The following is a 57,671-nucleotide window of genomic DNA, read 5'->3' as shown; positions in this document are numbered from 1 at the left end:
CGATGTCACAGAGCACGAAGTACTTTCACACGACAGCACTTCTCCCACACCCGGCGCCACAAAGCACGAAGTGCTTTCACACGACAGCACTTCTCCCACACCCGGCGCCACAAAGCACGAAGTGCTTTCACACGACAGCACTTCGCCAACACCCGATGTCACAGAGCACGAAGTGCTTTCACACGACAGCACTTCGCCAACACCCGATGTCACAGAGCACGAAGTGCTTTCACACGACAGCACTTCTCCCAGACCCGATGTCACAAAGCACGAAGTGCTTTCACACGACAGCACTTCGCCAACACCCGGCGCCACAAAGCACGAAGTGCTTTCACACGACAGCACTTCGCCAACACCCGATGTCACAGAGCACGAAGTGCTTTCACACGACAGCACTTCTCCCACACCCGATGTCACAGAGCACGAAGTGCTTTCACACGACAGCACTTCGCCAACACCCGATGTCACAGAGCACGAAGTGCTTTCACACGACAGCACTTCGCCAACACCCGGCGCCACAAAGCACGAAGTGCTTTCACACGACAGCACTTCGCCAACACCCGGCGCCACAAAGCACGAAGTGCTTTCACACGACAGCACTTCGCCAACACCCGATGTCACAGAGCACGAAGTGCTTTCACACGACAGCACTTCGCCAACACCCGATGTCACAGAGCACGAAGTGCTTTCACACGACAGCACTTCGCCGATGCCCGGCGCCACAGAGCACGAAGTGCTTTCACACGACAGCACTTCGCCGATGCCCGGTTCTATCAGCCTCTATTCGCTCATGCCCGCGCGCACCCGCTCGACCAATCCCTTGTACGCTTCGTATTCCTTCTCCCAATCCGCCTTGCGCGACTCTACCGTTCTGCCGTCCAGCAGCGCGGCGATGACGTCGAGGCACACATGCCAGCCGGCGAGATCGCGCGGCGTGTGGTCGGTGATTCGCGCGATGCGCTCGACTAGCGCGAGCCGGCAGCCCTCCGGCGTCTCGGCGAGCTCGAAGCGCACGCGATCCTCCGCCCACGTATACGCGAGCACGGTTAGCGGCTCGAGCGCGACAATCTCCATTCGCTCCGCGTTGCCCCCGCCCATGTCGAACTTGAATGCGCCGCCGACGCGCAGGTCCGCCACGCTCATTTCTGGAAACCATTTCGCCAACTGCTCGTTTTCGGTCAGCATCGCCCAGACGGACGCGACCGAGTGCCCCCATACGCGCTCAAATCGCGCCTCGTAAGCCTCGCCGTTCTCGATCGATCGAATCGTTGCCAGCATCATCGAATGCCCCTCTCGTATTTAATCGAACAATTCTAATCTACCGGCTTTATTCGAACAGCCTTAATCCAGCAGCGGCCGAATCGCCCCGACCAGCACCGCGGCAGCCCGCGCATGCGCCTGCTTCCCGGGATGATGCCGCGCGCCGGCGGTATCCGCCGTCATCTCCGGCAGACGAACGACCGTTACGCGCGCATCGCCCGACTGCGCCCGGTACGCGTCCACCGCCCGCTCGATCGCGGACAGCATCGGCGTGCCGAGCATGCCGTATGCCCAAACGATATGCGCGCCCGGATTGCAGCGCCGCAGCTTGCCCGCAAACCGCGCCACCGCCCGCTCGAAGTCCGCCACATCGTCTTCGTTCATCGTGCCGTCCGCGTTCAGCCGCCGCTTGTGCGTCTCTCCCGTCTGCGGGTCCCGCCACTCCGGCGAGTTGAACGCCCCGCCGTCGTTCGTTCCCAGGTTGACAACCACCGCATCCGGCTGCCAGGCGGCGAAGTCGTTCGCCTCCATCGCGCCTAGCTCCCGATTCCGGTCTCCCGCTAGCAGTCCGCATACCTGCTCGTAATAATCCGGGAGATTCGACTTCGGATTGTTGTCCCAGCCCGTCACGACGCCCCAGCCGCTCTGCGACACAATCCGATACTCGGCGTCCAGCGCTTCGGCCGTCATCGCCGCGTAATTGTCGATCGCGCTGAACCACATCGGGATCCAGTCCTGCTCGCAGGCCGCGCCGATCGCGCCTTCCCCGGACGTGATGCTGTCGCCGATGAACTCGATCTTCAGCGGCTTGTCCGTCACGGGCAAGAAATCGCCGTCGCAGCGAACCGACCGGATCTGCAGCAGGCAGCTTGGATCGCCGCTCATCGCCTGCGTGTCCTTGACGATCCGCACGTTTTTGACGGTATCCTCGTTCATCGCTCGGAACACGCACAGCCAATGCCTGCCCGCCGCGATCATCTGCCTGCTCACCTGCGCACCGTTCACGAGGACGCTGATCCACGGCTCGTTGCGATCGTAGTCCGATTCGACTTCGATCCACAGCTCGCTCGCCTTCACGTTCCACTCGACGCCGCTCCCCCGTCCAGAACAACGTCAGCGGATCGAGACGCCCCGTCGTTCGTCCGTGCACCTTCGTATGCGCAATCTCGGACAATGCGTACGTCCGCAGCCTTTCATTCTTCTGCATTAGCCGTTCCCCCATTCCGCTCGCTGTCTCCGATTTTATCCTGTCCCGCGCTATCCATCAAACAAGACATATGCTTTGAAACTAACCCGGATCAGACATTTCGTTCGCTTTCCTTCCAGTATACAAGCATTTTCCCGCGGCAAGACTGATATCCGTGCAAACGACGATCCCAACATCCCAACCAGACAGGAGTCCGGCCATGTTCACCGTATTCTGGCAATCCCTCGTATTAGCCTTTGCCGGCATTCTCCTGCTTCGGCTGAGCGGCCGCAAGTCGATCGCCGAAATGACGATTCCCCAGGTCGGCGTGCTGCTCACGCTCGGAACGATCCTGGGCTCCGACGTGGCCGGCAAAGGGCTGCCGGAGTCCTTGCTTGCCGTATTTACGTTCCTGGCCGTCCTTTATTTGTCGGAATGGATCTCGCTGAAGTGGAATCCGGCGGAACGGGCTTTAAAGGGCGCCGCGGTGCCGATCATTAAAGACGGCAATCTGCTAACCGACAATATGAAAAAGCTGCGGCTATCCGTGGACGATATGGAAAAGCGGCTGCGGCTGGCGGGCATCGCGAGCATCCAGGACATACGGTTCGGGACCATTGAGACGAACGGCGCGTTCGGCTACGAGCTGATGCCGCATGCGCGCCCCTTGACGAGACGCGACCTGGAGGAGATTCTGAAGGCGAACTTTCCTCAGATCGTCGTGCCGCCTTCTGCTCCGCAAGCCGACATTTTCGCCGAAACCCTTAATCCGCTCGACCAGCCTCCCGCGCCCAAAAAAATTGCACTGACCTTTACCCTGCATTGCAAGCGAATCATGAGAACAAACATAACCATTTCGATTTTGAAATAATCTACGATGATAATTGAAGAGGTATTTTCGGCGCTCTGAGGGGAAGATCGCATATTTGCGACTTTCTCTATCGACAATGACGAAGATGGCGTGCGCTCTTCGCTTATCCTTGAACTATTGAAAACGTCTTCACTATTAGGCGAATCCTTCTACAACCCTTTATATTTCAGGATCTATCTCCGTTTCAAAGTTTTCTCCTAACACGTATCCTTGTCTCGCTCTCTGAAGCTTGTTTTAACTGCGGCTCACGTTTCCCTATCTATATTTTTACATTAATTTATGATTTATCCTTCTCCAAGGACAAAGAGACAGATTTATAATTTAGAATGATATTACGATACGAAAAATGCTACATGCAGGCATCGAGAGGGGGGAGGAAGCAGGAAAAGAGGCGAAAAAAGCGGAAAAATGACGATATTCGAGCGAGCGCTTGATATAGGCAAGGCGGGTAGCAGGGTGGCGAATGCCCAAAAATCGATAGGGTGGACATATGGATTGCTGGCGCTGGCGGGTCAATGGCGGGTCAGGCGTATTCGATAAAACGCAGGACAGTTCTAGCTGAGTCGGGAGGATCGGCGCCGATGCGGAATGAAGTGGCGTACGGGCGCGTCACGATGAACGAACGATCGCACGAGGCGTTCAAGGGGTGCACTTGCATCGCACGGAGAAGAGGAAGAGGCCGGTGCCGGCGTGTCGCAGTACGCGCAGCTAGACGAAAAAAATAACCGGCTCCCTCCGTCCGCATAAGGGGGGAAGAAGGGGGCCGGTCGACGAGGGAGCTTAGCGAGGCGGTGGGGAAGGTAGCGGCGATTAAGGTCTAACCAATGCCTTCGTCATATCGTTTTGAGATTGCTGCATTTGCTGCAGCATTTGTTGGATTTGCTGGATCATCTGCTGGATCTGCTCCTGAATGATCCGCTGCTGCTCTTCCTGCGCCTGCGCCTGCGTCTGTTTCTCGGATGCATCCCCGTTCTGCTTTTTCGAGTCACCCTGCGTCTGCTGCAGCGGCGCGAACTGGTCTGCTTGCGATTTCAGCGTGCCCGCGTCCTGAACAAGCTTCTGGACCTGCGCCTGCTGCTGCTGGGCAGCGTTCAGCGCATTCTGCGCCAGCGAATTGTCCTTCCATAGCGAATTGCTGGTCGAATTGCCGAGGGCATCGTTGACCGCCTTATAGGCATCGTTGCTCATCATCAGACCGATCCCGCCCACCACACCCGCTACGAACAGTCCCGCTGCCTTCAATACCGTCTTTTTGTTCATTATCGTTAACCCTCCCGTAGGCATTTCTATGACTTCATCATACGTGATATGCGGGAACAATTCTGTAATGCAAACCACATTATGGAAAAGTTTCGGGCGCGCTCGTCCCGAAGCGCTACGAAGGATTCCTCGCCGATTCGATATTCGCCTTGCAATCCGATAAAATAAACGAAGCACATCATTCGGAAACGAGGTCACGATAGTGGGAAGCGGAAAAAAACAGTCTGTTGCATTAAAAAAGGTGCTGCGCGCGTTAGCGGTCATTATCGGCGCCTTCATTACGGCCTATGGTCTGGAAGCGGTGCTGATTCCGAACAACGTATCGGACGGCGGCGTGACAGGTCTCAGCATCGTCGGGTCGGAGCTGATCGATCTGCCGCTGGGCCTGTTGATCGCGGTGCTGAATATCCCGTTTATTTTTCTCGGGTACAAGCAGATCGGTAAAAGCTTCGCCATCAACTCGGTGCTGGGCATCGCTTCGCTGGCCATCGGCACGATAACGATGCATCACATCAAGCCCATTCTGGATGGCGATACGCTGCTGGTCACCGTCGTCGGCGGCATCATCATCGGCTTTGGCATGGGTCTGGCCCTGCGCAACGGCGGTGCCCTGGACGGAATCGACATGCTGGCGGTGCTGCTGTCCCGCAAGCTGCCTTTTGGCACAAGCGATCTCATCCTGTTCCTGAACGCGTTCGTCTTTATCGTCGTCTCGACCGTATTCGGCCTGCAGGGGGCCATCATGTCGGGCATCGCCTACTACATCGCCTCCAAGGTCATCCACATCGTCGAAGAAGGCTTAAGCGGCGCCAAGACGTTCAAGATCATCTCCAAGTATCCCGAGACCATGGTCGAGACGATCCGCGACCGGCTAGGGCGCGGCGCCACCTACAACGTCGTGGAGGGCGGCTACTCGAACGAACAGTTTAAAGAGATCACCTGCGTCATCAACCGGCTGGAAGAGAGCAAAATGAAAGAAATCATCTACGAAATCGACCCGAGCGCATTCGTCATGGTGTACGACGTAGCCGAGGTCAAAGGCGGCAGCTTCAAGAAGCACGATATCCACTAAGCAAGACCTGGCGTACTGGGGAAGTAGCCGCCGTAGGACGAATGTGGTTCCGTCCAGGAACACTTGGGCGTGCGGGGCGGGGCGCGGATTAAATGTGGTCCTATCCAGGATTACTCGGGCGCACGGGGCGGGGCGCGGATTAAATGTGGTCCTACTCAGGATCAATTGAGCGCACGGGGCGTCACGCCTGCTAAAGGTGTTTCTACTTAGGATCACTTGGGCATTCTCGTCAGGCCCCTATCGATAAGTGGTCCTATCCAGGATCAATTGGGCGCACGGGGCGGGTTGCGGATTAAGTGTGGTCCTACTCAGGATTACTCGGGCGCACGGGGCGGGTTGCGGATTAAGTGTGGTCCTATTCAGGATTACTCGGGCGTACGGGGCGGGGCGCGGATTAAATGTGGTCCTATCCAGGATTACTTGGGCGCACGGGGCGGGGCGCGGATTAAATGTGGTCCTATCCAGGATTACTTGGGCGTGCGGGGCGGGGCGCGGATTAAATGCGGTCCTATCCAGGATCAACTGGGCCATGCTCGTCGGGCCCCTTCCGAGAAGTGTTCCTACCCAGGAACGCTCGGGCTTACGGGGCGCCTCATTGGCTAAAGGTGTTTCGATTCAGGCAGATCTATTTGCGAAAATGAGCGAAGGCCTGTGAACTGCAGTTCCGGAATCGGAATGCGCAGCTTCACAGGCCTCGTTCATTTCATCTATGGTGCGGATGAGTCGGGGATTTACGTGCTGGCGCCGGTCGTGCCGGAGGTGCTGCCGCTCGTGGATTCGGTCGTGCCGCTTCCGTTCGCGCTGTTACTGCCGCCAGTCGAGCCGTTCGTGCCTGTACCGGTAGTGCCTGTGCCCGTCGTGCCGTCCGTACCCGGTCGCCCCATGCCCCGGCCGCCGCCGAAGCCGCCGCGTCCCCCGCCCATGCCGCCCATCTCGCCGCCGCCGGTCGTGATGCCCGACTCGTTGACGTAGGTCGTCTTGTCGCCCATCTCGAATGTGACGACCTTGGTCGTGCCTGCCGTGCCGCCTCCGGTATAGAGGCCGTCCTTCGGCGTGCCGCCGGAGGTGCCGCCCGTCGAGATCGTGTAGCTCTCCCCGGATTTCAGATCCGGCGAGGAGTAGACAAGCGTCTGGAACGTCTTCGCCGGCGCGAAGGCCGCGACCGCGTTGCCCGCGCTGTCCGTCAGCGTGACCAGCGTGCCCGCATCAAGCGTGCTCGGGAAGGTCATGAGCAGCGACACCTGCTTCGAGTCCTCGGACGGGGCCTGCGCCATGCCCGCTGCGCCGGCCGCGATCAGCGTGCCGCCGGATTGCTCGAACGTGCCGTCGTAGTCGAGCGCGCCGTTGCCCGCATTGGTCGGGCCGTTGACGATGGCCGTGCCGCCCGTCATGACGATCGAGCCGTTGGAATCGAGGCCGTCGCCGCCCGCATCCACGTAGAGGTAGCCGCCCGAGATCGTGAGCAGCGCTTCGCCGGTGTCCGCAGAACCGTTCAAGCCGTCGTCGCTGGACGTCACGTGCGTCTCGCCGCCCGAGATCGCGATGCTCGCGCTCTCGATGCCTTCGTAGCTCTTGGCGATATCGACCGTGCCGCCCGAGATCGTCAGCGTCGTGTCGCCGTGAATGCCGTCGTCCCCGCTCTGCAGGTCGAACGTGCCGCCCAGGATGCCGATGTTCGCGTTGCTGTGAATCGCGTCGTCCGCCGCATCCACCTTAAACGTGCCGTCCGCGATGGCGATGTCGCCGCCCGCCTTCAGTCCCTTGGCGCTCGTCGATTCAGTCTCTGCCGCGGCCGTATCGGTCGTCTCGCCCGCGTCGTTCCCGCTCTTATCGGTCGACCCCGACCCTGTTCCTGATCCCGAATCCGAGCCCGACGCCTGCCCGCTCGACCCGGCGCCGTCCGATACCGCCGCGCCCGCAGCCTGGCCGCTCGATCCCGGCCCTTGGCCGTCCGTCGGCGGCGCCGGCGGCTGCTGCCCATCCGCCGGCATTTGTCCGCCGTTCGGCATCTGACCGTCCGCCGGCGGCTGCGGCATCTGGCCGTCCCCGCCCTGCCAGTCGCCTGGACCGCCGCCGCCGAATCCGCCGCCCATGCCGCCCGGCCCGTTATCCGCATGCGTCTTCGTCGATGCCGCCGCGCCGCCGCCCGTCACGATGTCGAACGTGCCGTCCGCCACCAGCAGCGCGGTCTCGGCCTGAATGCCGTCGTTCGCGGCCGTGATCTTGAACGAGCCGTCCGCGATCGCGACGAAACCCTTGTCCGCATCCTTGTCGTTGGTCGACTTGATGCCGTCGCCGCCCGCGTCGATCGTGATGTCGCCGGCCTGGACCGCGACGAGATCTTTGCCGATCAGACCGTCGTCAGCCGATTTGACCGCGATCGTGCCGCTTACGATTTTCAGATCGTCGTTAGACTTCACGGCATCGTTGAAATTACCGGTCACGGTCAGCTTGCCCGTACCGTTAAACGTCAGATCGTCCTTGCTGTAGATCGCGGCCGTCGGCGCTTCATCGGAAGTATCCGCGTAAGTCGTACCGTCGGTCACCGTGTTCTCCATACCCTCCGCGAGCGTGACGACGACTTTGTCCGCCGACTTCACGTAGATGGCCGAGCCGTTCTTGTTCGTAATGTCCGCGCCGTTCAGCACCAGGCGCACGACATCGCCGTCTCCCGCCTCCACGACGATCTGCCCGTCGTCCAGCGTCCCGCTCAGCACGTAAGTACCCGCCGCCGTAATCCTGACCGCGCCGCCCTGCGCCGTCGCGCCCGATCCGGTAACGGTCGCCGCGCCCCCGTCCAGCGAGATCGTCGTCGCGCCGTCGGCCGACCATGTCGCCGTCGTATCCGTCTCGTCGAACGTCACCTTGTCGTTCAGATTCACGCTTGCGAGCGTGATCGGCGTACCCGCGGACGCCGAAGCTGCCGAAGCTGCCGTCGCCGACTGAGCGGCGCTGACCGACGCGGCGCCGGCCGCATCCGACGACTTGGCGCTGCAGCCCGCCGCCAGCATGGCGGCGAGGAGCGCGATAGCGATTGCTTTTGCTTTATGCGAATGTTTCATACAATTCCCTCTTTTCGGTTAGAATGGTGCTGCTTCGGTTAGAATGATGCTGCGTATCGTCTTATGCCCTTGCTGCTCCTGCCGTCGACTCGCTTAATACTCCTGCACGACCGGATTCATCGTGAGCGTAATATCCAGATTGCCGTTGCGCGTCCGCACCGCGTCCAGCAGCTCTTTCTGACTCGTCTGCGGTCCGATATTCACCGCGTATACGAGCTCGTACAGACTGCCGAGTTCCGTCGTCCGCACCTTTTTCAGCTCGTAGCCGACGCCGAACTTGCGGAAGATCTCGTCGAACGCTTCCTCGTAGCCCAGATTTTCGGGAATCGTGACTTTCAGCAGCTTGGTCTGCGCCTTGTTCGCGCCGAAGTTGACGGCCTTGAGCACGAACATCAGGATGCACAGGCACACCGTGAACAGCGCCGCGTACCCGTAAGCGCCCACGCCGCAAGCCAGGCCCGCCGCCATCGAGAACAGCACGTAGGAGATGTCCTTCGAGTCGCCCGGCGCGCTTCGGAACCGGATGATCGAGAAGGCGCCCGCCAGGCTGAACGCCCGGGCGATGTTGCTGCCGATGAGGAGGATAATGATCGCGACGATCGTCGGCAGGACCATCATCGTGAGCGTGAAGCTCGGGGAGTAGGCGACTTGCGTTTTCATATAAGTAAGGCTGATGACGCCTCCCAGCAGGATCGCGATCCCGAAGGTGAGCAGCGCGTGCGTCAAGGTCAGCTCCGCGTCGGCGGCGACCGTCGTGAAGATCGATTCGATCATAGCAAAATTCTCTCCCTTTCCATTTGCGTCCGTTCCATTCGGTCCATCGTGTCCCCGTCGCTCCCGCCTGCCCTATACAGCTCCGGCACCTTGCCCGCGTACCGGATCGACTTCTTGTACTCGTTGCCGTACTTGCTGAAGCCCGTCCGGTACATCGACAGCTCCGACAGCAGCCTCGACAGCCATACCGGCACCGTCTTCTCCGCCTTCACTTCCATCAGCCACTGGCCCTTCTCCATCAGTTGCTCGCCATAGTCGCCGGCCTCCAGCGCCAGGTCGTGCCGCCGCGACCGGATGTTCGTATCGAACGTGATCCGCAGGTCCCGGCCGTCCTTCGCGAACATCGCGATCCGGTCGTACGCCAGATACGTCATCGGGACCAGCTCGTACCGCGACAGGAAGTACTCGATCTCCGCGATCACCTGCTTGTTCATCCCCTCGCGGAAGGCCGGCGGCCGTCCCGTCCGGACGAATTCGTACGCTTCGCCGAGCCTCAGCGACGTGCGGCGCTTGTTCACGAGGCCGAACACCTTCTTTTTCAGCTCCAGGTACACCTTCGCGTCCGGCTCCGGCACGCCGTAAGCCCGAATCCGCAGCTTTTCCCGATACTTGGGCTTCGAGAGACTCGTACGGATCAGCGAGTGCTGCGGGGTATCGTAGTAAAGGTTGCTGATCGAATAGAACTTGTCGTCCTGGTTGTACGCATCGAGATCCATGTATTCGGTCAGGCGGTTGTAGATGCCGTAGAAAGCCTTCGTGTCCATCAGGTATTTGTTTTCGTAGCGGTTGAAAACCTCGATCGCCATGTTCAGCGCCCCTTTCGTTTTCGGCGACTGTCTCGCCCTTCCATGACCCAAGCTTAGTGGGGGGAACCTTTAACGAATCTTAAATTGTTATCGCAGTGTAAAAACTTTTTGTCCGCCCCGCTGCAGTGGTACGATTAAGGTTGATTAAAGGTTCTCTCCCTACAATAAAGGGCAAGACGACAGGCAAAGGGGTACGGACAACCATGAGGATACTTATCGTAGAGGACGAGGTGCATCTGGCGGAGGCGCTCACGCAGATTCTGCGCAAGCATCGCTATTCGGTAGATACCGTTCACGACGGGCAATCGGGGCTGGACAACGCGCTGAGCGGCATCTACGACCTGCTGCTGCTGGATATCATGCTGCCGGAAATGGACGGAATCGAAGTGCTGCGGACGCTCCGCCAGCAAGGCGTGCAGACGCCCGTCATCCTGCTCACCGCCAAGGGCGAGACCGACGACAAGATCGCCGGGCTCGACTGCGGCGCGGACGATTATATCGCGAAGCCCTTCGTGACGGGCGAGCTGCTGGCGCGGATTCGGGCGGCGCTGCGGCGCAAGGGCGAGGCCGTCATCCCGGACGACGGGCTGCGGTTCGGCGACCTCGAGCTCAACCCCTCGACGCTCAAGCTGTCGTGCAAGGGCAAGGAGCTGAAGCTGATCCTGAAGGAAAGCGAGCTGCTGGAGCTGCTCATCTCGCGCAAGCAGGCGGTGACGAGCAAGGAGCAGATCATCGAGAAGCTGTGGGGCTTCGACTCGGACGCGGAGCACAACAACGTGGAGGTCTACATCTCCTTTTTTGCGAAAAAAACTGACCTTCCTGAACGCGTCGGCGCGCATAAGCACGATACGGGGCGTCGGGTACGTACTGGAGGCGGCGGACTGATGTTCAACCGGCTGCGCAATCGGTTTCTGCTCATGAACATGGTCATCATCACGATCATCATGCTCGTCGCCTTCGCTTCCATCTATGTCATCACGTATCAGAACACCAAGCGGGACATCGACATGGAGCTGCACCGCGTCGCGGACTTCTACCATAAAGGCGATCTCATGAACGGCGGCAAGCAGCGGCAGGGACAGGACGGCGGACGGCCGCCGCAGATGGACGACGGCGGCATGGGTCCGTTCGCGGAGCGCTCGGTCTCGTTCGGCCTGCGGACGGATGCGCAGTGGAGCCTGGTCTCCACGGATTCCCGGTACGACATGGACGACGCGTTTTATGCAGCGGCGCTGAAAAAAGCAGCGGCCAATCCCGTAGACAGCGGGCGCTTCACGCTGAGCGACACGCGCTGGGCTTACTGCGTATCGCCCGGTCCGTCGGGCTACACGATCGCCTATATGGACGTGACCGCCCAGCAGAAGATTCTCACGAATCTGGTGTACACCTTTTCGGCGGTCGCGCTCGTCATGCTCGCGGTCATCTATGCCACGAGCCGTTATTTCGCGGGACGCTCGATCGCGCCGGTGCGGGACGCCTTCGACAAGCAAAAGCGGTTTATCGCCGACGCCTCCCACGAGCTGAAGACGCCGCTCGCCGTCATCAACACCAACGCCGACGTGCTGCTCGCCAACGAGGGCGACACGATCGCCTCCCAGGCGAAGTGGCTGCATCATATCAAGTCGGAGACCGAGCGCATGAAAACGCTGACCAACGATCTGCTGTACCTGACCGAGATGGAGGATGCCCGCGCGCGGACGATCTTCGTGCCGTTCGACGTCAGCGACGCCGCGGAGGGCGTGCTCCTGACGATGGAGGCCGTCATTTTCGAACAGAATCTTGCGCTTTCGTACGACGTCGAGCCCGGCCTGACCGCCGTCGGCAGCGCCGAGCAGATCAAGCAGGTCGTCATGATCCTGCTGGACAACGCGGTCAAATACAACGAGCCTGGAGGCGAAATCTCGCTGACGCTGAAGAAGCAGCAGCATCAGCTCCAGCTCGCGGTCTCGAACACCGGCGCAGGCATTCCCGCGGAGCACCTGGACCGTATTTTCGACCGTTTCTACCGCGCCGACGCGTCCCGTTCGCGCAAGCAGGGCGGCTACGGCCTCGGCCTCGCCATCGCCAGGTCGATCGTCGAGCAGCATCGCGGGCGGATCGCGGCCAAGAGCGTGCCCGGCGGCCGGACGACGTTCACGGTGACGCTGCCGCTGGAAACAAAAAAATAAGCCTGCCGCTAGGAGATTCGCGGGGCTTTGTCGAATTTGCACGTTATGACACGAAAACCGTTATCCACTCGCCAATATATCGCCGTCGCCGCGCTCTTCTTCGCCGTCCTTTTGGGCATCCGATGGTCCTGGACGCATCTCTTTCCAGATCGAGCATCCCGTCATCGAGGACGGCGTGCTCGATCTGCGCGGCGTCGATCTGGAAGCCTCTCACCCGTTCGCGCTGGACGGCGAGTGGCAGTTCTATCCTTCCCGCCTCCTCACCGAGGAAGAAGCCCGGGCGGAGACGTTCGCGTCCCGCCCCGTTCAAGTGCCGGGAGACTGGCGGAACGCGCTTGACGCCCACGACGGAGCGCCCTCCTACGGCTATGGCACGTACAGGCTGCGCATCCTGACCGATCCGCTCCGGAAGCCGGTGACGGCTTGGCTCAACCGCGTCCAGTCCGCATCCGTCGTGTCGATGAACGGCTTTTCGGAAGGGACGATCGGCCGGGTGGGCGCAACCAAGGAGACCTACGAGCCTTCGAGCATCTCCTTCACGTCTACGTACGACGGAGACGGCGCGACGGAGATCGACCTGCTCGTGCAAGTGTCCAATTTCGATCAGCCCTTCCAGGGAGGCTTCACCCGTTCCGCGCTGTTCGGCGCGCAGTCGTCGATCGACTTCACCAGGTGGTACTCGATCGGCTTCCAGATGATCACCTTCGTCGTGCTGATGCTCCACGGCTTCTACGCCTTCATCCTGTACCTGCTCAACCGGCGCGACCGGACGTTCCTGCTCTTCAGTCTGCTCACGCTCGCCGCCGGATTGACCGTGGTCTCAGACCACGACAACCTGCTCCTGCTCTGGCTGCCGATCGACTTCGCGTGGGGACTCAAGATTCGGCTGCTCTCTTACATGTGGCTGTCGTATCTGATCCTCCAGCTCTACAAGCGATTCCTCCCGGATCCGCCCTGGAAAGCGGGCTTCCGGATCTTCGCTGCCGCGCTGTACGCCTATACGGCGTTCGTCCTGATCGCACCGGCCGCATGGGTTTACGCTTCGCGCCATTATTTCATATTTAGCTTTTTCTATCTGCTGCCGTTCGTCAGGCTCGCCTGGCTCATCGTCCGGATGTTCGTCCGCAAGCGCAGCGACGAAGGCTCCGTATTCCTGATGGTATCCGGCTCGGCCGTGCTGTCCAGCGTCGTGGGGGGCGTATTCAACGCGGAATTGGGCATCACGCCGATGTATTATCCGATCGATGTCGTCGTAGCGATTATCGGCTTCTCCGCGTACTGGTTCCAGGTGTACTTCCGCAACGCCAGGGAGAACGCGCAGCTCAACGAACGTCTGCGTGCCGCCGACAAGCTGAAGGACGAATTCCTCGCCAACACGTCGCACGAGCTGCGTACGCCGCTGCACGGCATCATGAACATTGCGGAAACGGTGGTGGCCCAGGAGCGCGGCCGTCTCAGCGAAGGCGCGTTAAAAGATATGGATCTGCTCGTCGGCGTCAGCCGGCGCATGTCGCATCTGCTGAACGACCTGCTCGACGTCGCCCGGCTGCAGGAAGGCGGCGTCAAGCTGCGGATGGCGCCGATGCGCGTCCAGTCGGTCGTGCCGGGCGTGCTGGACATGCTGGGCTTCCTCGCCGACAGCAAGACCGTCCGCTTGCGCTCGGACATCGCCGAGACGGTGCCGGCCGTTCTCGCGGACGAGCAGCGCGTCGTGCAGATTCTGTACAACCTGCTGCACAATGCGGTCAAGTTCACCGACGAAGGCGTCGTCTCCGTGGCCGCGGCGCTGCAAGACGGACGCGTCCGCGTCACCGTGTCCGACACCGGCAGCGGCATGGACGCGGACACGCAGGAACGCGTCTTCCGGCGCTACGAGCAGGGAGCCGGCAGTCATGGCGACGGCATCGGGCTTGGCCTCAACATCTCGAGGCAGCTCGTCGAGCTGCATGGCGGCACGCTGTCGGTGCGCTCCGCGCCGGGCGAGGGGGGCGGCGTTCAGCTTTGATCTGCCGGTCGCGGGGGCCGCTTTGGCGCCGGCGGATGCAGCGGATGCAGCGGATGCGGTGGATGCGGCGGAGCCGGCGGACAGGTCGGTCTTCGCCGCGGGAACGGCTTCTGCATCGTCAGCCGCCGCAGGAGCCGCCCGGCGCTGCGACGATGCGAAGGCGGGCGAGCGGGGAGAGTCGGGTGAGGGGGGTCGCGCTAGGAGCGGATGCAGCGCTGGGCAGGGATGCAGCGCCGGATGTTGGCGCGGCGTCGAGTTCCGATGCGATGCCGGGCAGGGATGCAGCGCCGGGCAGGGACGCCGATTCGATCGCGTCCAAAGCGTTCGCCGACGGCCGGCTCGGATCGGCGTCGGACGACGGTCCTGCGGAAGCCGCCGCCGCGCTGCTTGAGGCGCGGGAGCCGCGCGCGCGCATCCTCGCCGTCGACGACGACCCGGTAAACCTGACCGTGCTCGCCGGCATCCTCTCCAGCGAGCCGTACGACATCGCCTACGCCCGTTCGGCGCAAGAAGCGCTCGCGCTGCTTGGCGAACGCCGGTGGGATCTGCTCATCGCCGACGTGATGATGCCGCGCATGTCCGGCTACGAGCTGACGCGAACGGTCAGGACGCGCTACGATGCCTCCGAGCTGCCGATTTTGCTTCTTACCGCGCGCAGCCAGCCCGCCGATATCTATGCGGGATTTCAGGCAGGCGCGAGCGATTATTTAGCGAAGCCGGTCGATGCCCTCGAGCTGCGCTACCGCATTCGCGCGCTCGTCGCGCTCAAGCTGTCGGCCAGCGAGCGCCTTCGTCTGGAGGCCGCCTACCTGCAAGCGCAGATCCAGCCGCACTTCGTCGTCAATACGCTGAACTCGATCGTCGCGCTGGGCGAGACCGATCCCGACCGCATGCGGGAGCTGGGCCATGCCTTCGCCTCGTTTCTGCGCATGAGCTTCGACTCGCTTAATACCGAGGAGTTGGTCGTGCTCTCCCATGAAGTCGGACTGACCGAAACTTATCTGTTCATCGAGCGCGAGCGCTTCGGCGACAGACTGCGGGTCGTCTGGGAGACGGATCCCGGCCTGGAGCCGTACATCCCGCCGCTGTCGATCCAGCCGCTCGTCGAAAATGCGGTCAAGCACGGCGTGCTCCGGCAGAACGAAGGCGGAACGGTGCGCATCCGAATCTTGCGCGCCGACGGCCGAATCCGCATCGAGGTCGGCGACGACGGCGTCGGCATGAGCGCCGAGCAGGCAAGCCTGGCTTTGACCCAACCGGCCCTGGGTCCCCGCGGCGTCGGTCTGTACAACACGAACCGGCGACTCAAACGCTTGTACGGCGAGGGACTTCGTATCGTCAGCCACCCGGGGCAGGGCACGACCGTCTCGTTCGAAGTGCCGGAACGGACAGGGCACAGGTAACGAAGCGGACACTCCAGCGCTAGTGATTTTCTTGAGAATATGCGGTAGGATCGCACAACTGGGCCAAAAAAACTGTTGCCACAGAACTGCATGTTTTACCGCATAACCGCGCTCCTGAGAGACGTTTTCCCGCAATTACCAAATAGCTTCGCAAAGTGCGTGACATGGTAACTTTTTGCTGTGCTGCTGCGCCGCCGTCCCGATCTGGAACCATTGCCAAAGCATCTGCACAGCGCACCATCGATGCAAGAATGGCTGCAGCAGCCTTCCATGAATCTGTAGAGTAACTTTTTGCCCTTCCAGCACCATTTCAACCGGTTCGCGAGCCTGTAGAGTAACTTTTTGCCCTTCCAGCACCATTTCAACCGGTTCGCGAGCCTGTAGAGTAACTTTTTGCCCTTCCAGCACCATTTCGACCGGTTCGCGAGCCTGTAGAGTAACTTTTTGTCCTTCCAGCACCATTTCGACCGGTTCGCGAGCCTGTAGAGTAACTTTTTGCCCTTCCAGCACCATTTCGACCGGTTCGCGAGCCTGTAGAGTAACTTTTTGCCCCTACAGCACCATTTCAACCGGTTCGCGAGCCTGTAGAGTAACTTTTTGCCCCTCCAGCACCATTTCGACCGGTTCGCGAGCCTGTAGAGTAACTTTTTGCCTTTACAGCACCATTCCGAACGGTCCGCGAGCCTGCAGAGTAACTTTTTGCCTCTACAGCACCATTTCAACCGGTTCGCGAGCCTGTAGAGTAACTTTTTGCCCTTCCAGCACCATTTCGACCGGTTCGCGAGCCTGCAGAGTAACTTTTTGCCTCTACAGCACCATTTCAACCGGTTCGCGAGCCCGTAGAGTAACTTTTTGCCTTTACAGCACCATTCCGAACGGTCCGCGAGCCTGCAGAGTAACTTTTTGCCCTTCCATGCTTCGGCGCCTGCATCTTAAGCCGGAATCGCTATCAACGGACGCGCTTCAAGGGCTGATTCGACAGGCCAACTCTCGGGTGTGAGAGTAGCGAAACGGTCCCCCCACAGAATTGCACGGTTTCACAGCACGACGGCGCTTCCGGGCGACGGTCTGCTGCAGAATTAAGCTTCCGGACCTCAGCCGACCGGCGTCTCGTATACAACGAAAAAAAAGCCCGCGCCGTCAGGCACGAGCTTCCTTCTTTTCTATTCATCTAGTCCCGGCTCCGAATCTTCGCCAGCAGCCGGACGATCTCGAGATACAGCCACACCAGCGTCACGAGCAGGCCGAACGCGCCGTACCACTCCATGTACTTCGGCGCGCCTTGGCGGGCGCCGTTCTCGATGAAGTCGAAGTCCAGCACAAGATTGAGCGCCGCGATGATGACGATGAATACGGAAATGCCGATGCCGATCGGCGTGCTGTCGTGAAGGTACGGCACCGTCACGCCGAACATGCCGAGCACCCAGCTAAGCAGGTACACGAGCGCGATGCCCGCCGTCGCCGCGAACACGCCGAGCTTGAAGTTCTCGGTCGCCTTGATCAGCCGCGTCTTGTAGGCGAGCAGCAGCGCGACGAAGATGCCCATCGTCAGCAGCGCGGCCTGAAGCGTGATGCCGTCGTAGTAAGATTCGTAATTCGCCGATATCGCGCCAAGGAAGACGCCCTCCGCTACCGCGTAGACCGGCGCCAGATAAGGCGCCGTCTTCGGCGCGAAGCTGATGACGAGCGCCAGCACGAAGCCGAGGATCGCGCCGCCGATCGCGAACGGAATCACGTTGCCTCCGTCGAAGTAGTTGTTCCAGGCGACGAACGCGCCCGCCATGAGCAGGAGGAGCATGATAAACGCCTTGTTCACCGTGCCGTCGATCGTCATCGTATCCCGGCCGTAAGCCTGGCCTTGCCTTTCGAATGCCTTGTCGTTCAATGTTGGATTGCCGCTGCGCATCAAGTGCGATCCCTCCGCTTCGATTTGCGAAGATTATATCACGGCTCGCCCTAAGCCTGCCATTAAATTCCACCCACATTCCACGTGGAACATTCAAGCGCTCGCGCCCCCCGCTCCCGGCGAGCCGCACCGCGTCCCGACCGCCGTGCTTGGCCGCGTACAGCGCCAGATCCGCCTGCTTCAGCAGAAGCTTGAGTCTCGCCCCCGCATCCGCCGCATCTCCCCCCTGTTGCGTACTCCGTCCCGCCCGCCCCCCGGGCTCCGCCGACCGCCGACCCGTCCGTCGCGGCAACGCCGAAGCTCGCCGTCATCCGCAGCTCGCCGCCCGGCACGATCAGAGGCTGCGTCGCCAGCTCGCGCCGGATGCGGTGCGCCGCGGACTCCGCTCCCGCCGCATCCAGACCGGGCAGCGCGACGACGAACTCTTCGCCGCCGTACCGCGCGAGCAGGTCCTCCGTCCGCAGCGCGCGCCGGCAGAGATCCGCGATATGGAGCAGCGCCTGGTCGCCGACGTCATGCCCATACGTGTCGTTGATGCGCTTGAAATGGTCGATGTCGAACAGAATGACGGCCATCGGCTCGCGCGCGCGCTCCGCATCGCTCAGCATCGACGTACCCAGGCTCATGAAGCGCGCCCGGTTATATACGCCCGTCAGGCCGTCGTAATAAGCCATCTGCCGGAGCTGTTCCTGCAGCTGCACCCGCTGGGTGATGTCGATCAGCACGATGAGCTTGCCCGCCTCCAACTCGCCGCGGTTGCGCACGACCGACGTGCGCACCTGATAATGATACGAGCGGTCCTCGATCGTCCATGGGATCTCCTGGATATCGACGACGCCCGAATCCTTCGCGCCGCCTTCGCCCGCCGTATCGCGCAGCAGCAAGACGGCATCCGTGTGCTTGCGCCAGAGCCGGTCCAGCCGATGCCCGATGTCGGTCGCGACCAGCTCGGGAATGATCGCGGCGGCGGCCGCGTTGTAATCCACCAGCCGATCCTCCATGTCGAGCACGAGGACGCCGTCGCGCATGCTCTCGAACAGACTGTCCCGGGCGATCGGCACGACGTGGAACAGGCCCCTGGACGCCAGCGCCCACATATAAGCCGCGGACGTCACCGTCATGATGACGGGAATCGGGTCCACCCCGTCCGGGGTCGCGCCGCCGAGATAAAAGAAGTCGCCGACGAGCGGCAAGGTCAGGCCGAACAGCAGCGTGACGAGCTGGAAGCGGTACGTCTGCTTGCGCCGCCATTGGACGAGCAGCAGGATGACGCCGCCGATCATGCAGCCGAAGGTGTAAGCGCCCGCGATGAGATACCAGGGTCCGGCGACGAGATCCGCCTTGGGGGTGAGCGTGTCCGGGCGCAGCACGATATCCCGGTAATAAAGGTGATGCGCCTCGTTCGTCATGACGAGAAGGAGGGTGATCGCGGGCACGATGAAGAGTCCGATGCGCAGCGAGCGCTTCAAATACTTTTCCATGCCGAGGAAGTACATGACCAACAGCAAGTTAAGCGGCGGCAGGAACGGCATGCCCAGATACTGAATCTTGATCCAGAGGACGATCTCCTCGAGAGAGCCCGCGGCCAGCTCCAGCGCGGACCCGAATGTATAAATAGCCGACATGAGGCTGAAGGCGACGAACGTCTTCACCATGGAGACCTTCGAGCGGCCGGACAGCGCGTAAATGCCCATGAGCACGTTGATAACGCCGGCCGTGATGATTAAAGTTAGTATGGCGGAATAGGGCGTTCCCATAGATGATCGACTCCGTTAGTTCTTTGTTCGCCCGCCCTTCTCCGTTCCCGGCGATGCGCAAGGTCTGTCCATTTGATCGTATCATAAATACGTCGAATCTTGCGAAGAGGTTCGATACATTGTGGGCATCGCCCCTCTTTTTTTGATACAATAGACCAAACATTCACACGGATAAGGGGATCGAGATGGAATATATCAGCACCCGGGGCCAGGTGGCTCCCCTCGGCTTTATCGACGCGATTCTGATGGGACTGGCGGACGACGGCGGCCTGCTCGTGCCTAAGGCTGTGCCGCAAGTGGACGCCGCGACGCTGCAGGCATGGGGCAATCTCACCTACGCGGAGCTGGCGCTCGAGATCTTCACCCTATATATCGGAGACGAGATTCCGCGCGAAGCGCTCCAGCGGCTGGTCGAAGACAGCTACGGCACGTTCCGCGACGCCGACGTGACGCCGGTGCGGCGCATCAACAACGGGCTGTACGTGCTCGAGCTTTTCCACGGGCCGACCTTCGCCTTCAAGGACATCGCCTTGCAGTTCCTGGGCAATCTGTACGCGTACGTGTCGAAGCAGACGAATTCGATCATCCACATCCTCGGCGCGACCTCGGGCGACACCGGCGCCTCGGCGATCGAAGGCGTGCGCGGCAAAGAAGGCATCCGCATCTGCATTCTGCACCCGTCCGGCAAGGTGAGCAAGGTGCAGGAGCTGCAGATGACGACCGTGGACGACGCCAACGTGCTCAACCTGGCCGTGAACGGCACGTTCGACGACTGCCAGCGCATCATCAAGGAGCTGTTCGCCGACGTCGCGTTCAAGCACAAGTATCATCTGCGCGCCATCAACTCGATCAACATCGCGCGCATTCTCGCGCAGACCGTCTACTACTTCTATGCGTACCTACAGCTCGCGCAGCAAGGACAGTCCGAGCGCATGAACTTCAGCGTCCCGACGGGCAACTTCGGCGACATCTTCGCCGGCTACCTGGCGGGGCGCATGGGACTGCCGATCGGCAAGCTCATCCTGGCCACCAACGAGAACAACATTCTCGAGCGCTTCGTCAACGAGGGCGTGTACGAGCCCGGCGAGTTCCGCGGAACGCACAGCCCTTCGATGGACATCCAGGTGGCGAGCAACTTCGAGCGCTATCTGTACTACCTGTGCGGCGAGGACCCGGTTGAAGTCTCCCGGCTGATGGGGCAGTTCACGACCGAAGGCAGCATCGTCATCCCGTCCGACCGGATGAGCCAGGTGCAGGCGGACTTCGCGGCCTACGGCGTCAAGAACGAGGAGTGCCTCGATACGATCGGCGACTACTTCGCCAAGTACGACTATCTCCTCGATCCGCATACGGCCTGCGGCGTCGCGGCGAGCGATCGTCTGACCGAAGAAGGCGAAGTCACGGTGGCGCTCTCGACGGCCCACCCGGCCAAGTTCGACGAGTCGATCCGCCTGCGCGGCATTGAACAGACCTATCCGGAGCAGATCGGCGCGCTGTTCGGCAAGGCGCAGCACCAGCACCAGGTCGACGGCTCCAACGCGGCGATCAAAGCCGAGCTGGAACGATTTTTCTAACATAGATCGACCGATTATCGATACAAAAAACGGTGGATGGATCCGGCTTCGCTTCGGCGATGCGACGGGGTCCGTCTTTTTTTTATTCTCAGGAAGCGTTCAGCGAGGGTTCACGGAGGATTCAGACAAGCGGGCTATGATGGAATCGTTAACGACCACATCATCCATCTCAGGAGGATCTGCCATGATGCATGCGAAGAAGCATAAGAAGCTCGCCATTACTTCCCTTGCGCTCGCCGTCGCCGTATTCGGCAGCGCGGTCTCCGTCGGAAGCGCGTTTGCTGCCACGACGAAAACGACCGGCGCAGCGCAGGCGCAAGCGACGACCTCGACCGCTGCCACAGCCACAACCCCGGATAAAGGCGACGGGAAGCACAGAGGCGGCGGCTTTAGAGCCGGCTGGAACAGCCCCGAGCTGGCCGCGTTGCTGAACCTGACCGAGGACGCGCTCAAGACGCAGCTCCAGGCCGGCAAGACGCTGACCGACATCGCCGCCGCGCAGGGCGTCGACAAGCAGAAGGTCCAGGACTTGATCCTCTCCGCGATGACCGAACGGCTGGACGGCCGTCTGGCGGACGGCAAGCTCACGCAGGCGCAGTACGACGAGCAAAAGGCTATCCTCGCCGACCGGGCGGCGGAGGCGTTGACCGACGTCTTCTCCGGCAAGGGCGGCGGCAAGGACGGCAAAAGCGGACACGGCGGGTTTGGCGGCGGCAAGCACGGGGGGCTTAGGCGGTCTCGACCTGAAGAATAACGCCGATATCGCCGCCTTGCTCGGGTTGACGACGGACGAGCTGTCCGCGCAGCTTGAGGCCGGCAAGTCGCTCTCGGATCTCGCCGGGGAAAAGAGCGTCGCCGTCGATACGGTCACGGCCAAAGTCGTCTCGCTGCTCACGGCGGCGCTCGACCAGCGTCTCGCGGACGGCAAGCTCACGCAGACGACTTACGACGCCCAAAAAGCGACGCTGGCCGAGCAGGCTGACCGAATCGTGAGCCGTACGTTCGCCGGCCACGACGGCGCGCATGGCAAGGGCGGCAAGGCTCGCGCGGGCGAGGGTGCTCCGGATGCCGCCCCGAACGACGCCTCCGGCAACTCGGCCTCCGCATCCGCTGCGATCGAGGGCTAACGAGTCTCGCTTATAACCTGCAAAAGTACGTCATTCGATCCACCTTCCGGCCCTCTCCGACGACCGTCGAGAGGGCCGCTTTTCTTATGGCCCACCGAAAGAAAGCCTTCCTCCGTGCCCGAGCCTCATTTAACCGAACCTTCGTCCGCGAAGGCGACGCTGACGCGCACCTTCACGTCCGACTGCCCGAACGCTTCGCCCCAGTTCTCCTTCACCTGCTTGAAGCGATTGTAATGATAAGCCCGCGCGTAAATGCCGAACCCGACAGGATCGACCTTATCGCGCTGAAGCTTGGCGATCAACGCCTCGAACTTGTCGCGCAGCTCCTCGGCGCAGGCGAGCTCGGCTTCGCGTTGATGGTCGTCGAGGTCCAGCGATGACAGCTTCTCCACGACGCTCGCCGAAAAACGTACGCGAACGGCGAACTTGAAGCGGTCCCCCGCATACGCGGCGTCGATCTTCACCTTGATCCGCTCCGTCGCGATGCTGACCCAATCCGTTTCCGCAGGAGATCCGGTCAAGCGGGATGGGAGACGCAGCGTGAAGCCGACGGACTCTCCCGCCTTATTTTGCAGGACGCGCAGCAGGACCGTCTCCGGCATGCTCAGCGTATCGACGTACCGGCCATGGTGATCGAGCAGCGCCGTACCGTCGATCATCGCGTCCTGTTTGATCGACATCTGGGTCAAAAAAGGGGTCTGTCCCTCTTCGTTCATCTGCCTGTGCAGCTCCTGCAGCGTCGTCGCGACCGACTCCGACCGGTTGGCCGCCGATTTGATCATGCCCATCAGCATGAGAGGGAGAATCGGCTGGTTCGGCGAATGGTAGTAGAACAGCCGGTCGAGCGTACCGTCGAATACGACCACCCTCGGCGTTATGGGGTTTCGCCCGTCACGGAAGTAGATGTCCATGTAACGGAACCAGTCCGGCGTCTCCTGCACGAAGCGCTTGGACAAGGCGATGATCTTGATCTTCCTCCCGTTGAAGGAGCCTACCGTGAAGGCGTCCAGCTTCCCCCCGCCCCTGACGCTGCGTGTTCGCGACGACCTTGAGCTCCTGACTCTTTTTCTCGGATTTGCTGAACACCGGAATCGACGTATAACTCATCGTGCGATGATCTTCCGTAATGTCGACGCCCGCCACGAGCGACAGCGAAGCATCCTCCAGATCGACCCGGTCGTAACAGCCCGTCAGCGGCCCGAGCAACAGCAGCGATGCGCCCAGCGCAAGTATCGTCCTTTTCACGTCTGCCTCCGCTTGCCTCGTACCGCATCGTACAACAGCAAATAGCCCAGCAGCAGCACGGGAGCCGCGTATTCGGCTGCCATTCCGAATTTCCCGAGCCAATCCCCCCATCGCGTACGAGACGTTAAATCCCGGAACGTAAAAATAGGAGAACAAGGCCGTGCCCGCCAACAAAAAACGCAGAAAGATCCGGTGATCCGCGCGTCCGGCCATCCAGCTCATGCAGAAGGCTGACAGCAGATAGGACGGAATCCAGGACATGGAGAAAATGAACAGATAGAGCACGATAAACAGCCCTTCCACCTGTTCGAGAAACGGAAGTTCCACGGACTTCAGCATATAAATGGCCAGCTGATTGATCTTCGTAAGCTCGCCCGGACTGAAAAACGCGAAGCTCAGCAACGTGATGAACAGGTAGGCCAACAGCGTGATGAGCTGCGCCCAGCACACGCCGAGCGCGGCTTTTTCTTTGTTTTTCAAAAAAGGATACAGAAATGCCGTCGAACCGAAGCCGAGAAAGTAGAAAAACGTGCTTGGCACGGCGGTAAGCACCGGCCGCCAACCGTCCGGCAGCACGGGCAGCAAATAAAGCCAATGCGTATGTCCCCACACGACTGCGAAGACGAACGGGATCCAAAGGGACAGCCCCATCGACACTTCCGCGTACCGTCCGACGATGCGTATGCCGCCGCGCGCCACGACATACGTCGGGATCAGCAGCATGATTAACGTCATGTAGGCGGGCGTTTCTTGTAAAATACGGGCCTTGATGACGCGCGTCGAGTAGACGATGCCCGTATAGGCGAAGTATAGATGGTACGCGGACAGCACAAGCGCCGTCGCCCGGCCGACCCACTTGGCCGTATATTTGGATACCAGCTCGAGTATCGTCCCGTCGGGATTTTTCTTCATGATCTGCACGATGACCAGATTCGCCGCCGTCGTCGTCAGCGAACCGAGGATCAGGGCGATCCAGCCGCTGCTGCCCGCTTCCTTGTACAGCGCTCTCGGTATCTCGATGAACCCGTAGCTGATGGCGATGCCGCTGATGATAAAAATGAACTGCATGGTCGTAATCTCATTGTAGGCGTACTTCCTCATCATCCGTCTCCTTTGCGGCGATTGTCTCCCTGCCTGCGGGTCTCGACCGGACGCGCGCCGAGCGGACGCAGCGTCATCTTCCATAGCGGGCTGCGTACGACGGTATCCCGCCAATCGGAAATCCGCATCGGCGCGAACGGCGTGCTGAACGGCGTGCCGAGCGTCTCGAGCGAGATCAGATGGCCGAGTAGAATCATCATGCCGACCAACAGCCCGAAGATGCCGAACACGGAAGCTGCCGCCATGAGCGAAAAGCGAATGATACGAACGGCGGCCACCATATCGAGGTTAGGCAGAATAAACGAAGAGATCGCGGTGAACGCGACGACGACGACCATAATATTGCTGATGAGACCGGCTTGCACGATCGCCTGTCCGATGACGATGCCGCCGACGATGCCGACGGTCTGGCCGATCGGCGACGGCAGCCGGACGCCCGCTTCGCGGATCATCTCGAGCGTCAGCTCCATGAAGGCGGCTTCGATGAACGGAGCGAACGGAACGGTGCCCCGGAACGTGCCGATCGTCAGCAAAAGCTTGATCGGAATCAGCTCGAAGTTAAAAGACGAGATGGCGATATAAAACGCCGGCAAGCTGATCGAGATAAAAAAACGCCAGAAAACGGAGCATGCGGATAAAAGTCGCGATGGACCAGCGCGTGCTGTAGTCGTCGATATTCTGAAAAAACGTGACGAAGGAAGAAGGTCCGATCAGCACCGTCGGGGAACGGTCCACAAGCACCGCGAAGCGTCCCTGAGCGATCTGCGAGACGGCCGCATCGGGGCGCTCGGTAATCATCAGTTGGGGAAACGGCGAGTACGGATTGTCCTCGATCAGCTCGGCCAGCTCGCCCGTGTTGATGATCAGATCGACGTCTAGCCGTCCGATCCGATCCTCGAGCTCTTGCAATATGTCCGGATTGGCGACGTCCTCCAGGTAAGCGATCGACACCTGCGTGTTCCCCCCTGCGCCCGACAATGAAGTTTTTAAACCTCAACTCCCGGTTCGGCAGGTAGCGGCGGATCATCGCGGTATTCTGTTCGATCGATTCGACGAAGCCCATCTGCGCGCCCCGCAGCGACGTCTCCATCTTGGGATCGGTCGGATCCCGCTGGGGCCAGCCGCCCGTACGCATGACGATCGCCTCGTCCGAGCCCTCGACCAGGAGCACGCTGCTCCCCTTCAAGACGGCGACGATCAGATCGTTCCAGCCGCAGATTCGAGTCATGCGCCCGATCTCGATCGGCAGTTGTCCGCTTGCGTCGGACTGCATCAGCAGCGGCCTCAGGATGCTGGCATTGACCTCCGCCTTGTCGGTCAACCCGTCGATATAGATCAACGCCGCATCCTCGCCGGTAGCCCTGATGCAGAGCCGCCGCACGTTCAGATCCAGCGTGTCCGGGAAGAGCTTGCTCAGCTTCTCCAGATTCGTACGCAAGTCTGTCGCGAGCGGCTCGTCAGGCAGCGCCTGCCCCCCGGGGCTTCCGGTCGGCCGTTGGGACTTCCCCTTTTGCTTGCCGCCGAACAGAGACTGCAGTCCCAACGCGCCCACCCCTCCCTGAATTCGATTGGCTGCCGCGCTTAAGCCCGCAGTCTCCTAGCAGGATAGGATATCCAGAAATAAGGAAAGTAGTCGGAGGCGCAAAGCGCTGACGTGCCTGAAGGCGGCTGCCGGCATACGAAAAACCGCCGGACGCGCTAAGATGCGCGCCGGCGGCAACAAATCGCAACGGCAGCGGGATATACCGCTGCCCGCACGCCATTCGCTGGCAGTTAGGAGATTGGAATAAGGATCGTGAACGCGGGATGCGGATCGTGCGAATCCTGCGTCATTGGATAAAGCTCGATATGCGTGAATTCGCCGCCCGCCGCCTTATAGCCTTGCTTCTCGATCCAGGCGTACACGTTGCTATAGGACAGACCGATCGACTGTCCCTTTTGATGCTCGTACTTGGCGCAAGTGAGCGAGGGCACCTCGATACGCACCATATCCCCTGGCACGGCCGCGCCCGCCGGCACCTGCACGGCCGCATAATGCAGAAAGCCTTCCTTCACGACATGGGAAGAAAGGCCGAACAGCGTATCCGGGCGCGACAGCTTCGGGATCTCGCCGATTCGCGCCTTCAGCTCGTCCTGCAGATCGCGAATCTCGCCGGCATCCGCGCCTGCGAACGTCCCCTCCCACTTCAGCCCGACGGCCTCGAAGCCCGGCAGCTCGTAGAGGACGATATCGCCGGCGGATGCCTCCGCGTCCGCGGCGCGATCGGTTTCCTCCAAGTTCAGATTCAGATTCATCTGCTCGTGCTGCGTCATGGAACTCAGCTCCTTTGCATCATTCATAATCGCATGCGCCCCCGCGCCCCCGGCCAAGCGCCGGACGGACTTCGGAGGTCGCAACAGCTACCGTTCGTCTAATCCCTTACCTGCAAATCGCAGGTTTGAACCCTGACGAATGCCGGCACTGCCGACTTTAGTCGCGGAACGCGCCGCTGCCGCTCGACATCCGGCAATCCCTGCCGCTTTCCCCTGCATTCCTGCGCGAAGGGGATACCGTTCAAACGTGCAAAACCGCTCATTCCTGCGCGAAGGGGATACCGTTCAAACGTGCGGAAACACTCATTCCTGCGCGAAGGGGTTCGCGAAGCATTCTTTTCCTGCCCCCTACCTACTCTGCCTCCACAAAAAATTCGGCCCAGCGCACGGATGCGAGCCCGCTCCCCGGAAACGGGATCTTGGCGGGACTATTGATCGCGATCCAGTAGGAGCCCGTCTCCTTGAGCGCGATCGAGCCGCTGAACGATCCGTCTTTTATCGCGATGTCTTGCGTGCCTACCGTCTCGTAAACCTGGTGCGCGAATCCCGACCCGCGCGGCGCGTACTTCTGGATGACGAGCGTCACCTTGTCGAAGCCCAGGTTATGCGGATCGCCGACCTTGCCGGCTACGGGGATCGGCATCCCCGCCTTCGTCTTCACGAAGCCCGAAGCCGGCGCCTCGACCGTCAGATAGCCTTGCGCTTCTTCCGTAAGGTTGACCGGTAAAGCGCTCGGATCGTCGACGTGGCGGACGACCTTGAACTCGGCGCCGCTCGAGCCGGCAGGAGCGGCCTGTAAAATGTTGATGCCCGGATGCAGCTGCGCGGTGAAGCGGATGCGGTTGTACAGGTTGCCGTCGATCTCGATATCCTTGGCGACGACCTGGCTCCCGTCCGTTCCGCCCGACCAGGATCCCGCCCCGGTCGATGCCATCAACTGCGGCGCGTAGAGTTCCTTGCGGTACAGCACGGTGAACGTCGTTTCCGCCTCGTTCGTGTCCCAGGAAGCTCGCATGACCTGCGCGGTCTTCTCGCTCCACTGCCAGACGACCTGGCCGTCCGCCGTCGCAGCCGACAGTCCGAGCCAAGCCAGCGCCTTCACCGGCACATAAGCGACGCCGTTCGCGAGGAACGGCTTGGGCGTCGTATAGAAGTCGGGCGGCAGCATGTTCCCTTCGCCGTCGTAGACGTGGTCCGAGCCGATGCGGAAGTTCAGCGCCGTCAGGCCCGGATTGATCTTGGCGTTCGCCGAGACCGCGCCGGACTGGCTAAGCGTGCGCAGCGCCACGTAGACGCGCCCGTCCTTCAGGATCGGCTTCGCAGTCGCGATCGACTTCCCGTCCAGCATGGCGCCCGAGCCGTCCAACGCGATCTTCATCTCGTGCCGGGCAAGGTCGAGCCTGGCGACATCCGGCGCAGGGTCGACGATCAAGACCGGCGTATCCGCGGGATTTGCGGCCTGCGAATCCTCGTCTGCCGCCGCTGCCGAAGAGACGGCGCCGACAGTAAATGCGACGAACGCCGCCGATATCGCAAGTCCGGTTCTTTTTGCGAAAATGGACATGAATGTTCCTCCTCTGCGCGATATGCCCGCAAGTGTGCGCTTTTCTCCGACGATGGCCGTCGATTCGATGTATGCGCATACGTTCGACTATATGGACGCCGCGCGCCGGCGAAAGTTGCAACGATTGCTTTGCGGAAAGGTCCTGGAGGCAAAGCGTGCCTTGCTCTCGTCGCCTTGCGGCTTTGCCGTCTCCTGCCTCCTCTTCGCAGCAAAAAGCGCCCGCGGGTTTTATCCCCGCGAGCGCTCCTTATTCCGCTAGCTCAACCTACCGCCGCGATCTCCGGCTTCTTGCTGCCGCCCCACTTTTCGCCGCCCTCCAGCCGCTTCAGCAGGTCGGCGTATATGTCGGGCCGCCAGTCCGGCACGCCCGTGATCGGGTTGTCGTTGTAGAGCGTCAGCAGCTTGCGCGCTTTGTCCGAGATCGACAGGTCGATCGTGGCCAGCAGCAGCGCTTCGTCGTCTTCGACCGGCTCCGCATAGTACGTCGAACCGATGCCGGCCACCTTCGGCCCGGCCACCAGGCTGCCGCCCGGGAACAGCATGTCTTTATCCGGTCCGGCCAGGTTGGAGCTGATGAGGAACTGGCCGTTCTCGATCGCGCGGGCCTTGAGCAGCGTATAGTAGAAATCCTGCCAGCCGTCGATGTTGTGCACGGCCGTCGGGTTCAGGTACAGGCGAGAGCCCAGCGCGGCGTAATAGCGGAACAGCTCGGGGAAGCAGTACGTGTCGAAGCAGATCCCGACGCCGACCGGCCCCCCACGGCGTATCGAACATCAGCGGTTCGCTGCCCTTCTTGGCCCAGAGCGACTCCTTGCCGGCGGGATGAATCTTGCGATAGCAGCCGACGATGCCTTCGGGACCGACGACGAGCGCGGAGTTGTAGAGGATCGACGACTTGGCGTCGCGCTCCGGCAGACCCACGATCGCATAGACGCCGTACAGCTTGGCGATCTCGGCGAGCGATTCGGACGACGGGCCGGGTACGGTCTCGGCGTCCCGCTGCTGCATCGCGATGCCGTCGTTGTCCACGTTGTAGCCCGTCAGCGCCATCTCGGGGAACAGAATGATCTTCGCCCCGCGCTCGGCGGCCGCTTTGATATACTCCTTGATGCGCGTCAGATTGCCCGCCTTGTTGCCCCACTCCGCGTTGAAGTTGACCGTCGCTACCGTCACGATGTTTTCGTATGCCATTTTGGAATCTCTCCCTCTCGTTTTTAGAATCTAAAAAGGTTGTAGCCGGCGCTTCTACCGCCGTATCCCCGTCAAGCAGGAAACACGCCGCCGTATGTCCCGGCGCCAGTTCCCGCAGCGCGGGCGCCTCCTCGGCGCAGCGCGCCATCGCATGCGGGCACCGCGTACGGAAACGGCAGCCCGACGGCGGATTCAGCGGGCTCGGCAGATCGCCCTTGAGCGCCGCCTCGGCCTGGCCGTCCGCCGTCGCCCGCTCCGCGATGTCCACCGACGGCGCGGAGGCGAGCAGCGCCTTCGTGTACGGATGCGCCGCCGCGCCGAAGATGCGCGCGGTCGGCCCCTTTTCCACCACCCGGCCCAGATACATGACCATCACTTCGTCGCTCATGTACTCCACCACGTGGAGGTCGTGGGAGATGAAGATAAGCGATAGCGCGAACTCGCGCTTCAGCTCCTGGAACAAATTGAGCACCTGCGCCTGCACGGACTTGTCGAGCGCGGACACGGCCTCGTCGGCGATGACGATCTCGGGCTCGAGGATGAGCGCCCGGGCGATCGCGACCCGCTGCCGCTGGCCGCCGCTGAGGCTGCCCGGCAGCCGGTCCGCATGCGTGCGGGACAGTCCGACCGCCTCCAGGTAATGATGCGCGCGCTCCCGCGCCTGCGCCTTGGTCGCGCCGTTCGCCAGCAGCGGGAACGCCACGTTGTCGAGCACGGACATCTGCGGATCGAGCGACGAGTACGGATTTTGGAACACCATCTGCATCTTGGTGCGGGCCTGCTTCATCGCCTTTCCCTTTAGCGAGAGCACGTTCGTGCCCTCATAGTTGACCTCTCCCCGGTCCGGCTCGATGAGCCGCATCAGCAAGCCGCGCGAGCGTGGACTTGCCGCAGCCCGACTCGCCCACGATGCCGAGCGTCCCCTGCTTGGGCAGCGTGAACGAGACGCCGTCGACGGCGGACACGCCGCCCTTGCGCCGGCCCAGCATGTCGCGGATGGGAAAGGTTTTGCCGATGCCGTTCACCTCAAGGATGTCGGCCCGGCCGAAGGCGCCCTGCAGCGCCGTTCGAAGCGCCGTAACGGCGTTCGCTTGTTGGATCGCCATGGCGGATGCCTCCTATCGTTTGAGTTCGAGCGCGTCGCTCAAGGCGTCGGACACCAGGTTGAGCGACAGCGAGGTCAGGAAGATGAACGCGCCGGGCACGATGGTGACGGCCGGATTGATGAAGATGAGCTGCTTGAGGTTGTTGAGCATGAAGCCCCATTCTGGCGTCGGCGGCGATACCCCGAGGCCGAGGAAGCTGAGGCCGGAGGCGACCATAAGGCACACGCCGATGAGCGAGGTGGCGAAGACGAACACTTTGGCGAAAATGTTGCGCAGGATATGCGCCCGGATGATCAGTACCGCGCTCGCGCCGCTGGAGCGGGCAGCCTCGATGAACTCCTCCTTGCGCACCTCCTTCACCGCGCTCTCCGCGATGCGGGCGATCGGCGGAATGAAGACGACGGTCGCCGAGATGATGATGTTCGTGATGCCCGGCCCGAGCGCGGCCGAGATGCCGATGGCGAGCAGGATGGCGGGAAACGAGAACACGATGTCCAGCGCCCGCATGATGATCGTGTTGGTCCAGCCGCCGAAGTAGCCGGCGGCGACGCCCAGACCGCCGCCTAGGATGCTGGCGAGCAGCACGGGCAGCACGCCGGACAGCAGGCTCAGGCGGCCGCCGTACAGGACGCGGGACAGAATGTCGCGGCCCTGTTCGTCCGTGCCGAGGAGGTGGCCCGGCGCGCCGAGCTTCTGCAGGCGGTCGGTCACTTCGCCGGCGCTCGGGTCGTAAGGCGCGATCCAGGGCGCGAGCAGGCAGGCGAACACGATGACGAGCAGGACGATGAGCGCGGCCAGCGCGATCTTGCGTCTCGCGAAGGCGGCGAAGATGACGGCGGCCCGGGAGGGCTCGCGGCGCGCTGCGGGTGCCGCGAGGGTCTTGGGGTCCGCGGCCGCGGTGGCTTGAAGCGACATGGACGCTCCTCCTTAGGGAAGATGATGTGGGGGGCTTCGTCGGGCAGGGACGGGCATCCTCCCGTTAAAGATGCGTTTCGGCGTTACGCCTGACGCACCCGTGGGTCCATCGCCGCATGCACGGCGTCGACGATCAGGTTCAGCAGGACGAAGGCGACGGCGATGAACAGCACGCCGGCCTGTACGACGGGGGAAGTCGCGCTGCCCGATCGCCTGATAGATGACCTGCCCCACGCCCGGCCAGGAGAACACCGTCTCCACGAGTACGGAGCTCGCCAGCAGCGCGCCGAACTGGAGACCGGTCACATTCAGGATCGTCGGCATGCCCCCCGCGCAGCACATGGCGCAGAATGGTGAACGGCCGGACGCCCTTGGCCTTCAGCGCGAAGATGTAGTCCTGCTGAAGCACGCCCGATACGGTCGAACGGACCATGCGGGTCAGCACCCCGACGCTGGCGAGCGCAGTGGCGGCCGCCGGGAGGATCAGGTGGTCGATCGTATCTCCGAATCCGCCGCCGCCAACCTTGGACATGCCCGAGGAGGGCAGCCAGCCCAGCGTGACAGAGAAGACGCCGATCAGGATGAGCGCGGCCCAGAAGTTCGGCAAGCCGATGCTCGCGAGGCTCAGCCCGTTGAACAGCGAGGCGAGCTTCGACTTCGGGCGGTACGCGCTGTAGACGCCGACGATGAGCGCGACGATAAAGGAAGCCAGCGCGGCGGCGGCCGTCAGCAGCAGCGTGTTCTTGAAGGCGGGCAGCAGCATGTCGGTGACCGGCAGGCGGCGCGCGACCGAGTCGCCGAGGTCGCCCTGCACGACATTGCCGAGCCAGTACACGTACTGGACGGCCATCGGCTTGTCGAGTCCGAGCTGCGCCCGCACGAGCGCGCGCTCCGACTCGGAGGCGTCCGGCGGCACGATCGCGTTGACCGGGTCTCCCGGCACGATCTTCAGCATGAGGAACACGACGATCGATACGCCGAGCAGCGTCGGAATCATGAGCAGGATTCGTTTCCAGACGAATGAGGCCATAGATGCAGCTCCTTCCGTGAGCTTCCGTTAAGTTGTTGCCGTTGCCCGGCTTATTCGATCGATATCGTGGTGAGGTCCGCGAACCAGGACTGCGGCTGCACGAAGCCCTTCACCTTGGGCGCCAGCGCGCGGAGGTTGAGGTCGTGAACGACGTAGAGCCACGGCGCGTCGTCGGCCAGTATTTTAGACGCTTGCTTCAAGTATTCGTCCTGCTTCGTCTTGTCGAACTCGCCCATCGCCTTGTCGAGCAGCGCGTCGTAGTCGGGGTTTGAATAGCCGCCGATGTTGATGCCGTTCGGGAAAATGGCCGACGTCGCGAAGAAGGTGGAGTAGAAGGATGGCGAGATCGTCGGCAGCGAGATGTTGTAGGCGCCCACTTCCTTGTCCTTCGGGAAGCCTTGGATGTACGAGGTCAGCAGCGACTGCCATTCGATCGATTCGATCTTCACGTCGATGCCCACTGCCTTGAGATTCTTCTGCACGTACTCGTTCATCTGGATCGGCCACATGTTGCCCGAGCCGCTCGTCGGGACGATAAACGTCGTCTGGAAGCCGTTCGGGTAGCCCGCTTCGGCGAGCAGCTGCTTCGCTTTCTCAGGATCGTAGCTGTACGGCTCCGCCGCGTCGTTGTACCAGGCGTGTCCTTCATACATCGGCTGGGTCGCCGGCTTGGCCGCGCCGCCGAGCAACGCCGTGCTCATGCCTTCGCGGTCGATCGCGTAGTTGGCGGCCTGACGAACGCGGACATCCTTCCAGGGACCGTCCTGCACGTTCAATACGTATGGCCAGATGTGCGGATAAGGGTTGGTCAGGATCTGATAGCCCGCCGTCTTGAGCAGCTCGATCGACTCGGTCGGCGGCACCTCGGCCCAGTCCACTTCGCCGGACTGGATCGCCGCGAGACGCGCGGACGGGTCGCTGATCGGGCGCAGGACGATCTTGTCGAGCTTCGGCGCGCCGCCCCAGTAGCTTTCGTTTTTGGCGAGCACCATCTCCTGGCCCTGCTTCATGCTCACGAACTTGAACGGTCCGGTACCGACCGGCTGGGAGGCGAAATTCTTGCCGCTGGTCTTGATCGCTTCCGGGCTGCCGATCAGAATGTTCGTTAGATCGTAAGGGAGGAAACTGTAGGGAACGGTCGTCTTGATCGTGATCGTGTTGTCGTCGACCTTGGCATACGAGGCGACATAGCGCAAGCCGCTGGCACTGTTGCCCGCGAGCTGGGCATCGTAGAATTCGCTGTCCTTGTTGTGAATCCTGTCGAGGGCGAAGATGACGGCGTCGGCGTTAAAAGGCGTGCCGTCGGTGAAGGAAACGCCTTGTCGCAGGTGGAACGTCCACATCGTATTGTCGCTGTCCGACGTTTCCCACGATTCGGCAAGCCCCGGCTTCAGCGCCGCAGGCGCGTCGCCTTTGGACAGATCCCAGTTAACCAGCGCATCGTAGATCTGGAAACCGACGAAGCGGAAGCCCTCGTAGCCTTCGGTCGGATACGTGTCCGGCACCGGCAGATTCGCGGCGGACATCCCGATGATGAGCGTTTGTTCCTTGGCGGAGCCCCCCGCTGCCGCTCGAGGAAGTCCCTCCCGATGCGGCATCGTTATTGCCTCCGCAGGCGGCGAGCAGGAGCAGAATGGCGGCGGTCATGGCGGCGAATAGCGGCTTCCACAGCTTGCGGGTCAGGACGTTCGGCTTGTGCATGGTTCTCATCGTACCCCTCCGGTTGGCGATGGTTCGCCTCTTTTTATCTGATTATTCTGTCTATTTTAAAAATTGGACTGCTTCAACCCGTAATGTCCTATGCGATAAATGCCTCCGCCCGGCCCAGCCCGGCGTTGCTCTTACTGCGCGATCGGCTGCGCGCCCTGCAGCAGGTGACAGGCGGCGCCGTGCGATTCGCCGTACGTCGTGAACGACGGCTGCGACGCCCGGCAGGCGTCCTGCGCATGCTGGCAGCGGTCGGCGAACGCGCAGCCTTCCGGCATCGCCGTGATGAGCGGCGGCTGGCCCGGGATGGCCGGCAGCTTGCCGCGCTGGCCCCGCTTCGGCGTCGCCTCGATCAACCCGACCGTATACGGATGCGACGGCGCGGACAGGATCTGGCGCGCCCGGCCGTACTCGACGATCTTGCCCGCGTACATGACCGCGATGTCGTCCGCCATCTCCGCCGCGACGCCGATGTCGTGCGTGACGAGCACGATCGACATGCCCAGATCGCGCTGCAGGTCCTTGAACAGCCGCAGAATCTGCGCCTGAATCGTCACGTCCAGCGCCGTCGTCGGCTCGTCGGCGAGCAGCAGAGCCGGATCGCAGGCCAGCGCCATCGCGATGACCGCCCGCTGCCGCATGCCGCCGCTCATCTCGTGCGGGAAGGCGCGCATCCGCTCCTCCGGCGCGGGGATGCCGACTTTGCCGAGCAGTTCTACCGTCCGCTTCCTTGCCTCCTCCTTGCTTACCTTGCGGTGCGCCCGGATCGTCTCGACGATCTGGTCGCCGACCCGATAGAGCGGATCGAGCGCCGACAGCGCGTCCTGGAAGATCATCGAGATCTTGTTGCCGCGAACCTTCGCCATTTCCTTGTCGGTAAGCGGAAGCAGGTCCTCGCCTTCAAGCTTGATCGCCCCGCCGAGCTTCGCGCCCGTCGGCTTGAGATTTAATATGGAGCGAAGCATGACGCTTTTGCCCGAGCCGGACTCGCCAAGCACGACCAAGGTCCGTCCCTTGCGCACCTGCAGCGACACCTCTCTTACGGCCGGCACCATCTTGCCTCCGATCTTGAATTCCGTCACCAGACGATCGATCTGCAGCAGTTCTGTCATGTTGTCAACCTCCTCGTTCGGATTGGGGAAGCCTTTGTGTCACCAATACTAACATACACATTCGCAAAACAGGATATCGAAACATTCTATACCCTCCCTAACCGTCTTTTCAGGGATTTGTGTGTTATATTACCTGACAAATAAGGAGGCGGCGCTCTGAACGTTCGGTTTTTACGCGTAATGCGACGAATACGCGTTGTTCGCGAACCCGCTATACGCGAACTTGTTATATATCGCGAACACGGTATATCGTGAACACGCTATATCGCGAACAGCGGACGCCGCCGTCTTATTATCCGATTCAACCAAGGAGGCTTCCGCATTGAAAACGATCAATCCCCAGCTGTCCTACGCCCCCCATCCACGAACTCGCGCAGCAGATCGAGAGCCGCCAGCTCTCGCCGGTGGAGCTTGCCGAAGCGTCCATCGCGCGCGCTGCCGGCTTGAACCCGAAGCTGAACGCCTTCGTCACGATGACCGCCGAGCTGGCGCTGGCAGAGGCGCGTCAGGCGGAAGACGAGATCATGCGCGGCGCATATCGCGGACCGCTGCACGGCATCCCGATCGTGCACAAGGATCTCTATTACACGAAGGGCATTCGCACGACCTGCAGCTCGAAGATTCTGGCCGACTTCGTCCCCGATCACGACGCGACGACCGTCGCCAAGCTCCATGCGGCCGGTTCCGTGCTGCTCGGCAAGGTGCAGACGCATGAATTCGCCTGCGGCGCGTCCACGAGCAGCCCGCACTTCGGTCCATGCCTGAATCCCTGGAATACGGATCACGTCCCGGGAGGCTCGAGCGGCGGCTCCGGCGCGGCGGTGGCCGCAGGCATCGCCTATATGGGCACCGGCTCCGACACCGGCGGCTCGATCCGCATCCCCGCCGCGTGCTGCGGCGTCGTCGGCATCAAGCCGACCTACGGCCGCGTCAGCAAGCACGGCGTTTTCCCGATGGTGTGGTCGCTCGACCATGCCGGCCCGCTCACCCGCAGCGTGAAGGACGCCTCGATCTGTCTCGACGTCATGTCGGGCTTCGACGCGAAGGACGAATCCACCGTCGATCTGCCCGCGCCCGGCATGCGCGACTACGGCGATAGCCTGAAGGGCGTGAAGCTCGGCATTCCGACCGAATTTTACTATGAAAATATAAGCGCCGACGTCGAAGCCGCCCTGCACGCGGCCATGGCCAAGTTCAGAGAGCTCGGCGCGGAGATCGTCGAAGTGAAGATGCCGATGATCCATCGGGCGCAGGGCATCGCTATGGCAATCTGCCTGGGCGAGCTGTCCGCCATTCACGAAGAATGGATCGCGACGCGCCCGCAGGACTACGGTCCGGATGTCCGCCTCATGCTCGAGAGCGGCAAGGACCTGCCCGCCTCGGCCTACCTGCAGGCGCAGCGCGCCCGGCATCTCGTCGTGCAGGATTATCTGGACGCCCTGTCCGGCGTCGATGCGCTGCTCACGCCGACCACGCCGATCACGGCGCCGCGCTCGGGCGATTTCGAAGGCTCGCTCCAGCTCGCGCGGCTCACGATGCCGACCAATCTGACCGGCCTGCCGAGCCTGTCGATGCCTTGCGGCTTCTCGCCCGCGGGTCTTCCGGTCAACATGCAGCTGATCGGCCGTCCGTTCGAGGAAGCGACCATCCTCGGCATCGGCCACGTTTACGAGCAGAATACCGACTGGCACACCCGTCATCCGGCGCTGTAATTTTCACAAGACTTATCAAACGATATTAATAAGGAGCGACTGACATGGGAGATTACGAGGATTCGAAGAACGAAGCTGTGCCGGCAGGCAAAGAAGCGGGCGGCACGGAAATGACGGAGCAGTCGAAGCAAGCCTTCGCCCGCTTCGCCGCTGCGATCGACAGCATCAAAGGACTGGATCTGACGGGCATCGAGCCGATTCTTCCGCCGACGTACAAGGCATCGCGCTATCGGTCGTCCTAACCGACGATCGCCTTCGATCATGCAAGCCTGTAAGCCGGATCGATCTGCCGTACGAAGGTCTGCAAGGCGGACAGCATGATCGGCGCGAGCTGCGCGATCGGCAGCGGCGAAGCCGGAGAAGATGGACAGCTAAGCAAGATAGGCAGGCTGAGGTACGACTCGGGCATGAGCAGCGCATGGAAAGGCAGGGGCGCCCCAAGCAGCTGATAGATCGAGGTGACCGGCACGAACGTGTACCCGAACCCGCTCACTACGATATCGAGAGCCGCTTCGATATCCTGAACGATATGGAAGCGGTCGGGAATATCGCCGAACAGTTGAAGGAACGCCCGGCTCGTCACTTGGGGGAACGACAGCAGCGGCGCGCTCTCGAACAGCACGAACCGCTCGTCCTTGAGCAGGTGCGCGTTGCTCATGTCCGGCAGAATATCCGGGTAGCCTGTCTTCGGATAGAGCAGCACGAGCCGATCGTTAACGAGCCGGCGGGACGTCAGATTCGGCCGCGGCCCCGTCTCGTAGTGAAGACACACGTCGAGACTGTCGCAATCCGTCAGGTTGAGCAGCAGATCCGACGTTTTCGTGACGAACTTGCACTCGGTATCCGGCGCGGCGGCTTGAATGCCTTGTACGATCGGTCCGACGAACGCGGGAAAAAAGAACGATTCCACCCCGACGCGCAGCCGGAGCGCGTTGGTGATGGCGTCGATCGGCCCCTCCGGCTCGCGCACCTCGCGTCCGCGCAGCAGGGTCGCGGCCTCCTCCAGCTCCTCGAACATGCCGATCGAGTACGTCAGGAAGAAGCGTCCGTGCTTGGTGAGCCGGATGCCATCCCAGCTCCGCTCCAGCAAGCTGACGCCGAGATCGCGCTCAAGCTTCTTGAGCCGGGCGCTCAGCGTCGGCTGCGTTACGTGCAGCGCCTGCGCGGCGCGCGAGATGCTCTTCTCCCTGGCGACGGCGACGAACGAATGCAGACCCTCCATATCCATAGCCGCTTCAGTCTCCTTTCCGTCTGTAGCCGTATGCCTGCTTGCCCTGGAATGCCGCGTCGATGGCGGCCTTCAGCCGCTCCGTGACCGCCTTGGCGATCCGTTCGATCGGATGATGCGAGGAAGGGTTTTGCGCGTAGGTGATGAAGACGGGCGAGATGAGGAACTCCGCTTCCATCTCGATCGCGTGAAAGGGCAGCGGCGCGTCCATCATATGGAGCAGGCTCGAGCGGGGCATGAACGTATAGCCGAATCCCCGGCGCAGCATGTCGGCCATCACGGTGAAGTCGTTTACGATATGGAACCGCTCCGGCACCCGGCCGAGCAGGTAGTGGAATACCCGCTCCGTCACCTCGCTGTACTGGCGCAGCGGCGAATTGTCGAAAAGGACGAACGGCCGGTCCGCGAGCAGCGGCGCATTCGAGAGGTCGGTCCGGATATCCGGGTACCCTTCCTTCGGATACAACAGCACGCCCTTATCGTAGTGCACGAGCCGCGAACAAGGATGCAGGTCGCCGACGTAATTAAAGTTTACGCAAAAATCCAGGCTCTCGCAGTCCACCATGCCAGTCAAGAGATCGGACGTCTTGTTCACGAACCGGCATTCCGCATCGGGAACGACGGTTCGGATTCCTTCGATAACCGGGGGCAAGAAAGCCGGGTAGTAGAACGACTCGATGCCGATCCGCAGCCGTTTCTCGTTCGCGATCGCCTCCAGCGGACGCTCGAGAATGCCGCCGCCGCCGTCCTGGCCCAAGATGGCCGCCGCCTCCTCGATCTGCTGGAACAGGTCGACGGAGTAGGACAGGAAAAACCGTCCCTCTTTGGTCAACCGGATGCCGTCCCAGCCGCGATCGAGCAGCTTCACGCCGAGGTTCTCCTCCAGCTTCCGGAGGCGGGCGCTAAGCGTCGGCTGCGTCACATGCAGCGCTTGCGCGGCCTTGGAGATGCTCTTGTCTCTGGCAACGGCGATAAAAGAGTGCAATCCATCCATGTCCATCCTGCCCGCCTCCCGACCGCTTCGTATTATGTAATATTCTATAACATACCTTTGGCGGATAGTAGCCTCAATTGATACCAGAACTCATTATTCGATATAAACCTAACCAATTGGAGGAATGTTAGATGACCGCTTATCTTCAACCGCAAGACACCGCCCTTATCATTATCGATATGCAAAACGATTTCTGCCACGAAGACGGCGCCTCCGCCCAGCGCGGACTGGCCGACATTGCCGCCTTTCAAGCCTGCGTGCCCAAGATCGACGGCCTGATCGCCCATGCCCGTGCCGCCGGCGTCCCCGTCGTATTCGTCTATATGACCCTGGACGACACGACCAAATCCGAAGCCTGGACCAACAAACACGGGACCGAGATGTCGATCGTCGTTAAGGACAGCTGGGGCGCGGATTATTACAAACTGTACCCGCAGCCGGGAGACGCCGTCGTGGAGAAGCACCGCTACAGCGGCTTCATCGGCACGAACCTGGATCTCATCCTGCGGTCCATGGGCTGCAAATCGATCGTCCTCACCGGCGTACTCACCAACGTGTGCGTGGAATCGACGGCGCGGGACGGCTTCATGCTCGATTACAACGTCACGCTCGTGTCCGATGCCTGCGCAGGATCGAGTCCCGAAGCGCATGCCGGCACCCTCGCGAACATCGCGAACGTCTTCGGCACCGTGCTCGACGCAGGGCAGGTCGGCGCGGTCTGGCAAGCGGCGGCTTCGCCGATCGAGGCATCGGCCTGATCGAAGTCCGGCCGGAACGACAGAGGACCGCGCGGCTTTATTCGCCGACGCGGTCCTCTGTTATTGCTGGAGCTGCGACGCATCTCCGGCACGTTTTAACGGTATCCCCTTCGCTCAGGAACCCGTCTTCCCTGAGCGAAGGGGATATCCTTCAAAAGCGCGAACCGACCCCTATCGCTGATCCCCCTCGTTCAAAATCGCCTGCACTCTGCCGACCTGGCCGTCCTGCAGCCTCACCTTGATGCCGTGCGGATGCGTAGCCGAGTTGGTCAGCAGATCCTTCACGACGCCGCGAGTGAGCTTGCCCGTACGCTGATCCTGCTTCAACACAATATCCACCGTCAGTCCGGGCTTAACGTCGCTGCGGTTCCGCCCGCTGCCTGCCATATTCGCTCAATCCTTCCTTTGCCAAGCCTGGTTCGCTGTCTTGCCGCGCCATGTTAGGCGCGCGTTACCATCATATCAAGACTGCGATGCCGGCGCATCTCTCGAGGCAGGAAGTGGCATACCTACGCCCCTGATGATACAATATGTATCTAAAGGTGGTGCTCTACATGGCCCAGGTTGCCGGCGGCAGCGTGCGAAACCGGTATTTGCTCTTCGTCTTGTGCGTATTCGATGCGCTGGCGACGGATTGCGGCATTCGGCTGCAATTGATCCAGGAAGCCAATCCGATCGCGAAGGCGTTGTACGAAACCAACATCCTCTTTTTCTACGGCTACAAAACCCTGTTACCGCTGCTCCTGCTATTCATGCTCCGCCATGTGCCCGAACGCCCGATCGTTCGCCGCGGAATCGGGCTCGCTACGGCTCTGTATGCCGCCGTCGCACTCTATCACGTCGTCTGGATCGCTTTCGCCGCGGCATGAAGCACCAAAGAACCGGTCCTGAACGTTACTCCGCCGCGCCTATGTCATGCTGCCCGATGATCAGCGTGATCGGCTCCAGATAGGCGCGAATTTCATTCTTTTCGCCCGTCGTATCCACTTCGATATCGACGACCTTGCTGCTCACCGTGCGTTCTTCCCGGCGGTCGTATACGACCTCGAATTCCCGCAAGCCGAGCGGGTACGTGACGACCGACCAGCCGATCGCGAGCGACCCGGGCACGTCCACCGCATGCGAGAAATCGATCCGCGTCAACATCTCCTCGTTCATATCCACGATCGTCACCTGCTGCAAAATTTCCGTTTTCATTTCGTTATCCCCTTTTAGCGATGAAGTGGAATATATTCATAGCGCCGACAGCGCGGACAAAATGCGTCCTATGGCATATATCGGCGAATCTCTCCTATATTTGTGAGCATTTCGCGCATACAATCATCAAAAACGCCTCGCGCGTTTTGAGTGCGCGAGGCGTATTGCCGTCGTTCCGGCTATCGTTCCGGCTCCGATGGGCCTTATTTGCGGCCTTTCGGCGCGCGCGAAGGCGCTTTGCCGCGGCCTGCTCCGCCGCCCGGTCCGCCGCCGAAGCCGCCCCGTCCGCCCGAAGACGGCTTGCGTCCGCCGTCCCGGGAACCGCCGGCCTGCGGCCTGCCGCCGCTGCGGCCGCCGGACGGACGCTCGCCGCCGCGGGCGAAGCCCCCGGCGCCGCCGCTTGGCCCGGCGCCGAAGCCGCGCTCGCCGCGGCCCGCAGAGGCGCGGTCGCCGCCGCGCTTAGGCCGCTCGGCCGGCGCGCCGTGCGCCTTGGCGCCGCGCTCGGCCCGGCCGCCCAGCGCGGATGCGCCGGCGTAGCGGCCTTCGCCAGCGGCGCCGCCGCTGCGCGGCCCGCGGCCCGGCGCCGCCTGCGGCCGGCCTGCGCCGGCTTCGCGCCGGCCGTTGCCAGGACCGCCTGCGCCCGGCCTGCGGCGCTGGGCCTGCGGCTCGGCCGCGCGCTCTTCGGGAGCCGGGGCGAAGTATTCGCCCTGCTCCCACCACTTGGCGGCGCGCGTCTCGCCTGCGCCGCCTTCAGAGCCCGCGCCGCGCCCGCCGTGCGCAGGGACGCCTTTGCCGCGGCCTGCGCCCGCATTCGCCGCGCCGCCGCGCAATCCTCGCTCCGCGCCGCGCCCGCCGAGCGCAGCCGCGCTGTCGCCGCGCGCCCCGCGCACGACGCCGCCGCGGACCGCGCCGCGGCCTTCGCCCCGCGCGCCGCCGCGATCGTCGGAGCGGCTCTCGCCGCGGCGCCCGCTTCCGGCGCCTCGCGTCGCGCCGCCGCGCGCGCCGGCCCCTGCCGCACCCGCGCGCTTGCCGAATGCGCCCGGCGTCCGCGTCTTCGCCGTCGGCGCGCCTTCGGCGGCCACGCTGCCGCCGGCCGCCCCGATTTTGCGCCGCTCGATGAACATGCCGATGCCGTCCTCGATTACGCCGAGGTCCCCGCGGTCCTTGGGCGCCACGAACGTGATCGCCATGCCCGACTCGCCCGCGCGTCCCGTCCGCCCGATGCGGTGAATGTAGCTCTCCGCGTCCTGCGGCACGTCGTAGTTGTACACATGCGTCACGCCCTCGACGTCAAGCCCGCGCGCCGCGATATCCGTCGCCACCAGAATCTGCAGCTTCGCGTCACGGAACTTCCGCATGACCTGCTCCCGCTTGGCCTGCGACAGGTCGCCGTGCAGCTCGTCGCTGCTGTAGCCCATCGCCTGCAGCGCTTCGTTCAGCGTGCTCGCGCGCCGCTTCGTCCGGCAGAACACCATCCCGAGATAGGGCTGCGTCTCTTCGATCATCGCGACCAGCGCCGCCTGCTTCGCCCGGTCCGTCGTCTCGATGACGAGCTGCGCCGTATCCTTGACCGTCACCTGCTTCGCCTTGACGGTCACTTCCTGCGGGTCCCGCAGATAACGGCCGGCCAGGTTCCGGATCTTGTCCGGCATCGTCGCCGAGAAAAGCATCGTCTGCCTGTCCTTCGGCGTCTTGGACATGATCTCCTCGACCTCGCCGAGGAAGCCCATGTGCAGCATCTGGTCGGCTTCGTCGAGCACCATCATGCGCACGTTGGACAGCCTGACCGTCTCGCGTCGCATATGATCGAGCAGCCGTCCCGGCGTCGCCACGATCATATGCATATTTCCTTCCAGCTTGTGCAGCTGCGCCTCGACGTCCTGGCCGCCGTAGACCGCCAGCACCCGCACGCCTTCGTAAGCCGGCAGCAGCTTCTTGATCTCCGCCGTGATCTGGATCGCGAGCTCGCGCGTCGGCGTCACGATCAAGCCCTGCAGATACGGCACCTCCGGCTTGATCCGCTCCAGCATCGGCAGCACGAAGGCGAGCGTCTTGCCCGTACCCGTCTGCGCCTGGCTGATGACGTCCTTGCCCGTCAGTGCGACCGGGATCGTCTGCGCCTGCACCGGCGTCGGCTGCTTAATGCCCAAGCTATGCAATAATTCGGATGCGCGCGCCGACACACCCAATGGTCCAAACTCTGTCACAATAGCACCTCATTTATATTCGCGGACCGCTGCCGCGCTTTCGTAATCCTATCCTACCACATTACGCGCCTTTTTCCGCGTTTCGGCGGAGCCTTAATTTTAGTGGTCCCTGATCTTCATTTTACCCGTTTGAACGGTATCCCCTTCGATCAGGATGCATTTTTCCCTGACGGAAGGGGATACCGTTCAAACCTTCTGCGCAAGCCAAAAAAGCCGCTTACGGCCCTTCGGTTTGCGTACAGACGCGCAGCGGACGGACCGGGGAGCCCTTATTCTTGTTCCGATCGCGATTCGCGGCTCGTTTTCGGACCCAGGCACCGTTATCGCGGGATTGCCGGCCTTTTTTAGCGTTGATCCGGATCCATAACGTCCCTCCAGTCCGATACGATCGCAATGGGAACCGTTTTTTAAGAAATAACGGCCCCTGAGTCCGATTCCTCTGTCTGTATCGCATAACGGCTAACCGAGGTTCTCTTTTCGCCCATCTGCTTACCTTCCCGCCGATCGTTGCCCTGAGGTTACCAGAGGAAGCCTCTATTTCGCCGTGTTTTATACGTTCGGACCGTGATTTATACGTATGGATAAATAAAAAAAACGGCTGCGCCGGACTATCCGGGCAGCCGTTCAAATACGCGCGCCAATCGTTACAGCCAGATCACCAGCGCCAGCACGACGGCGAGCACGATCCGGTAGATCGCGAACGGCACCAGCTTGATCCGGTTGATGAGGTTCAGGAAGAACCGGATCGCCACCAGCGCCACCAGGAACGCGGCGACAAAGCCCGCGATGTAGAACGGCAGCATGTCCGTGGTGATGTACTGGTAATTCTTCAGCAGCGTGATGAGGCTGGCGCCCGCCATGATTGGCACGGCCATGATAAAGGTGAAGTCCGCCGCCGCACGGTGACTCAGACCGAGCAGGACGCCGCCGGAGATCGTCGACCCGGACCGCGAGAATCCCGGCCACAGCGAGAAGCATTGAATCAGGCCGATCATGAGCGCCTGTCGGTACGTAATCTGGTCCACCGTATGCACCTTCGGCTGTTTAGGGGCCAGCCGGTCCGCGCCGATCATGAGGATCGCGCCCAGCACGAGGCCGACGAGCACCGTTTCCGTGGAGAAAAGATGCTTCTCGATCATGTCGTCGAACAGGAAGCCGAGAATGCCCGCCGGGATCAGACCCACGATGACCTGCATCAGCTTGAGGCGGCCGGTGCCTGTACCGCTCCACTCCCCCCGTTCCCTCGTGCTCCGCTTCGATGCGCGCGTCTTTGCCTTTGAGTTTCCGAAGTCCGAGCAGATCCATGAACCGCCGCCAGAACAGCACGACGACCGCCAGGATCGAGCCGAGCTGGATGACGACCTTGAACGCGACCGCCGCGTCCGAGCCGAGAAAGTTCTCCGTCTTCAGCCAGAGGTCGTCGACGATGATCATATGACCGGTAGAAGAGACGGGCGCGAACTCCGTGACGCCTTCGACGATGCCGATGATGATGCCTTTTAAAATTTCGAGGAATGACATATGTACGCTCTACTCCCTTTCCCGATTCCGATTGCGGTTTCCTATGGTCTAGTTTATAGGGAATGCAGGGTCCTTGTCTAATGGACTCGGGCCCATGCTTCCGCTACTATACTACCCTTCGGGAAAGGATTCGAGCACAAGGATGCGAGATTGGCTTCTTCGTTCCGGCATCATTCAGGCACAAGCTAAGCGAAAAACGTCTGGGGATACTTCAACTCCCCCGTACTTCTCCTTGCGCGTCGCAGCTAGTCGGGCCAACTCGCCTTCTGCCAGCTCCCGCACCATGAACACGTCGTCCGGCACGTCGAACTGCATGAGGACAAGGCCGCTATCCACCGCGGGCTTGAAGCCGAACCGCGGATAGTAGGACGGATGGCCGATAAGGAAAATCAGCTTGTAGCCCATTTCTTCCGCCCGGTGAATGCCTTCCCGGATCAATGCACCGCCGACGCCGCGGCCTTGCGCATCGGGCAGAACGCCGATCGGCGCCAGCACGAGCGTGTCCGTCGCATCCTGGCCGTCCACGAGCTCCGCCTTGCTGATCAGCATATGCCCCACGACCCGGACGTCGGCTTCGGCCACGAGCGACAGCTCCGGCACGAAGCCGGCGGACTCGCGGATGCGGTCCGCGAGCCTGCTCTCGTCCTCCCGCCCGCCGAAGGCGGCCAGGTGGATTTGCCTGACCGCATCGATATCTTCATTCGTTTCCGTCCTGATTCGAACCATGAATCCTTCTCCTCCGTCTTTCGTTTCCGACACGGCGCATACCGTTGATTCTTCCTCGACTTCGATAGCGTCTCGATCCGTACCGTCTTGTTCCTCGCCTTTCGATGGCGTCTCGATTCGCGCCGTCTTGTTCCTCGACTTCGATAGCGTCTCGATCCGCACCGTCTTGTTCCTCGACTTCGATAGCGTCTCGATCCGCGCCGTCTTGTTCCTCGCCTTTCGATGGCGTCTCGATTCGCGCCTTCTTCTTCCTCGTCTCTAGTTCGCGGCCGCTTCCGCAGCGACGGCGACGGTGTCGACCGAGGCTCCGCCCTGCAGCCGGTACATCGCATAGTATTTACCCTGCAGCCGCATCAGACGCTCATGGTCGCCGCGTTCCACGATGACGCCGTGGTCCAGCACGAGGATCTGATCGGCCTGACGGATCGTGGAGAGGCGGTGGGCGATGACGAACGTCGTCCTGCCCTTCTTGAGCACGTCCAGCGCGGCCTGGATGATAGCCTCGGTCTCGGTGTCGATGCTGGCCGTTGCCTCGTCCAGGATGAGAATCGCCGGATCGTACGCGAGCGCCCTGGCGAAGGAGATCAGTTGCCGCTGGCCGGCGGACAGCGTCGCGCCTTTCTCGATGACCGGCTCGTCGATTCCGCCTGGCAGGCTCATGAACATGTCGTACGCGCCCACGTCGCGCAGCGCTTGCTCCACCCGCTCCCGCGTGATCGCGGGGTTGCCGAGACTCACGTTCGAAGCGATCGTCCCCGTGAACAGGAACGGGTCCTGCAGCACGATGCCCATATGCGCGCGCAGCTTGCTGCTTCGGGATATCGCGGACGTCGACGCCGTCCACCTTGATGCTGCCCTCTTCGATATCGTAGAAGCGGAACAGCAGGTTCAATATCGAGCTCTTGCCGGAGCCGGTGTGGCCGACGAGCGCGACCGTCTCGCCTTGGCGGGCATGGAAGCTCACGTCTTTCAGCACGTTCTCGCCCTTCTTGTAGGCGAAGGTCACGTGCTCGAAGCGTACGTCGCCGCCGCTGCGAGGCGCGGTGCCTTGCTCGACCGGGATGCCCGGCTGGTCCAGCAGCTCGAATACGCGGGACGCGGATACTCGCGCCGTCTCCAGGTTGGAGAGCTGGTTGACGATGCCGACGATCGGCTGGAACATCCGGTTCATGTAGTCGATAAACGCGTACAGCACGCCTACCGTCACCGCGGTGCTCAATGAGCCGCCCCAGAACATCCAGAGGACGCCCAAAAAGATTAAATTGCGTATGACGTTGACGAGATTATGGGAGGTAATCGAGTTCAAGCTGACCAATTTGGTCTGATGATTGAAGTAGTCCTCGCCCAGCTCGTCGAATTCCTTGGCCATCTTTTTCTGCCTGCCGAACGCCTGGATGATCGTCATCCCTTGGATGGACTCGTTGATCATGCCGTTGATATCGCTAAGCTTGGCGCGGATCACGTTGTTCAGCTTGCCGGCGTACTTGCGGTACAGCACGATCCAGATCGCCAATATCGGAATAAGCGGCAGGGCGATGAGCGCGAGGCTCGTGTCGAGCAGGAACAGCGCGCCCAGGATCGCGGTCATATAGACGATGCCGGAGAAAAAGTTCGCCAGCACCGCCACGAACAGCTCGCGGACGGCTTCGGTGTCGTTGGTGATGCGCGAGACGACCTTGCCCGCGGGCAGATTGTCGAAGTACTGCACCGGCAGGCGATGCGTGTGCGCGAATACGTCCTCGCGCATGCGTTGGACGATGCGGTTCGCGGACGTCTGCAGCAGCAGCTTCTGTCCGTAGGTGAACACGGCAGCGAGCAGCAGCAGTCCGAAGTAGGCGGCCGCCAGCTTCAACAGCATCGGCACTTCGGGTTTGTAAAATGCATACAACTCGCCTTTCGAGAGCTTGGCGGCCGCATATTGCGCGCTGCGCCCGTCTTTGGCGGTCACGGTCATCGTGCCGTCCGCGACGGATCGGGCGCCGTCGAACGCGAGGTCGCCGTCGATCCAGTAGTAGCTTCGCTTCTCCTGAAGCACGCGCTTCGCCAGCGCCGGACTGCGGTCCGCGCCAGCCGGGAGATGGTCGCTTCTCACGTACCAGTTGCCCCGGTAAGGGACCGCATCGCTTTGCTTGGCCTGAACCTGGTACCACGTTTTCTCGATGCCCAGAATGTTCTGGTCGATCATCCGCTTGGCCAGCAGCGGCCCCAGCAGCTCGGCGCATACCGCCAGCGCCAGCATGACCAGCGCCCAAATGATCGTTCTCTTATAAAGCAATGCATAGCGGAATAAACGCTTGCCTGTCATGTTTGATCACCTTCGTTTCTTTCTCTTCTCTTAGCCTTCGACGATCGCTTCAAGCTGCTGCCGATCGTACTGCTCCTTGTACCAGCCGCCGTGCGCCAGCAGCTCCTCATGCGTGCCGCGTTCGACGACGTAGCCTTCGTCCAGCACGAGAATGAGGTCCGCGTGCTGCACCGCGGACAGCCGATGCGTCGCGATGAGCGTCGTCTTGCCCGCCCGCTCGGTGCGGATGCCCTCGATGATCTCGGCCTCCGTCCGCGCGTCGACGGCGGACAGCGCGTCGTCCAGCATGAGAATCTCCGGATCGGCGATCATCGCGCGGGCGATGCTCACGCGCTGCTTCTGTCCGCCGGAGAGCGCCACGCCCTTCTCGCCGACCAGCGTCTCCAGCCCGTCGGGCAGAAAGACGATGTCCTTGGCGAACGAGGCCCGGACGAGCGCATGCTGCAGCTGCTCCGGCGTCGCCTGCGCGCGGCCGAACAGGATGTTCTCGCGAATCGTGCGGGAAAACAGGATCGGATTCTGCGGCACGTAGCCGACCCAGGAGAGCAGACGGTCGATGCCGATGTCCTGGATCGGCACGCCGGAGACCGACACTTCCCCGCTGCCCGCGGGGTACTCCCGCAGCAGCTGCTTGAGCAGCGTCGTTTTGCCGCTGCCGGTTCGCCCGACGATGCCGAGCGTCTGGCCGCGCTTCAGCTCGAAGCCGACGTCGATCAGATTGTCTACCGCCGACGACGGATAGCGGAAGGTTACCGCCTTGAATTCAAGCGTATCCGGCGCCGGCACTTCGGCTAGCCGATGCGGGTCCTGGACGTCCGGCACGTAGCCGAGCGTCTCGTTGACCCGGTCGAGCGAGGCGTTGCCGCGCTGCATGATGTTGATCAACTCGCCGATGGCGAACATCGGCCAGATGAGCATCCCGAGGAAAATGTTGAAGGAGACGAGCTCCCCGAGCGTGATTTCGCTCCTGAAGACCAGGTATCCGCCATAGCAGACGCCGATAATATAACTCAGTCCGATCAGAACCTTATTCGTCGGTTCGAACAGCGCGTCGATGCGGGCGACCGCGATATTGCGGTCCAGCACTTCGTTCGTCTTCGCGTGAAACCGCTCCTCGTCCGCCTTTTCCTGCACGTAGGCGCGAACGACGCGAACGCCGGTCACCGATTCGAGCACCTGGTCGTTCAGTTCGCCGAACGCGTCCTGCGCCTTCATGAAGCGATCGTGGATCTTGCCGCCGAAATGCTTCATCGCCAGCGCGATAAGCGGCAGCGGCAGCATGGCCGCGAGCGTGAGCTTCCAGCTGATCAATCCTGCCATTATGAACAGGATCGTGACCATGAAGATCGACGAGTCGATCAGCGTAAGGATGCCGAAGCCGGCCGTATTCGAGATGGCCCACAGATCGTTCGTCGCGCGCGCCATCAGGTCGCCCGTCCGGTTGCGCTCGTAGAATGTCGGCGTCATGCGCAGCAGATGATGGATCAGCTTCGTCCGCAGCAGCCGCTCCAGCATCATCGAGCCTCCGAACAGCTGGTACATCCACACGTAGTTAATGCAATAACTGACGATCGTGAGGCCGAGCCACAGCAGGACAATTTGGTAAAAATCATCTTGCGTCATCGTCCCCTGCTGGATGCCGTCGATCGTATTGCCGAGCAGCTTGGGAGGCACGATTTCTACGATGCCGGCGATAGCCAGCAGGATGACCGCGATCGTGTACCTTTTCCAATGCGCGCTGAAAAACCATTTTAACTTGATAAGTACGCTAAGCATTTTTTCCCCTCTCTTCTGTGCCCGATCGCATCCAAGCATGCAAAAAAAGGCGCATCGCCCGTAAGCGATACGCCTATTCTATGCATCCGCCCCCCGATTCTCGAACATTCGTTCGTTCCGGGGCGAATAAGAAAGGCGCGCGATTACGGAGACGTAATCGCGCGCCCTGATATCCATCGTTGGATTAATCGGGCTTTAACGGATTACGTTCGCTTCTAAAGACATGAGCGACAGCGGCTAGAACAATCATGGATGTACGCATCGAACGCAATCCTCCCTTCCAAATGTGAAATGTATATGACACTTTGCCACTTTACCATCGGCCAACGGAAGCTGTCAATGGGGTCGACGGAAAAATATGGTTTGGTTGCGGCCCGTCCCCACGCTTGAAGCGCCCGGGGCAAAGGGTATAACTGAGTATAGCCGCCGCGGGACCTTCCGCGGACTTAAAGGAAAGGCGGCGCCCTTATGGGGTTTATCATCGTCTACATACTGATCGTATTTCTCGTCGTCGAGATCTCCGCCGTCCTCATGCGTTCGACGGGACTTGAACACCCCATCGCGCGCTTCCAGGTCATCTCGCTTCTGACCGGCACGGGCTTCACGACCAAAGAGTCCGAGCTGATCCTCGGGCACCCGGTCCGCAGACGAATCGGCATTTTTCTGATTCTGTTCGGCGCGTTCTCGCTTGCCGTCATGATCTCCTGCATCAGCGCGATTCTTGCCCCCGACTTTCATTTGTACCCGCTGTCGGTCGCATCGGGCGCGCTGTTTCTGGTCTACGTCGTGCTGCGCATACCCGCGGTCGGCAAGCTCCTGGAAAAGCGCATGAGCGGCGCTTTCCGTCAAACCTTCTCGATTCACGAGCTCGCGATTCAAGAGGTGCTATACTTGGAGAAGGAAGACGCCTTTATCGACATTCCGATCGGCGAGTCGTCGGCGGCTATCGGACATACGATCAAGGAGCTGTGCGAACGGCTCCCGGACGTGAACATCCTCCTGATCAAACGCGGTACGATCGCGATTCGCGAGCGCCGCATGGAGACGCCGCTGGAGGCGGGAGACATCCTTTACGTATACGGGAGCATGAGACAGATCAAGCGTTCCTTCGGCGCCGAGCTCGAGGCGAAAAAAAGCCATGGAACGCGACGAAAGGCAGGCGGTCTCGCCCTTATGAAAAACGAGCGCATGGACGCTGTAAAGCCGTTTCAGCGCGGAGACGCAGCGGATCAGCCGCTCCGGGACGCAAATTTTCAATTTTTGTTCCCCTTCTCCCTGACGACCGATTGCCACAAAGACGTTAAAGACACCTTGGAGCGCGAAGGCTTCGTAGCCTTCCGTCTGAGCGCGCTGGAGCTTGAAGACGCGTTCTACGGCCCGAAGCATCGCGTATCGCATCGGGATATGGAGCGCTATTACCTGCCGTTTACGAACCATGTCCTGTTCCCTTCCGAAGACAACGTGGAGAGCTTTCAGCGCATGAGCAAAGCGATGGGCAAGACAGCCGTATTGCGGATGCGGTATTTCGATGCGCCGTTCATCCTGCATGCCGTCGACGTCGTGCTCTGTCCGTTCGACACCGGCTTCATCACGCTTCGCGTCCAACTGCTCAAGGAAAACCCGACCTTGACCGAAGCGATCGAATTCGCCGATCGTCTCCGCGCGCTTCAGGACGCGCACAGCGAAGACCGCGCCGCGAGCGTCGAATACGAAGGCGAGAGCTACAAGGAGGTTCAAGATTTTATTTTCCAGGCCATCGTGCCTCATATGGTCGAGCACCTCGACCGCACGCCGATGGACGGCGCGTACTTCGAAGAGCTGCCCTACCTGATCGACGAGCGCATGTACGTCATGGCGAGCTACGCTTTTCCGGAGAACGCGGACATCTCGCTCCTCGATCGCTACCGCGCGTCAAGGCTCGACGGCCTCGACGATAACGGCGATCCGTATATCAGCGCATACTATATACCTTATATCGAGGAATACTGCCGAGGCACCGGACTTGAACGATGGGCGCCGTACGCGTACTACCAGACCGACGAGAGCTGCTTCTGTTGCTTGAACAGCCTGCCCGAACGCAAAGCGGACGCCATCGTCAACAAAATGTACGGCGAATACTATTATGGCCTGTTGCTGAATCTATTCCACCGTATCGTCCTGCTCAAGCTGTCGAATTCATATTCCCGCGTGCAAATGGAACGAGATTCGGAGAAAACGGAGCTGCTTATCCGCGACATCACGACATTTTCCGCCAAGTACAACTTCCTTGAGGTCGTCTCGCAGTCCCAGGGGCGGGAGATTTTCCTTCAGCTGCGCAAAATGTACGGCAACGACGAGCTGTTCGAGGACGTCAAGCAAACCCTCACCGACCTGTTCAAATATCAGGAAAACGCCAACTCGCGACGGTCCAGCTACTTGCTGAACGTTCTGACCATCTATACCGTCATCAGCGGGATTTATGGCATGAACCAGGTCATCGAAGATCTGAAGAGCCCGATCCAGTGGAGCCACATGTCCGGATACTCCGTCTTCGAATGGATCGCGCTCGCCGTCACGTGCAGCGGCCTGCTCGTCGCGTTCCTGTTGTCCGGCAATATCCTGTGGAAATGGGGCAAGGAGCTGCTCAAGCGGTTCAGAAGCTGATCTTCGCGAGCTGCCGCTGCCCGCAGCCGCATTCATGCGCGTATATGCGCCGCGTCTCGGCACGCCAAGCCGGGCAAGTGAGAGGATCCCGGGAGGCTTTGCCTCCTCTTCGCTCGTTTCACCGCGTTTTAACGGTATCCCCTTCGCTCAGGAAGCGGACGGCAGGGATGGCAGTCGCTCCAGCGGGATACGGTTATGCGCAACTTCGTTCGTAGAGTGGCTCATACGGGCGCGCCCTCTCGACATCCACCGTCTTCACCGGCGTTCGACAAGCCTAAGACGCGACTTTTCGACGTGAATTCGTATATTTACGGCCCCGTCTAATCGGTTGGATGCCGGCTCTTTTTCCAACCAGGTCCCGATTTATAATCGTATTCGTCCTGCCGCACAATCCGATCAATTCCGCCATCGACTCGTTACGCAATACGCGGCGGAAACAAAACTCGTCAAGATACGCCTGCAGATGCTTCGGACCAATCCCGCCAAACGTCCGGGCCAGCCATCTGACGGCGTCGGTCCAGATCGCGTGCAGCGCCGAACGTTCTCGGCGGTCGCGTCGATCAAAGACCTTCACCTCGCCGGCCCTGTCTACCGCATGGACTGCGTGATTCCGCAGGAAGCGCTCCAATTCGCCCGAATCCTCAGGAACGCTGCCGGCGCATTCCATCCGCTTGATCTTCAAATTCGTCATCGTGCCCGTCGACTCGACGATAGAAGCACCGACGATGACGGGCTGCGCTCTTTGTTCGGCATCCGCGCTTATACTGCTAAAATGACGGCTGAATTCGTACCCGTAAAATTCCCCGAGCAGCTGTAATTGACCTTGCAGCGGAAGCTCCCGATCCCATTGCTCGATCGCATAGCGAAGCTTGTGATTCATCAACCACGCGGTCTTATAGGTAACCTGAATGAGCTCGGACAACAGCTTGGCGCTAATGCCGATCTGCATAAGATACATCGCCTGAAACCATTTGCACAGCGGCGTGCGCGTACCTTCGAGCACCGTTCCTGCCGTCAGCGAGGTCTGGTGTCCGCAGGATATGCACTCGAATAACTTGCGTCCCTTAGAGGCGACGTTGTAATATTGCGGATGCACGCAACGAGGACATCTATACCCGCTTGGCCACTTTGCCATGAAGAGGGCGCCCTCGCAGTCTTCCTCGCTATAAACCGGCATTCCGGCTCCAATCGAATAGGGGCCTCCGCTCATGTCAAACCACCTCGCTCTTATAGAACGTTTGTTCTTATTGTAGCAAAATATGGATGGGTTGGCTACTGTTTTTCAATAAATTTTGTTGTTTTTTTGCGAGCCTCTAAGAGACTAACCTGACCGAAGGGGATACCGTTAAAACGTACCCCGCAAGCAAGAACCCGCTCCTGACCGAAGGGGATATCGTTAAAACTTGTCGCACAGATGTGGTCCCCCATACGCGAGCCTCTCGGCCATGGCGAGGAACGGCGAACAAAAAAAGAGAACGCCGAAGCGCCCCCTAAGGGGCGTCTTGCGTTCTCTAAACTGCCGGAGCTCGGCGCCCGTTTTCAGACGACAAGAAAGTGTACCGGCTCCTTGCAAAATTCGCAGTGCTGCGGCGGATCCCAGGCGGAGAACGTGGTCTCCTTCAAATTGACGAGATCGGGCGCATCCTCGTATTCGTCGACGAAGGTGTCGATGGCGAGCTCCACGTGTTCTTTACATACGCAATACATGATGAGATGTCCTTCCTCTTGCCGAAGATCGGCTCATGTGGTTAGCCGTCGTTCTCGGTCTTCTCGACGAGCTTTACGCGGAGATCGCTCTTCTTCCCGTCGCGATAGTAGGTAATAGCTAGCGTATCCCCGATCTTGGTCTTCGTATACAAGTACTTGCGCAAATCGAGGGTGCTGCTGATCGGCTGGTCGTCGAGCGCTACGATAATGTCGTTGAAGGCAAGACCCGCCGCCTTGGCCGGACCTACAGCCTCGAGCACGACTACGCCTTCGGACACGCCTTTGGGCACGACGAGCGCCTCGCCCATCGGAACGTCGTCGTCGCCGTTCGACTCCGGCGCAGCTTCGGCGTCGCCGGAGTCGGATGGGACTTCGTCCTCCGAATTCGCCTGATTGTCCAGATAGATGGACAGATCCATCGAGTAGACGCCAAGGTATGGACGTTTGATCTTGCCGTGCTCCATCAGTTGTTCGACGATCGGCATCGCGTCGTCGATCGGAATGGAGAACCCGATGCCCTCTACGCTCGTATCCGCGACCTTCATGCTGTTAATGCCGACGACTTGGCCGTTCAAGTTGACCAGCGCGCCGCCGCTGTTGCCCGGATTGATCGGCGCCGAGATCTGGATGACCTCTTCCTCCCAGTCGTATACGCCGTCCTGGTTAAGCGAGATCGGAACGGTCGTCTTCAAGTTGGAGACGATGCCGTTGGAGAGCGAATCGCTGAAGCCCAGCGGATTGCCCACCGCGATGACGGTCTCTCCCTTGCGCAGCTTGCCCGAGTCCCCGATATCGGCGACTTGACTGATTCCCTTGTCGTCCGTCTCAAGGACGGCCAGATCGGTGATCGTGTCCTTGCCTACGACGGTCGCGGTCTTCTTGGTGCCGTTCGACAGGACGACCTGGAGCTTGACGCTGTCAGCGATGACGTGGGCGTTCGTGATCATATAGGCCTTACCTTTTTGCTTCAGGAAGATGACGCCGGAGCCGAGGCTGGTGCCCTCTTGGATCGCTGCCTCGTTGTTGGCGGAACCGCCCTGCGTCTGATTGATGACGCTGACGACGACGGGGCCGACCTTGGCGGCTGCCGAGATGATCCGCTCGTTCGTATCGTATCCGCCGCTGACGCTGGACGACAGCGCCGGCGACGCGGACCTGCTTTTCGGACGATCGACGGTCAGGTAGAAAAGAGATGCAACCAGCACGGAGCTGGCCAGCGAAGAGACGAGCGCTATTTTCAAAGCGGAGTTGTGACGGCCCCAACGGCTCGGCCGGTTCCAGGAGCCCGATGGCTCCCGGCTGCTCCGCTTTACTTTTGTTGAATAAAAATCGTCCTTGAAAAAGCCCATAAGACGCCTCCCTCGCTGGCCAAGTAAAAGCAAAGAAAGATGGAATGTACGGCGCGCGATTTGACTAAAATAGTAATAGATTTACAGAACCATAGCAAGCCAGCGATCGACAAATCCAATTGGTCATGCAAGGAGGACAACCGCTTGAAACCTACTTCTCCCCACTGGTCGTTCGTCGACTTCGCGGCGCAGCTCGCCGATTTGAAGGACGATCGTTATCGCCAGTTGCTGGCGCTCACCACGCTGATCGAGGTGCTGGTCGATAAAGGCATCGTCACCGCCGAGGAGCTGCGTCTCAAGTCGGAAGAGATGGAAGAAGAACTTGACCGCCATCTGCGCTAACGCCCCTATGCCTTCACCAGATCCCAAGCGGTCGGCCGGTCCGCATACGTATCGCACAGCGCGAACTCGTGCTTCTGATAGAAAACGCCGTTATCTTCTAATACGGTATTCACTGTAAGCTTCGCTAAATCCATCAAATTGTGCTCCTGGCTCAAGTGAGCGAGGTACACGCGTTTGGTGCGGCCCTCGGATACGAGCCGGCACAGCGTATCGCCGGCCGCTTCGTTCGACAGATGGCCCATGTCGCCGAGGATGCGGCGCTTGATGTTCCAAGGATATCGGCCCATCCGAAGCATGTTGATATCGTGATTGGCCTCCAGCACGAGCACGTCCGACTCGAGCAGTTGGCTCATGACCTTGTCGCTCACATAACCCAGGTCGGTCGCCAGCGTCAGCTTCGCGCCGTCGGACCGAAAGCAATAGCCTACCGGCTCCTCCGCGTCATGGGAGATCGCGTACGATTCGATCCGCAGATCGAACAGCTCCATCACGCCGCCGGTAGGCAGCACCTTGCGCTGTTCGTCCGGCAGTTCGCCGACGTGCTTGTTCATGGCTCCCCAGGTCTTCTCGTTGGCGTAGACGGGGAGGCCGTATTTGCGGGCGAAGGCGCCCAAACCTTTAATATGGTCAGAATGCTCGTGCGTCACGAAGATGGCGTCCAGTTCGCTGCCCGACACCTCGCGCTCCTGCATGAGCGTTTCGATTTTTTTTGCCGCTTAGACCGGCATCGATGAGTACCGTCGCCGCGCTCGAGGATACGACGGTCGCATTGCCCGTCGATCCGCTGGACAGCACCGTGAAGCGAAGTCCCATAAGCTTTGTTTCCCTTCTCTCTTCTCTCCGGTAAGGCTATATGTCTCTCTAAGGATCTTTATAGTAACACACGCTATTTTATTCTATCAGATTAGAGCCCCCCGAGCGTTAATTACTTCATGGCGCGTTCGCGAACCTTAAGGTTCCGACAGCGGCTCGAGGGAGGTTTCTTTGTCCGTGGAAACCTCGCCGCTGGCCGCGTTGACGTAAAATACGCCTCCGTCTTCAAGCAGGATGCGCCAGGTCGGCGCGGCCACCTGCGTATCCGAATTAAAGATGCCTTGACCATGATAGCCGAGCTGCACTTCCTTGACGGCGGCGCCTGCCGGCAAATATTTTTTGAGAATGAGGCTCGTGAGCGCCTGTGTCGCCGGCAGCACCTTCTGGTCTGGTCCGCCTTCGGAAGGCAACGTCTCGATCAGGTCCTGGCTGTATTCCTGAATTTTCTGCTCGCTGTAGTAGAGGATCAGCTTGGCGTCGAATAGCGGTAGGCCCTCTACCGTACGGTTGAACGCGTATTCCCCTTCTGCCGTGCTGCCGTAATAATCGAACCGATATCGCGATAGCTCCGGAATGATATCCCCAAGCGCCTGCCGCAGCTCCTTGTTGCTGAATACGATACGCGTCTCTCTCGGCGGCTCGATCGCGATTCGCTTGTCTCCCGCCGTTCCGGCAGGCGCCTGCTGCTTGTACGTAATATCTCGAAGGCTTGGCGTATCCGTCGGAATCTTGGCCTCGATGCGAATGTTTTTCTCCTGCATGATCTGCCTCGCTTCGGCGGGCAGGGAGGTCCAGTCGACCGTGGAGTCGATCCGCTCCCGCCATTCGAGCCACAGCTGATATCCGAGCACGATGTTCAGCGCAAAAAAAAGCGACGA

The 57,671-nt window shown here is 61.1% G+C and carries 44 protein-coding genes and 8 pseudogenes; 15 read left to right on the top strand and 37 right to left on the bottom strand.

The annotated features are described in order from the left end of the window. Positions 1-780 precede the first annotated feature (780 nt). Both OMP40_RS18315 and OMP40_RS18310 read right to left on the bottom strand, forming a co-directional pair. Positions 781-1,281, bottom strand: coding sequence for an SRPBCC family protein (locus OMP40_RS18315; protein WP_338131178.1), 501 nt, complete (start codon positions 1,279-1,281; stop codon positions 781-783). A 60-nt stretch (positions 1,282-1,341) separates the two neighbouring features. Continuing rightward, complete coding sequence (locus OMP40_RS18310; RefSeq protein ID WP_277533564.1) at positions 1,342-2,337, bottom strand: SGNH/GDSL hydrolase family protein; 996 nt, start codon at positions 2,335-2,337, stop codon at positions 1,342-1,344. A 329-nt stretch (positions 2,338-2,666) separates the two neighbouring features. On the opposite strand from OMP40_RS18310, the gene OMP40_RS18305 reads away from it, so the two are divergent. Beyond that, positions 2,667-3,317, top strand: coding sequence for a DUF421 domain-containing protein (locus OMP40_RS18305; RefSeq protein ID WP_277533562.1), 651 nt, complete (start codon positions 2,667-2,669; stop codon positions 3,315-3,317). Positions 3,318-4,127: 810 nt separating this feature from the next. Here OMP40_RS18305 and OMP40_RS18300 read toward each other — a convergent pair. Then, the gene (locus tag OMP40_RS18300; RefSeq protein ID WP_277533561.1) at positions 4,128-4,577 is read right to left on the bottom strand and encodes a hypothetical protein; all 450 of its coding nucleotides are present in this window, start codon (positions 4,575-4,577) and stop codon (positions 4,128-4,130) included. 202 nt (positions 4,578-4,779) lie between these two features. On the opposite strand from OMP40_RS18300, the gene OMP40_RS18295 reads away from it, so the two are divergent. Next, the gene (locus tag OMP40_RS18295; RefSeq protein ID WP_277533559.1) at positions 4,780-5,649 is read left to right on the top strand and encodes a YitT family protein; all 870 of its coding nucleotides are present in this window, start codon (positions 4,780-4,782) and stop codon (positions 5,647-5,649) included. A 731-nt stretch (positions 5,650-6,380) separates the two neighbouring features. Here the strand turns inward: OMP40_RS18295 and OMP40_RS18290 are convergent. The 3 genes from OMP40_RS18290 to OMP40_RS18280 all read right to left on the bottom strand — a co-directional run bounded on the left by OMP40_RS18290 (position 6,381) and on the right by OMP40_RS18280 (position 10,291). Next, positions 6,381-8,711, bottom strand: a complete 2,331-nt coding sequence (locus OMP40_RS18290) for a carbohydrate-binding domain-containing protein (protein WP_277533558.1) — start codon at positions 8,709-8,711, stop codon at positions 6,381-6,383. A gap of 93 nt (positions 8,712-8,804) precedes the next feature. Further along, positions 8,805-9,485: a DUF4956 domain-containing protein gene (locus tag OMP40_RS18285; protein WP_277533557.1), complete on the bottom strand. Its 681-nt coding sequence runs from the start codon at positions 9,483-9,485 to the stop codon at positions 8,805-8,807. Next, positions 9,482-10,291, bottom strand: coding sequence for a polyphosphate polymerase domain-containing protein (locus OMP40_RS18280; protein ID WP_277533556.1), 810 nt, complete (start codon positions 10,289-10,291; stop codon positions 9,482-9,484). The genes OMP40_RS18285 and OMP40_RS18280 overlap by 4 nt, the downstream gene beginning before the upstream one ends. A 203-nt stretch (positions 10,292-10,494) precedes the next feature. Here OMP40_RS18280 and OMP40_RS18275 point away from each other — a divergent pair. From OMP40_RS18275 to OMP40_RS18260, 4 genes and pseudogenes are all read left to right on the top strand, one after another. Further along, positions 10,495-11,176 (top strand): annotated as a pseudogene (locus tag OMP40_RS18275) (response regulator transcription factor). Then, complete coding sequence (locus OMP40_RS18270) at positions 11,176-12,459, top strand: sensor histidine kinase (protein WP_277533553.1); 1,284 nt, start codon at positions 11,176-11,178, stop codon at positions 12,457-12,459. The pseudogene OMP40_RS18275 and the gene OMP40_RS18270 overlap by 1 nt, the downstream one beginning before the upstream one ends. A gap of 175 nt (positions 12,460-12,634) precedes the next feature. Beyond that, the gene (locus OMP40_RS18265; protein ID WP_277533552.1) at positions 12,635-14,464 is read left to right on the top strand and encodes a sensor histidine kinase; all 1,830 of its coding nucleotides are present in this window, start codon (positions 12,635-12,637) and stop codon (positions 14,462-14,464) included. Between the two features lie 44 nt (positions 14,465-14,508). After that, on the top strand, positions 14,509-15,867 hold the full coding sequence (locus OMP40_RS18260; RefSeq protein ID WP_338131177.1) for a response regulator: 1,359 nt from the start codon (positions 14,509-14,511) through the stop codon (positions 15,865-15,867). 135 nt (positions 15,868-16,002) lie between these two features. Here OMP40_RS18260 and OMP40_RS18255 read toward each other — a convergent pair whose 3' ends face one another. From OMP40_RS18255 to OMP40_RS18245, 3 genes are all read right to left on the bottom strand, one after another. Further along, positions 16,003-16,380: a hypothetical protein gene (locus OMP40_RS18255; protein WP_277533550.1), complete on the bottom strand. Its 378-nt coding sequence runs from the start codon at positions 16,378-16,380 to the stop codon at positions 16,003-16,005. A 658-nt stretch (positions 16,381-17,038) separates the two neighbouring features. Further along, a complete protein-coding gene (locus tag OMP40_RS18250) occupies positions 17,039-17,773 on the bottom strand; it encodes a Bax inhibitor-1/YccA family protein (protein WP_277534880.1) in 735 nt (244 codons plus the stop codon). Between the two features lie 62 nt (positions 17,774-17,835). After that, positions 17,836-19,530, bottom strand: a complete 1,695-nt coding sequence (locus OMP40_RS18245) for a histidine kinase N-terminal 7TM domain-containing diguanylate cyclase (protein ID WP_277533548.1) — start codon at positions 19,528-19,530, stop codon at positions 17,836-17,838. A gap of 185 nt (positions 19,531-19,715) precedes the next feature. On the opposite strand from OMP40_RS18245, the gene thrC reads away from it, so the two are divergent. From thrC to OMP40_RS18230, 3 genes are all read left to right on the top strand, one after another. Beyond that, positions 19,716-21,104: a threonine synthase gene (thrC, locus tag OMP40_RS18240; RefSeq protein ID WP_277533546.1), complete on the top strand. Its 1,389-nt coding sequence runs from the start codon at positions 19,716-19,718 to the stop codon at positions 21,102-21,104. 184 nt (positions 21,105-21,288) lie between these two features. Then, positions 21,289-21,858: a hypothetical protein gene (locus OMP40_RS18235; RefSeq protein ID WP_277533545.1), complete on the top strand. Its 570-nt coding sequence runs from the start codon at positions 21,289-21,291 to the stop codon at positions 21,856-21,858. Continuing rightward, positions 21,809-22,231: a hypothetical protein gene (locus OMP40_RS18230; RefSeq protein ID WP_277533544.1), complete on the top strand. Its 423-nt coding sequence runs from the start codon at positions 21,809-21,811 to the stop codon at positions 22,229-22,231. Before OMP40_RS18235 ends, OMP40_RS18230 begins: the two co-directional genes overlap by 50 nt. A 125-nt stretch (positions 22,232-22,356) precedes the next feature. Here the strand turns inward: OMP40_RS18230 and OMP40_RS18225 are convergent, their stop codons facing one another. The 14 genes and pseudogenes from OMP40_RS18225 to OMP40_RS18165 all read right to left on the bottom strand — a co-directional run bounded on the left by OMP40_RS18225 (position 22,357) and on the right by OMP40_RS18165 (position 35,515). Then, positions 22,357-23,187, bottom strand: coding sequence for a Ger(x)C family spore germination C-terminal domain-containing protein (locus OMP40_RS18225; RefSeq protein ID WP_277533542.1), 831 nt, complete (start codon positions 23,185-23,187; stop codon positions 22,357-22,359). Then, the gene (locus OMP40_RS18220; RefSeq protein WP_277533541.1) at positions 23,123-24,580 is read right to left on the bottom strand and encodes an endospore germination permease; all 1,458 of its coding nucleotides are present in this window, start codon (positions 24,578-24,580) and stop codon (positions 23,123-23,125) included. The genes OMP40_RS18225 and OMP40_RS18220 overlap by 65 nt, the downstream gene beginning before the upstream one ends. Beyond that, positions 24,577-26,042, bottom strand: a pseudogene (locus OMP40_RS41925) (spore germination protein). The gene OMP40_RS18220 and the pseudogene OMP40_RS41925 overlap by 4 nt, the downstream one beginning before the upstream one ends. 308 nt (positions 26,043-26,350) lie before the next feature. Then, entirely contained in the window at positions 26,351-26,890 is a 540-nt protein-coding gene (locus OMP40_RS18200) for a GyrI-like domain-containing protein (protein WP_277533536.1), read from the bottom strand. Positions 26,891-27,242: 352 nt separating this feature from the next. Next, on the bottom strand, positions 27,243-28,454 hold the full coding sequence (locus tag OMP40_RS18195) for a hypothetical protein (RefSeq protein WP_277533534.1): 1,212 nt from the start codon (positions 28,452-28,454) through the stop codon (positions 27,243-27,245). 260 nt (positions 28,455-28,714) lie between these two features. After that, entirely contained in the window at positions 28,715-29,161 is a 447-nt protein-coding gene (locus tag OMP40_RS18190) for a nitrilase-related carbon-nitrogen hydrolase (protein WP_277534879.1), read from the bottom strand. 139 nt (positions 29,162-29,300) lie between these two features. After that, a pseudogene (locus tag OMP40_RS41920) lies at positions 29,301-29,645 on the bottom strand (carbon-nitrogen hydrolase family protein); the annotation flags it as partial. 136 nt (positions 29,646-29,781) lie between these two features. Continuing rightward, positions 29,782-30,507, bottom strand: a pseudogene (locus tag OMP40_RS41915) (oligopeptide/dipeptide ABC transporter ATP-binding protein); the annotation flags it as partial. Further along, on the bottom strand, positions 30,467-30,751 hold the full coding sequence (locus OMP40_RS40215; RefSeq protein ID WP_338131175.1) for an ATP-binding cassette domain-containing protein: 285 nt from the start codon (positions 30,749-30,751) through the stop codon (positions 30,467-30,469). The pseudogene OMP40_RS41915 and the gene OMP40_RS40215, both read right to left, overlap by 41 nt. Positions 30,752-30,763: 12 nt before the next feature. Then, positions 30,764-31,666, bottom strand: a complete 903-nt coding sequence (locus OMP40_RS18180) for an ABC transporter permease (RefSeq protein WP_277533533.1) — start codon at positions 31,664-31,666, stop codon at positions 30,764-30,766. Positions 31,667-31,678: 12 nt separating this feature from the next. Next, on the bottom strand, positions 31,679-31,990 hold the full coding sequence (locus OMP40_RS41910) for an ABC transporter permease subunit (RefSeq protein WP_420871998.1): 312 nt from the start codon (positions 31,988-31,990) through the stop codon (positions 31,679-31,681). Positions 31,991-32,012: 22 nt separating this feature from the next. Next, a pseudogene (locus tag OMP40_RS18175) lies at positions 32,013-32,696 on the bottom strand (ABC transporter permease); the annotation flags it as partial. 50 nt (positions 32,697-32,746) lie between these two features. Beyond that, positions 32,747-34,294, bottom strand: coding sequence for an ABC transporter substrate-binding protein (locus tag OMP40_RS18170; protein ID WP_277533531.1), 1,548 nt, complete (start codon positions 34,292-34,294; stop codon positions 32,747-32,749). A 243-nt stretch (positions 34,295-34,537) separates the two neighbouring features. Continuing rightward, a complete protein-coding gene (locus OMP40_RS18165; protein ID WP_277533529.1) occupies positions 34,538-35,515 on the bottom strand; it encodes an ABC transporter ATP-binding protein in 978 nt (325 codons plus the stop codon). Positions 35,516-35,919: 404 nt separating this feature from the next. On the opposite strand from OMP40_RS18165, the gene OMP40_RS18160 reads away from it, so the two are divergent. Together OMP40_RS18160 and OMP40_RS18155 are read left to right on the top strand one after the other, a co-directional pair. Continuing rightward, positions 35,920-37,227 (top strand): amidase, encoded by a 1,308-nt coding sequence (locus OMP40_RS18160; protein WP_277533527.1) that lies wholly within the window; start codon positions 35,920-35,922, stop codon positions 37,225-37,227. 44 nt (positions 37,228-37,271) lie between these two features. Next, positions 37,272-37,469, top strand: coding sequence for a hypothetical protein (locus OMP40_RS18155; protein WP_277533525.1), 198 nt, complete (start codon positions 37,272-37,274; stop codon positions 37,467-37,469). 17 nt (positions 37,470-37,486) lie between these two features. On the opposite strand, the gene OMP40_RS18150 is transcribed toward OMP40_RS18155, so the two are convergent. Next, entirely contained in the window at positions 37,487-38,455 is a 969-nt protein-coding gene (locus OMP40_RS18150) for a LysR family transcriptional regulator (protein ID WP_277533523.1), read from the bottom strand. A 7-nt stretch (positions 38,456-38,462) separates the two neighbouring features. Further along, positions 38,463-39,449: a LysR family transcriptional regulator gene (locus tag OMP40_RS18145; protein ID WP_277533521.1), complete on the bottom strand. Its 987-nt coding sequence runs from the start codon at positions 39,447-39,449 to the stop codon at positions 38,463-38,465. Positions 39,450-39,580: 131 nt separating this feature from the next. Here OMP40_RS18145 and OMP40_RS18140 point away from each other — a divergent pair, with 131 nt between their 5' ends. Beyond that, complete coding sequence (locus tag OMP40_RS18140) at positions 39,581-40,207, top strand: cysteine hydrolase family protein (RefSeq protein WP_277533519.1); 627 nt, start codon at positions 39,581-39,583, stop codon at positions 40,205-40,207. Positions 40,208-40,378: 171 nt separating this feature from the next. Here the strand turns inward: OMP40_RS18140 and OMP40_RS18135 are convergent, their stop codons facing one another. Beyond that, on the bottom strand, positions 40,379-40,594 hold the full coding sequence (locus OMP40_RS18135) for a YwbE family protein (protein WP_277533516.1): 216 nt from the start codon (positions 40,592-40,594) through the stop codon (positions 40,379-40,381). A 167-nt stretch (positions 40,595-40,761) separates the two neighbouring features. On the opposite strand from OMP40_RS18135, the gene OMP40_RS18130 reads away from it, so the two are divergent. After that, positions 40,762-41,076 carry a DUF5658 family protein gene (locus OMP40_RS18130; RefSeq protein ID WP_277533514.1) on the top strand — a complete coding sequence of 105 codons (315 nt, stop codon included), beginning with the start codon at positions 40,762-40,764 and terminating at the stop codon, positions 41,074-41,076. Positions 41,077-41,101: 25 nt separating this feature from the next. Here the strand turns inward: OMP40_RS18130 and OMP40_RS18125 are convergent, their stop codons facing one another. From OMP40_RS18125 to OMP40_RS18100, 6 genes and pseudogenes are all read right to left on the bottom strand, one after another. Beyond that, complete coding sequence (locus OMP40_RS18125) at positions 41,102-41,404, bottom strand: hypothetical protein (RefSeq protein WP_277533512.1); 303 nt, start codon at positions 41,402-41,404, stop codon at positions 41,102-41,104. Between the two features lie 203 nt (positions 41,405-41,607). Next, a complete protein-coding gene (locus tag OMP40_RS40210; RefSeq protein ID WP_338131174.1) occupies positions 41,608-43,554 on the bottom strand; it encodes a DEAD/DEAH box helicase in 1,947 nt (648 codons plus the stop codon). A 701-nt stretch (positions 43,555-44,255) separates the two neighbouring features. Beyond that, positions 44,256-45,132, bottom strand: a pseudogene (locus OMP40_RS18115) (undecaprenyl-diphosphate phosphatase). Positions 45,133-45,306: 174 nt separating this feature from the next. After that, on the bottom strand, positions 45,307-46,020 hold the full coding sequence (locus OMP40_RS18110; RefSeq protein ID WP_277533511.1) for a GNAT family N-acetyltransferase: 714 nt from the start codon (positions 46,018-46,020) through the stop codon (positions 45,307-45,309). A gap of 96 nt (positions 46,021-46,116) precedes the next feature. Next, positions 46,117-48,163 (bottom strand): annotated as a pseudogene (locus OMP40_RS18105) (ABC transporter ATP-binding protein). Positions 48,164-48,193: 30 nt separating this feature from the next. Next, on the bottom strand, positions 48,194-49,939 hold the full coding sequence (locus tag OMP40_RS18100; protein ID WP_277533510.1) for an ABC transporter ATP-binding protein: 1,746 nt from the start codon (positions 49,937-49,939) through the stop codon (positions 48,194-48,196). A 468-nt stretch (positions 49,940-50,407) separates the two neighbouring features. Here OMP40_RS18100 and OMP40_RS18095 point away from each other — a divergent pair, with 468 nt between their 5' ends. Further along, complete coding sequence (locus tag OMP40_RS18095) at positions 50,408-52,582, top strand: TrkA C-terminal domain-containing protein (RefSeq protein ID WP_277533508.1); 2,175 nt, start codon at positions 50,408-50,410, stop codon at positions 52,580-52,582. A 274-nt stretch (positions 52,583-52,856) separates the two neighbouring features. Here the strand turns inward: OMP40_RS18095 and OMP40_RS18090 are convergent, their stop codons facing one another. From OMP40_RS18090 to OMP40_RS18080, 3 genes are all read right to left on the bottom strand, one after another. Further along, positions 52,857-53,759, bottom strand: a complete 903-nt coding sequence (locus tag OMP40_RS18090; RefSeq protein WP_277534877.1) for an IS1595 family transposase — start codon at positions 53,757-53,759, stop codon at positions 52,857-52,859. Positions 53,760-54,121: 362 nt separating this feature from the next. Further along, complete coding sequence (locus OMP40_RS18085) at positions 54,122-54,289, bottom strand: CxxH/CxxC protein (RefSeq protein WP_277533506.1); 168 nt, start codon at positions 54,287-54,289, stop codon at positions 54,122-54,124. 41 nt (positions 54,290-54,330) lie between these two features. Beyond that, positions 54,331-55,638, bottom strand: coding sequence for a S1C family serine protease (locus OMP40_RS18080; RefSeq protein WP_277533504.1), 1,308 nt, complete (start codon positions 55,636-55,638; stop codon positions 54,331-54,333). Positions 55,639-55,782: 144 nt separating this feature from the next. On the opposite strand from OMP40_RS18080, the gene OMP40_RS18075 reads away from it, so the two are divergent. Then, the gene (locus tag OMP40_RS18075) at positions 55,783-55,980 is read left to right on the top strand and encodes a hypothetical protein (protein WP_277533502.1); all 198 of its coding nucleotides are present in this window, start codon (positions 55,783-55,785) and stop codon (positions 55,978-55,980) included. Positions 55,981-55,985: 5 nt separating this feature from the next. On the opposite strand, the pseudogene OMP40_RS18070 reads toward OMP40_RS18075, so the two are convergent. After that, positions 55,986-56,793: pseudogene (locus OMP40_RS18070) on the bottom strand (MBL fold metallo-hydrolase). A 137-nt stretch (positions 56,794-56,930) separates the two neighbouring features. Beyond that, complete coding sequence (gene yycI, locus OMP40_RS18065; protein ID WP_277533500.1) at positions 56,931-57,644, bottom strand: two-component system regulatory protein YycI; 714 nt, start codon at positions 57,642-57,644, stop codon at positions 56,931-56,933. Positions 57,645-57,671 lie beyond the last annotated feature (27 nt).

Origin of the sequence: Cohnella rhizosphaerae (genome assembly GCF_029525575.1) — a bacterium.
GTDB lineage: Bacteria > Bacillota > Bacilli > Paenibacillales > Paenibacillaceae > Cohnella > Cohnella rhizosphaerae.
Note: the sequence above shows the minus strand (reverse complement) of the source record. Positions and strands in the feature narration are given on the sequence as shown.

What these genes read in the sequence shown, in the direction of transcription:
- OMP40_RS18315 (WP_338131178.1), bottom strand. Translation starts at nt 1,281, where the DNA reads ATGATGCTGGCAACGATTCGATCGATCGAGAACGGCGAGGCTTACGAG.
- OMP40_RS18305 (WP_277533562.1), top strand. Translation starts at nt 2,667, where the DNA reads ATGTTCACCGTATTCTGGCAATCCCTCGTATTAGCCTTTGCCGGCATT.
- OMP40_RS18300 (WP_277533561.1), bottom strand. Translation starts at nt 4,577, where the DNA reads ATGAACAAAAAGACGGTATTGAAGGCAGCGGGACTGTTCGTAGCGGGT.
- OMP40_RS18290 (WP_277533558.1), bottom strand. Translation starts at nt 8,711, where the DNA reads ATGAAACATTCGCATAAAGCAAAAGCAATCGCTATCGCGCTCCTCGCC.
- OMP40_RS18285 (WP_277533557.1), bottom strand. Translation starts at nt 9,485, where the DNA reads ATGATCGAATCGATCTTCACGACGGTCGCCGCCGACGCGGAGCTGACC.
- OMP40_RS18280 (WP_277533556.1), bottom strand. Translation starts at nt 10,291, where the DNA reads ATGGCGATCGAGGTTTTCAACCGCTACGAAAACAAATACCTGATGGAC.
- OMP40_RS18270 (WP_277533553.1), top strand. Translation starts at nt 11,176, where the DNA reads ATGTTCAACCGGCTGCGCAATCGGTTTCTGCTCATGAACATGGTCATC.
- OMP40_RS18260 (WP_338131177.1), top strand. Translation starts at nt 14,509, where the DNA reads ATGCAGCGGATGCGGTGGATGCGGCGGAGCCGGCGGACAGGTCGGTCT.
- OMP40_RS18255 (WP_277533550.1), bottom strand. Translation starts at nt 16,380, where the DNA reads ATGGTGCTGGAAGGGCAAAAAGTTACTCTACAGGCTCGCGAACCGGTC.
- OMP40_RS18250 (WP_277534880.1), bottom strand. Translation starts at nt 17,773, where the DNA reads ATGCGCAGCGGCAATCCAACATTGAACGACAAGGCATTCGAAAGGCAA.
- OMP40_RS18245 (WP_277533548.1), bottom strand. Translation starts at nt 19,530, where the DNA reads ATGGGAACGCCCTATTCCGCCATACTAACTTTAATCATCACGGCCGGC.
- thrC (WP_277533546.1), top strand. Translation starts at nt 19,716, where the DNA reads ATGGAATATATCAGCACCCGGGGCCAGGTGGCTCCCCTCGGCTTTATC.
- OMP40_RS18235 (WP_277533545.1), top strand. Translation starts at nt 21,289, where the DNA reads ATGATGCATGCGAAGAAGCATAAGAAGCTCGCCATTACTTCCCTTGCG.
- OMP40_RS18220 (WP_277533541.1), bottom strand. Translation starts at nt 24,580, where the DNA reads ATGATGAGGAAGTACGCCTACAATGAGATTACGACCATGCAGTTCATT.
- OMP40_RS18200 (WP_277533536.1), bottom strand. Translation starts at nt 26,890, where the DNA reads ATGACGCAGCACGAGCAGATGAATCTGAATCTGAACTTGGAGGAAACC.
- OMP40_RS18195 (WP_277533534.1), bottom strand. Translation starts at nt 28,454, where the DNA reads ATGTCCATTTTCGCAAAAAGAACCGGACTTGCGATATCGGCGGCGTTC.
- OMP40_RS40215 (WP_338131175.1), bottom strand. Translation starts at nt 30,751, where the DNA reads ATGGCGATCCAACAAGCGAACGCCGTTACGGCGCTTCGAACGGCGCTG.
- OMP40_RS18180 (WP_277533533.1), bottom strand. Translation starts at nt 31,666, where the DNA reads ATGTCGCTTCAAGCCACCGCGGCCGCGGACCCCAAGACCCTCGCGGCA.
- OMP40_RS41910 (WP_420871998.1), bottom strand. Translation starts at nt 31,990, where the DNA reads ATGCCGACGATCCTGAATGTGACCGGTCTCCAGTTCGGCGCGCTGCTG.
- OMP40_RS18170 (WP_277533531.1), bottom strand. Translation starts at nt 34,294, where the DNA reads ATGCCGCATCGGGAGGGACTTCCTCGAGCGGCAGCGGGGGGCTCCGCC.
- OMP40_RS18165 (WP_277533529.1), bottom strand. Translation starts at nt 35,515, where the DNA reads ATGACAGAACTGCTGCAGATCGATCGTCTGGTGACGGAATTCAAGATC.
- OMP40_RS18155 (WP_277533525.1), top strand. Translation starts at nt 37,272, where the DNA reads ATGGGAGATTACGAGGATTCGAAGAACGAAGCTGTGCCGGCAGGCAAA.
- OMP40_RS18150 (WP_277533523.1), bottom strand. Translation starts at nt 38,455, where the DNA reads ATGGATATGGAGGGTCTGCATTCGTTCGTCGCCGTCGCCAGGGAGAAG.
- OMP40_RS18145 (WP_277533521.1), bottom strand. Translation starts at nt 39,449, where the DNA reads ATGGATGGATTGCACTCTTTTATCGCCGTTGCCAGAGACAAGAGCATC.
- OMP40_RS18140 (WP_277533519.1), top strand. Translation starts at nt 39,581, where the DNA reads ATGACCGCTTATCTTCAACCGCAAGACACCGCCCTTATCATTATCGAT.
- OMP40_RS18135 (WP_277533516.1), bottom strand. Translation starts at nt 40,594, where the DNA reads ATGGCAGGCAGCGGGCGGAACCGCAGCGACGTTAAGCCCGGACTGACG.
- OMP40_RS18130 (WP_277533514.1), top strand. Translation starts at nt 40,762, where the DNA reads ATGGCCCAGGTTGCCGGCGGCAGCGTGCGAAACCGGTATTTGCTCTTC.
- OMP40_RS18125 (WP_277533512.1), bottom strand. Translation starts at nt 41,404, where the DNA reads ATGAAAACGGAAATTTTGCAGCAGGTGACGATCGTGGATATGAACGAG.
- OMP40_RS18100 (WP_277533510.1), bottom strand. Translation starts at nt 49,939, where the DNA reads ATGCTTAGCGTACTTATCAAGTTAAAATGGTTTTTCAGCGCGCATTGG.
- OMP40_RS18095 (WP_277533508.1), top strand. Translation starts at nt 50,408, where the DNA reads ATGGGGTTTATCATCGTCTACATACTGATCGTATTTCTCGTCGTCGAG.
- OMP40_RS18090 (WP_277534877.1), bottom strand. Translation starts at nt 53,759, where the DNA reads ATGCCGGTTTATAGCGAGGAAGACTGCGAGGGCGCCCTCTTCATGGCA.
- OMP40_RS18085 (WP_277533506.1), bottom strand. Translation starts at nt 54,289, where the DNA reads ATGTATTGCGTATGTAAAGAACACGTGGAGCTCGCCATCGACACCTTC.
- OMP40_RS18080 (WP_277533504.1), bottom strand. Translation starts at nt 55,638, where the DNA reads ATGGGCTTTTTCAAGGACGATTTTTATTCAACAAAAGTAAAGCGGAGC.